48 protein-coding genes, 1 tRNA gene and 1 pseudogene (1 of these 50 running past the window's edge) are annotated in these 57,671 nt (G+C 69.3%); 19 read left to right on the top strand and 31 right to left on the bottom strand.

The genetic code is table 11. The features are described 5' to 3' along the window. Together A5691_RS08640 and A5691_RS08635 are read right to left on the bottom strand one after the other, a co-directional pair. The coding region annotated (locus A5691_RS08640; protein ID WP_068266527.1) for a non-ribosomal peptide synthetase crosses the window boundary (this coding region is incomplete at its 3' end): on the bottom strand, window positions 1–15,221 show 15,221 of its 21,033 nt. The annotated region extends 5,812 nt beyond the left edge of the window. Window positions 15,222–15,273: 52 nt separating this feature from the next. Further along, complete coding sequence (locus tag A5691_RS08635) at window positions 15,274–15,495, bottom strand: MbtH family protein (protein ID WP_068015078.1); 222 nt, start codon at window positions 15,493–15,495, stop codon at window positions 15,274–15,276. Window positions 15,496–16,161: 666 nt separating this feature from the next. Between A5691_RS08635 and A5691_RS08630 the strand changes: the two genes are divergently transcribed. The 8 genes from A5691_RS08630 to A5691_RS08595 all read left to right on the top strand — a co-directional run bounded on the left by A5691_RS08630 (window position 16,162) and on the right by A5691_RS08595 (window position 23,499). Continuing rightward, complete coding sequence (locus A5691_RS08630; RefSeq protein WP_068015075.1) at window positions 16,162–16,944, top strand: GAP family protein; 783 nt, start codon at window positions 16,162–16,164, stop codon at window positions 16,942–16,944. A gap of 95 nt (window positions 16,945–17,039) precedes the next feature. Then, on the top strand, window positions 17,040–18,563 hold the full coding sequence (locus tag A5691_RS08625; protein ID WP_068015072.1) for a CdaR family transcriptional regulator: 1,524 nt from the start codon (window positions 17,040–17,042) through the stop codon (window positions 18,561–18,563). Window positions 18,564–18,693: 130 nt separating this feature from the next. Continuing rightward, a complete protein-coding gene (locus A5691_RS08620) occupies window positions 18,694–19,290 on the top strand; it encodes a hypothetical protein (RefSeq protein WP_068266530.1) in 597 nt (198 codons plus the stop codon). A 271-nt stretch (window positions 19,291–19,561) separates the two neighbouring features. After that, a complete protein-coding gene (locus A5691_RS08615; RefSeq protein WP_067891696.1) occupies window positions 19,562–20,080 on the top strand; it encodes a GreA/GreB family elongation factor in 519 nt (172 codons plus the stop codon). A gap of 14 nt (window positions 20,081–20,094) precedes the next feature. Next, on the top strand, window positions 20,095–20,562 hold the full coding sequence (locus tag A5691_RS08610; protein WP_067891697.1) for a GreA/GreB family elongation factor: 468 nt from the start codon (window positions 20,095–20,097) through the stop codon (window positions 20,560–20,562). A gap of 188 nt (window positions 20,563–20,750) precedes the next feature. Next, entirely contained in the window at window positions 20,751–22,307 is a 1,557-nt protein-coding gene (locus A5691_RS08605) for a succinic semialdehyde dehydrogenase (RefSeq protein ID WP_067750417.1), read from the top strand. A gap of 97 nt (window positions 22,308–22,404) precedes the next feature. Further along, a complete protein-coding gene (locus A5691_RS08600; protein ID WP_067750416.1) occupies window positions 22,405–22,983 on the top strand; it encodes a cyclic nucleotide-binding domain-containing protein in 579 nt (192 codons plus the stop codon). A gap of 81 nt (window positions 22,984–23,064) precedes the next feature. After that, window positions 23,065–23,499 carry a DUF4383 domain-containing protein gene (locus A5691_RS08595; RefSeq protein WP_068015106.1) on the top strand — a complete coding sequence of 145 codons (435 nt, stop codon included), beginning with the start codon at window positions 23,065–23,067 and terminating at the stop codon, window positions 23,497–23,499. On the opposite strand, the gene A5691_RS08590 is transcribed toward A5691_RS08595, so the two are convergent. The 3 genes from A5691_RS08590 to A5691_RS08580 all read right to left on the bottom strand — a co-directional run bounded on the left by A5691_RS08590 (window position 23,496) and on the right by A5691_RS08580 (window position 25,593). Further along, on the bottom strand, window positions 23,496–24,332 hold the full coding sequence (locus A5691_RS08590) for an isocitrate lyase/phosphoenolpyruvate mutase family protein (RefSeq protein ID WP_067750430.1): 837 nt from the start codon (window positions 24,330–24,332) through the stop codon (window positions 23,496–23,498). The genes A5691_RS08595 and A5691_RS08590 overlap by 4 nt on opposite strands. A gap of 111 nt (window positions 24,333–24,443) precedes the next feature. Then, window positions 24,444–25,208, bottom strand: coding sequence for a cutinase family protein (locus A5691_RS08585; RefSeq protein ID WP_068015103.1), 765 nt, complete (start codon window positions 25,206–25,208; stop codon window positions 24,444–24,446). 76 nt (window positions 25,209–25,284) lie between these two features. Beyond that, a complete protein-coding gene (locus tag A5691_RS08580) occupies window positions 25,285–25,593 on the bottom strand; it encodes a hypothetical protein (RefSeq protein ID WP_231969347.1) in 309 nt (102 codons plus the stop codon). Window positions 25,594–25,738: 145 nt separating this feature from the next. Here A5691_RS08580 and A5691_RS28910 point away from each other — a divergent pair, with 145 nt between their 5' ends. From A5691_RS28910 to A5691_RS28305, 3 genes are all read left to right on the top strand, one after another. Further along, on the top strand, window positions 25,739–25,873 hold the full coding sequence (locus A5691_RS28910) for a hypothetical protein (RefSeq protein ID WP_255369262.1): 135 nt from the start codon (window positions 25,739–25,741) through the stop codon (window positions 25,871–25,873). A gap of 95 nt (window positions 25,874–25,968) precedes the next feature. Then, the gene (locus A5691_RS08575; RefSeq protein ID WP_067784235.1) at window positions 25,969–26,652 is read left to right on the top strand and encodes a DUF2510 domain-containing protein; all 684 of its coding nucleotides are present in this window, start codon (window positions 25,969–25,971) and stop codon (window positions 26,650–26,652) included. Window positions 26,653–26,678: 26 nt separating this feature from the next. Beyond that, window positions 26,679–26,837, top strand: a complete 159-nt coding sequence (locus A5691_RS28305) for a hypothetical protein (protein WP_197499177.1) — start codon at window positions 26,679–26,681, stop codon at window positions 26,835–26,837. Between the two features lie 15 nt (window positions 26,838–26,852). On the opposite strand, the pseudogene A5691_RS08570 reads toward A5691_RS28305, so the two are convergent. Continuing rightward, a pseudogene (locus tag A5691_RS08570) lies at window positions 26,853–27,755 on the bottom strand (alpha/beta fold hydrolase). 258 nt (window positions 27,756–28,013) lie between these two features. On the opposite strand from A5691_RS08570, the gene A5691_RS08565 reads away from it, so the two are divergent. Further along, window positions 28,014–28,436: a DUF4189 domain-containing protein gene (locus A5691_RS08565; RefSeq protein ID WP_067750401.1), complete on the top strand. Its 423-nt coding sequence runs from the start codon at window positions 28,014–28,016 to the stop codon at window positions 28,434–28,436. Window positions 28,437–28,445: 9 nt separating this feature from the next. Here A5691_RS08565 and A5691_RS08560 read toward each other — a convergent pair whose 3' ends face one another. Continuing rightward, window positions 28,446–28,643, bottom strand: coding sequence for a hypothetical protein (locus A5691_RS08560; protein ID WP_067750399.1), 198 nt, complete (start codon window positions 28,641–28,643; stop codon window positions 28,446–28,448). A gap of 601 nt (window positions 28,644–29,244) precedes the next feature. Between A5691_RS08560 and A5691_RS08555 the strand changes: the two genes are divergently transcribed. The 3 genes from A5691_RS08555 (at window position 29,245) to A5691_RS08545 (ending at window position 32,074) form a co-directional block, all read left to right on the top strand. After that, entirely contained in the window at window positions 29,245–30,498 is a 1,254-nt protein-coding gene (locus A5691_RS08555) for a cytochrome P450 (RefSeq protein WP_067750395.1), read from the top strand. Further along, window positions 30,491–31,165 (top strand): TetR/AcrR family transcriptional regulator, encoded by a 675-nt coding sequence (locus A5691_RS08550; protein ID WP_067750393.1) that lies wholly within the window; start codon window positions 30,491–30,493, stop codon window positions 31,163–31,165. Before A5691_RS08555 ends, A5691_RS08550 begins: the two co-directional genes overlap by 8 nt. Before the next feature lie 87 nt (window positions 31,166–31,252). Then, entirely contained in the window at window positions 31,253–32,074 is an 822-nt protein-coding gene (locus tag A5691_RS08545) for an SDR family oxidoreductase (protein ID WP_068015100.1), read from the top strand. 127 nt (window positions 32,075–32,201) lie between these two features. Here A5691_RS08545 and A5691_RS08540 read toward each other — a convergent pair. The 10 genes from A5691_RS08540 to A5691_RS08495 form a co-directional block, all read right to left on the bottom strand. Beyond that, a tRNA-Pro gene (locus A5691_RS08540) sits at window positions 32,202–32,275 on the bottom strand. A gap of 58 nt (window positions 32,276–32,333) precedes the next feature. Further along, complete coding sequence (locus tag A5691_RS08535; RefSeq protein WP_067750389.1) at window positions 32,334–33,077, bottom strand: IclR family transcriptional regulator; 744 nt, start codon at window positions 33,075–33,077, stop codon at window positions 32,334–32,336. Then, window positions 33,074–33,904 (bottom strand): cyclase family protein, encoded by an 831-nt coding sequence (locus tag A5691_RS08530; protein ID WP_067750428.1) that lies wholly within the window; start codon window positions 33,902–33,904, stop codon window positions 33,074–33,076. The genes A5691_RS08535 and A5691_RS08530 overlap by 4 nt, the downstream gene beginning before the upstream one ends. A gap of 11 nt (window positions 33,905–33,915) precedes the next feature. Further along, window positions 33,916–34,704, bottom strand: a complete 789-nt coding sequence (locus tag A5691_RS08525) for an SDR family NAD(P)-dependent oxidoreductase (RefSeq protein WP_067750387.1) — start codon at window positions 34,702–34,704, stop codon at window positions 33,916–33,918. A gap of 188 nt (window positions 34,705–34,892) precedes the next feature. Continuing rightward, window positions 34,893–36,293, bottom strand: coding sequence for a ribosome biogenesis GTPase Der (der, locus tag A5691_RS08520; RefSeq protein WP_067750385.1), 1,401 nt, complete (start codon window positions 36,291–36,293; stop codon window positions 34,893–34,895). Beyond that, a complete protein-coding gene (gene cmk, locus A5691_RS08515; protein WP_067784239.1) occupies window positions 36,290–36,976 on the bottom strand; it encodes a (d)CMP kinase in 687 nt (228 codons plus the stop codon). The genes der and cmk overlap by 4 nt, the downstream gene beginning before the upstream one ends. Then, window positions 36,973–37,716 carry a pseudouridine synthase gene (locus tag A5691_RS08510; protein WP_067750383.1) on the bottom strand — a complete coding sequence of 248 codons (744 nt, stop codon included), beginning with the start codon at window positions 37,714–37,716 and terminating at the stop codon, window positions 36,973–36,975. The genes cmk and A5691_RS08510 overlap by 4 nt, the downstream gene beginning before the upstream one ends. Continuing rightward, window positions 37,716–38,411 (bottom strand): SMC-Scp complex subunit ScpB, encoded by a 696-nt coding sequence (scpB, locus tag A5691_RS08505; RefSeq protein ID WP_067750381.1) that lies wholly within the window; start codon window positions 38,409–38,411, stop codon window positions 37,716–37,718. Before scpB ends, A5691_RS08510 begins: the two co-directional genes overlap by 1 nt. Further along, the gene (locus tag A5691_RS08500; protein ID WP_067750380.1) at window positions 38,411–39,226 is read right to left on the bottom strand and encodes a segregation/condensation protein A; all 816 of its coding nucleotides are present in this window, start codon (window positions 39,224–39,226) and stop codon (window positions 38,411–38,413) included. The genes scpB and A5691_RS08500 overlap by 1 nt, the downstream gene beginning before the upstream one ends. Then, window positions 39,223–40,086 (bottom strand): ParA family protein, encoded by an 864-nt coding sequence (locus A5691_RS08495; RefSeq protein ID WP_067281774.1) that lies wholly within the window; start codon window positions 40,084–40,086, stop codon window positions 39,223–39,225. The genes A5691_RS08500 and A5691_RS08495 overlap by 4 nt, the downstream gene beginning before the upstream one ends. A gap of 271 nt (window positions 40,087–40,357) precedes the next feature. Here A5691_RS08495 and A5691_RS08490 point away from each other — a divergent pair, with 271 nt between their 5' ends. Beyond that, on the top strand, window positions 40,358–41,110 hold the full coding sequence (locus A5691_RS08490; protein WP_067750378.1) for an O-methyltransferase: 753 nt from the start codon (window positions 40,358–40,360) through the stop codon (window positions 41,108–41,110). A gap of 74 nt (window positions 41,111–41,184) precedes the next feature. On the opposite strand, the gene xerD is transcribed toward A5691_RS08490, so the two are convergent. The 13 genes from xerD to tyrS form a co-directional block, all read right to left on the bottom strand. Next, window positions 41,185–42,126, bottom strand: a complete 942-nt coding sequence (gene xerD, locus A5691_RS08485; RefSeq protein ID WP_067750376.1) for a site-specific tyrosine recombinase XerD — start codon at window positions 42,124–42,126, stop codon at window positions 41,185–41,187. Beyond that, window positions 42,123–42,746, bottom strand: a complete 624-nt coding sequence (locus tag A5691_RS08480; RefSeq protein WP_068015097.1) for an NUDIX hydrolase — start codon at window positions 42,744–42,746, stop codon at window positions 42,123–42,125. Before A5691_RS08480 ends, xerD begins: the two co-directional genes overlap by 4 nt. Beyond that, complete coding sequence (locus tag A5691_RS08475) at window positions 42,739–44,493, bottom strand: CTP synthase (RefSeq protein WP_067750373.1); 1,755 nt, start codon at window positions 44,491–44,493, stop codon at window positions 42,739–42,741. The genes A5691_RS08480 and A5691_RS08475 overlap by 8 nt, the downstream gene beginning before the upstream one ends. Before the next feature lie 122 nt (window positions 44,494–44,615). After that, a complete protein-coding gene (locus A5691_RS08470; RefSeq protein WP_067784243.1) occupies window positions 44,616–45,560 on the bottom strand; it encodes a copper transporter in 945 nt (314 codons plus the stop codon). An 8-nt stretch (window positions 45,561–45,568) separates the two neighbouring features. Next, complete coding sequence (gene steA / locus A5691_RS08465; protein WP_067784245.1) at window positions 45,569–46,750, bottom strand: putative cytokinetic ring protein SteA; 1,182 nt, start codon at window positions 46,748–46,750, stop codon at window positions 45,569–45,571. A gap of 194 nt (window positions 46,751–46,944) precedes the next feature. After that, on the bottom strand, window positions 46,945–48,702 hold the full coding sequence (recN, locus tag A5691_RS08460; protein WP_068015094.1) for a DNA repair protein RecN: 1,758 nt from the start codon (window positions 48,700–48,702) through the stop codon (window positions 46,945–46,947). Continuing rightward, the gene (locus A5691_RS08455) at window positions 48,703–49,635 is read right to left on the bottom strand and encodes an NAD kinase (RefSeq protein WP_082950209.1); all 933 of its coding nucleotides are present in this window, start codon (window positions 49,633–49,635) and stop codon (window positions 48,703–48,705) included. Beyond that, window positions 49,632–50,435: a TlyA family RNA methyltransferase gene (locus A5691_RS08450; RefSeq protein ID WP_068266524.1), complete on the bottom strand. Its 804-nt coding sequence runs from the start codon at window positions 50,433–50,435 to the stop codon at window positions 49,632–49,634. The genes A5691_RS08455 and A5691_RS08450 overlap by 4 nt, the downstream gene beginning before the upstream one ends. Before the next feature lie 8 nt (window positions 50,436–50,443). Continuing rightward, window positions 50,444–50,629: a hypothetical protein gene (locus A5691_RS08445; RefSeq protein ID WP_067750365.1), complete on the bottom strand. Its 186-nt coding sequence runs from the start codon at window positions 50,627–50,629 to the stop codon at window positions 50,444–50,446. A gap of 23 nt (window positions 50,630–50,652) precedes the next feature. Continuing rightward, window positions 50,653–51,663, bottom strand: a complete 1,011-nt coding sequence (locus A5691_RS08440) for an HAD-IIA family hydrolase (protein WP_068015088.1) — start codon at window positions 51,661–51,663, stop codon at window positions 50,653–50,655. After that, entirely contained in the window at window positions 51,660–52,448 is a 789-nt protein-coding gene (locus A5691_RS08435; RefSeq protein WP_082950208.1) for a tetratricopeptide repeat protein, read from the bottom strand. The genes A5691_RS08440 and A5691_RS08435 overlap by 4 nt, the downstream gene beginning before the upstream one ends. A 28-nt stretch (window positions 52,449–52,476) precedes the next feature. After that, a complete protein-coding gene (locus tag A5691_RS08430) occupies window positions 52,477–52,842 on the bottom strand; it encodes a DUF732 domain-containing protein (protein ID WP_067750423.1) in 366 nt (121 codons plus the stop codon). Between the two features lie 85 nt (window positions 52,843–52,927). After that, entirely contained in the window at window positions 52,928–54,199 is a 1,272-nt protein-coding gene (gene tyrS, locus A5691_RS08425) for a tyrosine--tRNA ligase (protein ID WP_067750360.1), read from the bottom strand. Between the two features lie 127 nt (window positions 54,200–54,326). Between tyrS and A5691_RS08420 the strand changes: the two genes are divergently transcribed. Further along, entirely contained in the window at window positions 54,327–55,217 is an 891-nt protein-coding gene (locus A5691_RS08420; protein WP_067784253.1) for a bile acid:sodium symporter family protein, read from the top strand. Here A5691_RS08420 and A5691_RS08415 read toward each other — a convergent pair. Next, window positions 55,214–55,825 carry a DNA-3-methyladenine glycosylase gene (locus tag A5691_RS08415; protein ID WP_067784255.1) on the bottom strand — a complete coding sequence of 204 codons (612 nt, stop codon included), beginning with the start codon at window positions 55,823–55,825 and terminating at the stop codon, window positions 55,214–55,216. The two genes, A5691_RS08420 and A5691_RS08415, sit on opposite strands and share 4 nt — an antisense overlap. A 71-nt stretch (window positions 55,826–55,896) precedes the next feature. On the opposite strand from A5691_RS08415, the gene A5691_RS08410 reads away from it, so the two are divergent. Then, window positions 55,897–57,177, top strand: a complete 1,281-nt coding sequence (locus tag A5691_RS08410) for an ammonium transporter (RefSeq protein WP_067889175.1) — start codon at window positions 55,897–55,899, stop codon at window positions 57,175–57,177. A gap of 31 nt (window positions 57,178–57,208) precedes the next feature. Further along, the coding region (locus tag A5691_RS08405; protein WP_156675502.1) for an ATP-binding cassette domain-containing protein at window positions 57,209–57,671 on the top strand (463 nt) is incomplete at its 3' end.

The raw sequence follows: 57,671 nt of genomic DNA, 5'->3' as shown, positions 1-57,671 counted from the left end.
CCCAGCGCGTCCGCGTCGAGGCGACCACTGAGCCGCAGCGCCGCCGCCATGTTGTAAACCGGTGACGGGCCTTGCAATTGGTCGAGGAACCACAAGCGGTTCTGCGCGAATGACAGCGGGATGACCGCGGGCCGCTCGGCGGCCACCAAGGGCTCCAGGCCGTTCGTGCCCTCGTCGATCCGCAGCGCCAGCTGGGCCACCGTGGGCGCCTCGAACACCACGCGGACCGGGACACCGGCACCGAGGTTGCTGTTGATGGCGGCGACGAGACCCATCGCGGAGATGCTTTCGCCGCCGAGTTCGAAGAAGGAGTCGTCGATGCCGACGCGGTCGAGGCCCAGGACGTCGGCGAAGATGGTGGCGAGAATCTCTTCGGTCGGGTTCTGCGGGGCGCGGTAGTGGCCGGCGGTGTATTCGGGGGCCGGCAGCGCGCGGGTGTCCAGCTTGCCATTGGCGGTCAGCGGCAGGGCTTGCAGGCCCACGATCGCGGCGGGCACCATGAACGCCGGCAACCGCTCGGAAAGCCGCGCCCTCAGCTGAGCCGGGTCAGCCGCGCCCGTGATGTAACCGACCAGACGCTTGTCACCGGGGCGATCCTCACGCGCGATCACCACCGCCTGTCCCACCCCGTCCAAAGCGCTCAACGCGGCCTGGATCTCACCGAGCTCGATGCGATACCCGCGTATCTTGACCTGCTCATCGGCGCGACCGAAGTATTGCAGTTGCCCGTCGCGGTTCCAACGCACCAGATCGCCGGTGCGATACATCCGCGTTGCAATCCCGCCGAACGGGCAGGCGACAAATCTCGACGCCGTCAGCCCGGGCCGGCCGAGATATCCAGTGGCCAAACCGGATCCGGCCACATACAGCTCCCCGACCACGCCCTCGGGCACCGGGCGCAACGACCCGTCGAGCACGAACAGCGCCGCACCGGGCACCGGCGAGCCGATCGGAGGCACCCCTGACCCCGCGACGAGCGGGGTGCTGATCGCGACACACATCGTGGTCTCGGTCGGCCCATAGGCGTTGACCAGCACCCGCCCCGGCGCCCACCGGTCCACCACCTCGGGCGGGCAGGCCTCCCCGGCCATCACCACCGCCACGTCGTCCAAACCGGCCGGGTCCAGCATCGCCACCGCCGACGGCGTCTGGGTCAGAACACTGACGCCGTGGGCGCGCAGCACCGCATGGAAGTCCAGCGGTGAACCCGCCACGGATTCGGGCACCACAACCAGTCGCCCCCCGCGCAACAGCGGGGCGAAGATCTCCCACACCGACACGTCGAAGGCCAGCGAATGCGCATGCGACCACACCCCGGGCGCCGGCAACCCGCCATCCAGCGAGCCGATCAACTGCGTCACGTTACGATGCGTGACGCCAACACCTTTGGGCACACCCGTGGTACCCGAGGTGTAGATCACGTAGGCCAGCCCGTCGGCGTCCGGCTCCGCCAGGGCGGTGTCGGGCACGGTGTCGAGGCGCCGATCGTCGACGTCCACCACGGGCACTCCGCGGCCCTCGAATCGCGCCGCCAGATCGGCGGTGCTGACCGCGACCACGGGGGCGGCGTCGCCGAGCATGAACTCGATCCGGGTATCCGGGGAGGAAGGGTCGATCGGCAGGTAGGCCGCCCCGGTCTTGAGCACCGCGAGCATGGCCGCGATCGCCTCGGCCGACCGCGAAAACAGCAGTGCCACAATCCGTCCCGGGCCCGCGCCGTGGGCCACCAACTGGCGCGCCAGCCGGGTCGAAGCCTCATCCAGCTCGCGGTAGGTCACCGACAGGCCCGCACCCGACACCGCCACCGCCCCAGGCGCGCGGGCCACCTGCGCAGCGAACAACCCGGGCACCGACACCGACCCCGGCACCGGCCCACTCAAAGCCGCCCGATTGCCGAACGCGTCCAGCCGAGACCGCTCGGCCTCATCGAGCACATCCACCGACGACAACGCCCGGCCGGGGTCGGCGGTCATGGCCGAAAGGACGCGCCGCAGCCGCGCGATCAGCGTTTCGATGGTGTCGGCGTCGAAGACGTCGGTGCGGAATTCCACCCGGCCGCCGATGCCGGCGGCCTCCCCCGTCTCGCTGAAGCGTTCGGCGAGGGAGAACACCAAATCCATCCGGGCGGACTCGGTGTCGACCGGCACGGAGGTGACGTCGAGGTCGCCCAGCGCAAGACCGGCGGCCGGATCGTCGTGGCCGGCGAAGTTCTGCCAGGCCAACATGACCTGCACCAGCGGGTGGTGGGTCAGGCTGCGGGCCGGGTTGAGCCGCTCGACGAGCAACTCGAACGGCACGTCTTGATGCTCGAACGCCTCCAGGCTGCGCGCCTGGACGCGTGCCAGCAATTCGGCGAAAGTGGGGTCGCCGGCCAGGTCGACGCGCAGCACCAACGTGTTGACGAAGAAACCGACGAGCGCGTCCAGGGCGCGGTCGCGGCGCCCGGCGATCGGAAAGCCGATCGGAATGTCCGAGCCGGCACCGACTTTCGACAGCAGCACGGCCAGCGCGGCCTGCACCACCATGAACGTGGTCGCGTTGTGCTCGCGGGCCACCCGGCGAACCTGCTGCTGCAGCTCCGACGGCCAATCCACGACGACGCTGGCGCCGCGCTGGTCGGCGACGGGCGGGTAGGGCCGGTCGGTGGGCAGCTGCAACCGCTCGGGCATCCCGGCCAGCCCGTCCCGCCAGTAGGACAGCTGGGCCGCGATGGGGCTCCGGCTGTCGTCCAGTTCACCGAACTGGGCGCGCTGCCACAGCGTGTAGTCGACGTATTGCACCGGCAGGTCGGCCCAGCCGGGCGCCTCCCCCGCGCATCGGCCGGCGTACGCGACACTGAGGTCGGCGGCCAGCGGCGTGAGGGACAGGCCGTCCGCGGCGATGTGGTGCACGACGATCACCAGCAGGTGTTCCCGCTCGCCGAGGGCGAAAAGCTTTGCGCGCAGCGGGGTCTCGGTGGCCAGGTCGAAGGTGTGGCGTGTCGTCGCCGCGATGGCCTCGTCCACCTCGCCCGCCGGGGATCCGGTGGCATCGACGATTTCCCAGCCGAAGTCGGCCTCCTCGGCGGGTACCACCAGCTGCTGGGGCGTTCCGTGGCGGGCGGGGAACAGCGTGCGCAGGCTCTCGTGGCGGTTCACCACATCGTCCAGCGCCGCGCGCAGCGCGCCGGCGTCGAGGCGCCCGCGCAGCCGCAACGCGACCGCCATGTTGTAGATCGGCGATGGGCCCTGCAGCTGCTGGATGAACCACAACCGGCTCTGCGCGAACGACAACGGGATCACCGCCGGGCGGTCGCAGGCGACCAGCGGCTGCAGGCGTCCCGCGGTCTCGCCGATGCGGGGGGCCAGTTGCGCGACCGTCGGCGCCTCGAACACGGCACGCACCGGCAGCTCGGTCTCGAGTGAGCTGTTGATCGCCGCGATCAGGCGCATCGTGGACAGCGAATCACCGCCGAGATCGAAGAACGAGTCGTCGACCCCGACGCGTTCGACGCCGAGTACCTCGGCGTAGATGCCGGCCAGGATCTCCTCGACCGCCGTGCTCGGGGCGCGGTAGTTGCCGGCGTCCTGGTAGTCCGGGGCGGGCAGGGCGCGGGTGTCGAGCTTGCCGTTGACGGTCATGGGCAGCGCCGGGAGGACGACGACCGCGGCCGGGACCATGTAGGCGGGCAGCCGTTCGGCCAGCGCGGCGCGGGCGTTGCCCGCGTCTACCGTCCCGGTGACGTAACCCACCAGCCGTTTGTCGCCGCGGTCCTCACGGGGGACGACCACAGCCTGCTCGACACCGTCCAAAGCGCTCAGGGCGGACTGGATTTCGCCGAGTTCGATGCGATAGCCGCGGATCTTGACCTGTTCGTCGGCACGGCCGAGGTAGCGCAGTTGCCCGTCGGGCCCCCAGCACACCAGGTCGCCGGTGCGGTACATCCGGGTCCCCGGTGCGCCGAACGGGCAGGCCATGAAGCGCGACGCCGTCAACCCCGATCGGCGCCAATACCCGACACCGACCCCGTCGCCCGCCAGGTACAGCTCGCCGACCACCCCGGGCGGAACCGGTTGCAGCCATTCGTCCAGCACGAAGAATGCCGCCCTCGTCACCGGTGCGCCGATCGGCGGGAAACCAGATCCCGCCGCCAGCGGCGCGCTCTTGCAGGCCCACATCGTGGTTTCGGTTGGGCCGTAGACGTTGACCATCACCCGCCCGGGCGCCCAGCGATCCACCAGCTCGGGCGGGCAGGGCTCGGCCCCGATCACGAGCGCGGTCGCATCCAGCCCGTCGGTCGGCAACATCCCCACGGCCGAGGGGGTTTGGGTGAGCACGGTGACACCCTCGGCGACCAGGAGGGCGTGGAATTCCTGCGGTGAGCGGGCCACCGATTCGGGCACCACCACCAGCCGCCCGCCGTGCAGCAGCGCACCCCAGATCTCCCAGACCGAGAAGTCGAAGGCATAGGAGTGGAACTGGGTCCAGACCTGCCCCCGTGACATCTCGATGCCGATCCGCAGCGAGTCGAACAGCTGCGCGACGTTGTATTGGGTTACCGCAACACCTTTCGGGACACCGGTGGTCCCGGAGGTGTAAATGATGTGCGCGAGGTCGTCGGGCGCGGGCGCCGGTGGCGCCGTGCCGGGCTGGCTGTCCAGGGCGGGGTCGCCGACGTCGACGACCGCCAGGTCGAACCCGTGCAACCGCTCGGTCAGCGCCGCGGTGGTGACCACGGCGATCGGTGCGGCGTCGGTAAGCATGAACTCCATCCGGGCCGCCGGCAGCGCCGGGTCGATCGGCAGGTATGCCGCCCCGGATTTGAGCGCGGCCAGGATCGCCACGATGGCCTCGGCCGAGCGCGAAAAGAGCAGCGCCACACGCTCACCCGGGCCCGCCCCACACCCGATCAGCAGGTGCGCCAAGCGGTTGGCCGCCTCGTCGAGTTCCCGGTATGTCATGGACCGGCCGTCGCAGACCACGGCGACCGCGTCGGGCGTGCGCGCCGCCTGCGCGGCGAACAATTCCGGAACCGACACCGGCGTCGCCGGCTCGGTCAGCACTGCCCTGTTGCCCCACCTCTCCAGCCGGGCGTGCTCGCCCGGATCCAGCAGGTCTACCGACGACATCCGCAGCCCCGGGTCGGAGGTGACGGCCACCAGCAGGCGGTGCAGCCGCTCGATCAACGTCACGACGGTGTCGGCGTCGAAAACGTCGGTGCGGTATTCCGCCGTCACGCCGATGCCCGCGTGCTGGCCGGCCTCGGTCCAGCGGTCGGACAGCGAGAACGTCAAATCCATTCGCGCCGTGTGGGTTTCGACCGGCATCGGGGTGGCCCGGACATCGCCGAGGGCCAACGTGGCGGTGGGATTGCTGTCATAGCCGGGGAAGTTCTCCCAGCCCAACAACACCTGGATCAACGGATGATGGGCCAGGCTGCGGGTGGGATTGAGCCGATCCACCAGGAACTCGAACGGCACATCCTGGTGCTCGAACGCGGCGAGGCTACGCCGTCGCACCTGCGCCAGCAGCTCGGCGAAGGTGGGATCGCCGGCCAGGTCGACCCGCAGCACCAGTGTGTTGACGAAAAAACCCACCAGCTCGTCCAGCGCGGGATCGCGGCGCCCGGCGATCGGGAACCCCACCGCCACATCGTCGCTGGCGCTGATCTTCGACAGCAGCGCGGCGAAGGCGGCCTGAATCACCATGAAGCTGGTCGCGTTGTGCTCGCGCGCTACCCGACGGATCTGCTGCTGGACCTCCGTCGGCCAGTCCACCGCCAGCCGGGCCCCCCGGTGGTCGGCGACCGGCGGGTAGGGCCGATCGGTGGGCAGCTGCAAGCGCTCGGGCATCCCGGCCAGCGCGTCCTGCCAGAAGTCCAGCTGGGCGGCGATCCGGCTCTGGCTGTCGTCCAGGTCGCCGAATTGCGCGCGCTGCCAAAGCGTGTAGTCGACGTACTGCACCGACAGCGGCGCCCATTCCGGGGCCTGCCCGGCGCACCGCGCTGCGTACGCGACGCCCAGATCGCGGGCCATCGGGGCGATCGACCACCCATCGGCGGCGATGTGGTGCACCACGACCACCAGCACATGGTCGTCGTCGGCGGTGGTGAAAAGCTCCGCGTGTAACGGTATTTCGTTCGCCAGGTCGAACGCGTAGCCGGCGACGGCATCGGTGCCCTCGCGCAGCCGGCCTTCCGGCCAGCCCCGGGCGTCGACGACGTTCCACCCCAATCGGGCGCGTTCGGCGGGGAGCACCACCTGGTGGGGGGTGCCGTCGTGAACCGCGAACAGTGTCCGCAGGCTTTCGTGGCGGTCGACGACGTCGGCCAGCGCCGCGCCCAGCGCGTCCGCGTCGACGCGTCCGCGCAGCCGCAACGCGACCGCGACGTTGTAGATGGGCGAGGGTCCCTGGAACTGGTCGATGAACCACAACCGGCTCTGCGCGAACGACAGCGGGATGAGCTCGGGCCGCTCGCCGGCCACCAGCGGCTCCAGCCGGGCGGCCTCCCCGCCGGTGAGGCGGGCCAGCTCGGCGACGGTGGGCGCGTCGAACACGGCGCGCACCCCGAGGTCGGAATTCACGCTGGCGTTGACCGCGGCGATCAGGCGCATGGCCGACAGCGAGTCCCCGCCGAGGTCGAAGAACGAGTCGTCCACCCCGACCCGCTCCAGGCCCAGAACCTGGCCGAAGATGCCGACCAGGATCTCCTCGACCGCATTCGACGGGGCCCGATAACGATCGGCGTCCTGATAGTCGGGTGCGGGCAGCGCCTTGCGGTCGAGCTTGCCCGAGGAGGTCAGCGGGAATTCCTCGAGCGCCACGATGTGCGACGGCACCATGTAGTCGGGCAGCCACGCGCTGATCCGTTCGCGCACCGCGGCGATCTTGGTGTTGGCGTGCGGGTCGTTGGCGTAGCTGGTGCGTTGCCGGGCCCGGGCGGGCGGCAGGTAGACGTCGGTCAGCCGGACATCGGAGTCGGTGAAAACCGCACTGAGCGTGCCGGGTTGGGTGCCCCAGGTGACGGCGACGTGATATCCGGCGGACTCGCCGAGGCGATGCAATCGTTCCGCGACGGTGGCGCCGGTGATCGCGCCGGCTTGGGCCAACGCTTCGGGGATGGGCAGCCCCGCGGCGAGCGCGGATTCGATACGGACGTCGGCGATCACCCCCACGTGCGGGATGTCGGTGACGCGGACCTCGGCGGGCCGCTCCGACGTCAGCCTGTCGTGCAGCGCGTCCAGGCCCGCACATTGCGCCCACGCCCAGACGGGCGCGCCGGCCACCGAGCGAAGGGGTGCGGGAGCCTTGTGGATGGTGACGTCGTAGCGGTACCGGTTCAGTTCGTTGTCGGCCATGCCGCGCTTGACCCGGATGTCCAGCCCACCCGCGGATTCGTGACCGCCGACCCAGCTGGTGAAAAACTCGGGCGCCAAAAGCAATTCGGTCTCGCCGAGCATCGCGTGCCGGACGCGCTGGCGGATCTCGGCGGCGTCGCCGGCGCCGGCATCCGTACGGGCCAGCGCGATGCCGGTCTGGAATGCGCTCTGCAGGGCGTGGTTGCGGACGTCACCGATGAACACCGCCCCGCCCGGCGCGAGCAGTTCCATCGCGGCGTCGATGACGCCGGCCAAATATCCCGCGTTGGGGAAGTACTGGACGACGGAGTTGAGGATGACGGTGTCGAAAGAGCCCCGCGGCAGCCCGTCCGTGACGGCGGCCGGCTGGGTCAGCAGCTGAACCCGGTCGCGCCACGGGAGCTGCAATTGCTCCAACGAGCGGGCCAGGTTTTCGATCGCCGCGGCCGAAAAGTCCGTGGCGACATACTGATCGCACTGCGGGGCGATCTGCGACAGCAGCAATCCCGAGCCCGCGCCGATCTCGAGCACTCGCCGCGGTCGCAGCGCCATGATCCGTTCCACCGTGGCGGCACGCCACTCGACCATTTCCTCGAGCGGGATCGGGTCGCCGGTGTAGCTGCTGTTCCAGCCACGGAAATCCATGCCGAAGCCGGACTCGCCGTCGGCGCCGTACAGGTCGTCGTAAAGGTGCTGCCACTCTTGGACGTTCTCGGCGTCGTCGTCGGCCGTGGTGTTGTGGTCGAGGGTGACGTAGGCGACCAGCTGCGTGCCGGTGGCGCTGTCCTGCACGGTGACGGCGGCCTGGGTTACCTGTGGGCAGGCCAGCAGGGTGTTCTCGATTTCGCCCAGTTCGATGCGCTGCCCGCGCAGCTTGATCTGGGTGTCGGCGCGCCCCAGGTAGTCCAGGGTTCCCTCGGGCGTCCAGCGGGCCAGGTCGCCGGTGCGGTACATCCGTGACCCGGGCGCGCCAAAGGGATTGGCCACGAACCGTTCCGCGGTCAGCTCCACCCGACCCACGTAGCCGTGCGCCAGCGCGGGCCCGATCAGGTACAGCTCCCCCATCACCCCGACCGGCGCCGGGTTAAGCCAGGCGTCGAGCACCAGAGCGGACACGCCCGGAATCGGAGCGCCGATCCGGATCGGTCCGCCCGCCGACAGCGGCGCGCTGGAGGTCAGCCAGATCGTGCACTCGGTGGGGCCGTAGACGTTGAACATGCGCCGGCCGGGCGCCCACGCGGCCACCAGCTCCGGCGAAAAGGCCTCTCCACCGACCATCAGCGTGTCGAACCCGTCCAGCCGGGCCGGGTCCAGGGATGCCAGCACCGTAGGGGTCAGGAACGCCGCGCTGACCCGCTGGCTTTCCAGTAGGGCGGTGAGCGGCTCCCCGGCGTAGACCCCCGGCGGCGCCACCACCAGCGCCGCGCCCGACCCGGCGGCCATCACCATTTCGCCGACGGACGCGTCGAACGTCGGCGAGGCCACCATGAGCAGTCGCGTGTCCGGTTGCAGCCCATGCACATCGCGTTCCGCCGCAGCCCAACCCAACAGACCGGCGTGGCTGACCGCCACCCCCTTGGGCGTGCCGGTGGAACCCGACGTGAAGATCACGTACGCGGTGTTGGCCGCCGTCAGCGGCGCGAGCCGCTCGGTGTCGGCGATCGCTTCCGCGGAGTACCCCGACAACTCGTCGATCCGGACCACCGGGCGCGCGCCGGCACCGGCCACGTCGTCGGCGCCGCAGGCCAACACGCACACCGCCCCCGCGGCGTCCAGCACCGTGGCGACGCGCTCGACGGGATGGTCCAGATCCACCGGCGCATGCACGCCGCCGGCCTTGACCACGGCCCACCACGCGACCACCAACTCCAGACCGCGATCCATCGCCACGCCCACGGCGCGTTCCGGACCAACGCTAGTCTCAATCAGCTTGCGGGCCAACCGGTTTGACCACTCGTCGAGCTCGCCATAGGACAGCGTCCCGGCACCGTCGACCACCGCGGGCGCGTCCGGGTTGGCGGCCACCGCCCCCGCGAGCAGCTGTGGCGCCACACCGACCGGCGCGGCCACACCCGCGCCGGAGAACCGCGACAGCACCAGATCGCGCTCTGCGCGATCCAGCAGGTCGATAGACGACAGGCGCCGGGTCGGATCGGAGGTGATCGCTGCCAGCACCCGCCGGAACCGCTCGACGAGCGCCTCGATGCCCGCGGTGTCGAACACGTCCGCGTCGAACTCGACGTGCAGGCCGAGCTGGCGGCCCGGGAGGGCCTCCACCGTCAGCGGGTAGTGGTTGTACTCGCGGTTGGTGAACTCGGCGATGGCCAACCCGTCGGGGCCCAACTGCATGCCGTCGCCGATCGGGTAGTTCTCGTAGACGAAGAGGGTGTCGAACAGTTGCTCGTGGCCGGTGGCGCGGTGAATGTCGCTGAGCGCCAGGTGTTGATGCTCGAGCGTGTCGTTGTGGTCGTCCTGCAGCTGGCGCAGCAGGTCCGCGGTGGTGGTGGTCGCGGTGATGTTCGCCCGCACCGGCACCGTGTTGATCAGCAAGCCGACCATCGATTCCGCGCCGGCCACCTCGAGCTGGCCCACCCGGGATCGCGGGGTGCCGAAGACGACGTCGTGCCGACCCGTCAGCGAGGTCAGCAGCAGCGCATAGGCGCCCTGGAGCACGGTGCTGACCGTGGTGTGGCAGGCGCGGGCCAGTTCGGTGAGGGCGCGGGTGGTTTCCTCGGGCACGCGGAAGGATTGGGTGCCGCGCCGCCCTTGCCCCAACCGGTCCTTGGGGCCGACGAGCGTCGGCGTCTCGAAGTCGGCGAGCGTCTGAGCCCAGGCGTCGCGGGCGGCATCGAGGTTCCGATCGGCAAGCCAGGTGACGAAGCTGCGATAAGGCGCGGCCGCGGGCAGCCGCTCCCCGTAGTAGCTGGTGAAGATCTCGCGCAGCAGGATCGGCAGCGACCACCCGTCGAGCACGATGTGGTGGTTGGTCAGCACCAGCCGGTGCCGGTCTTCCCGGGTGCGGATCAACGCCACCCGGAACGGCGGCTGGTCGGCCAGGTCCCCGACGGCGGCGCGTTCGGCCGCGCATAGGCGCTCGATCTGCTCGTCGGTGTCGAGCTCGACAAATCGCCACGCCACAACGGGATTGGCCGGGATGATCTGCACCGGCTCGTCGAACCGTTCGTAAAACCGGGCGGCCAGATGCGGATGACGGTGGATCACGGTGCGCACCGCGTCGTGCAGGCGGTCGGGGTCGAGGGGGCCGGTGAGCGTGAAATCCAGCTGCACGGCGTACATGTCGTCATCGCCGTGGGCGGTGCTGGAGTGGAAGAGCAGGCCCTGCTGCAGTGGGGTCAGCGGCAAGACGTCGGCGAGGTCGTATCGCCGGCCGAGTTCGTCGATCTGCGATTGGCTCAGCCGGGTGGGCGCGATGTCCGATGGCGTCAGACCGCCGCCCCCGGCCCGCACGTGCGCGCAGATGCCGGACAAGGCTTCGAACCACAGCTGACTCAGCCGGCCGATCTGTCCTTCGGTGAGGGCCGACGTCGCCCACGTCCAATCGGCGTGCAACTGCGGGCCGCTGTCGGTGTCGATGGTGCCGGCGTTGAGTTCGACGGTGTGCGCCAACGGCATTGGGATCGCCGCGGCGACCGCCGTCAGGGACAGGCTCTCGGGGTGCAGCCGCCACAAGCCATCGGAGAGCTCGGTTCCGGCGACGAGGCGGCCGAGGTAGTTGAACCCGATCGTCGGGTCGGCGCCGCCCAGCTCGACGTCATCGTTGAGGTAGCGCAGCACGCCCCACGTCAGCGGGTGCGGCACAGCGCGGAGTTGTTCCTTGGCGTCTTTGATCACGCTTCCCAGCGCCGGGTCGCCGGCCCGCACCTGGGCCCAGGCCGGCCCGCCGACCGTCAGCGACACCGGGTATTTGGTGGTGAACCAGCCGATCGTGCGCGAGAGGTCCACGTGGGGCGCGACTTCCTCGTGGCGGCCGTGGCCCTCGACGTCGATGCCAACCGGCCCGCGGGCAGAAAGGTTGGGGCCCAGGAACTCCGCGCACGCCAACCCGAACGCGATCAACAGAATGTCTTGCACGCCGGTGTGGAATGCCGCCGGCGCCTCCCCGAGCAGCGTCCGGGTGTCCTCTACGTCCAGCGACGCCGACAGATGCCCGGCTGTGGCGTAGGTGTCCCCGGGCCGCACCGCCGGCAAGGCGGACGGTGTGGCCGCGATCCGCTTCCAGGCGCCCGCCTGGTCTACGACCTCCGGGCGGCGGGCGTGTTCGCGGAGCAGCGTTGCCCACCGCGCGTATGACGTCCCGCCCACCGGCAACGCGGCCGGCTGGCCGCCCCGCCCCTGGGCATAGGCGATGTTCAAGTCCTCCAACAGGATTCGCCACGACACCCCGTCGATGGCCAGGTGGTGAACGACCAACGCGAGCTGTCGCGTGGGGGCGGCCCACACCGCGCTGAGCATCGCCCCGGTGGCGGGGTTCAGCCTCGACCGCGTCTCCACCAAGGCCTCATCGGACAGCACGTCCACCGACCACAGGCACGCGGTCGCGTCGACGGCGCCCGCGTCGGGCACCCATAGGGACCACCCGTCGTCGCCGTCGCCCTCGACGCGTAGCCGCAGCATGGCGTGCCGGTCGAGGACGGCCTGCAGCCCTCCCGCGACGTCGGCTTCGGTCGCGCCGGCGGGCGCCTGGAGCACCATCGTCTGGTTGAACTCGGCGATCGGACCACCAATCTCGCGCAGCCACCGCATGATCGGGGTGGCCAGCACCGGTCCGAGGCCCTCGTCGGCCGCGGCGGTGTCGCCGTCGGCCACCCCGGCCACGGTCGCCAGGCGGGCGACGGTCTGCTCGACGAAGACGTCCCGCGGGCGGCACGTCAGGCCTGCGGCCCGCGCTCGCGAGACCACTTGCAGCGCCAGGATGCTGTCGCCCCCGAGTTCGAAGAAGGAGTCGTCGATGCCGACGCGGTCGAGGCCCAGGACGTCGGCGAAGACGGTGGCGAGAATCTCTTCGGTCGGGTTCTGCGGGGCGCGGTAGCGGTCGGCGCCGTATTCGGGGGCCGGCAGCGCGCGGATGTCCAGCTTGCCATTGGCGGTCAGCGGCAGGGCTTGCAGGCCCACGATCGCGGCGGGCACCATGAACGCCGGCAACCGCTCGGAAAGCTCTGCCCGCAGCCGCGCCGGGTCGGCCGCGCCCGTGATGTAACCGACCAGACGCTTGTCACCGGGGCGATCCTCACGCGCGATCACCACCGCCTGCCCCACCCCGTCCAACGCGCTCAACGCGGCCTGGATCTCACCCAACTCGATGCGATACCCGCGGACCTTGACCTGCTCATCGCCGCGACCCAGGTAGCGCAACTGCCCATCGCCACCCCAACACGCCAGATCCCCGGTCCGGTACATCCGCAGCCCCGGCGCCCCGAACGGACACGCCACAAACCGCGCACCGGTCAGCCCGGCCCGGCCGAGATATCCAGTGGCCAAACCGGATCCGGCCACATACAGCTCCCCGACCACGCCCTCGGGCACCGGGCGCAACCAGGCATCGAGCACGAACAGCGCCGCACCGGGCACCGGCGAGCCGATCGGCGCCACCCCAGACCCGGCCTGCAGGGGCGCGCTGATCGCCACACACATCGTGGTCTCGGTCGGCCCATAGGCGTTGACCAGCACCCGTCCCGACGCCCACCGATCGACCACCTCGGGCGGGCAAGCCTCCCCGGCCAACACCACCGCCACCCCGTCCAGGCCCGTGGGGTCGAGCATCGCCACCGCCGACGGTGTCTGGGTCAACACGCTCACGCCCTCGGCCACAAGGACGGCGTGCAAGTCTTCCGGCGCGCGCGCGGTGTCGTCGTCGACCACCACCACCCGGCCCCCGCGCAACAGCGGGGCGAAGATCTCCCACACCGACACGTCGAAGGCCAGCGAATGCGCATGCGACCACACCCCGGGCGCCGGCAACCCCGCATCCAGTGACCCGATCAGCGCCGTCACGTTATGATGCGAGACCCCAACACCTTTGGGCACACCCGTGGTACCCGAGGTGTAGATCAGATACGCCAATCCGTCGGCGTCGGGCTCGGGTAACGCCGCATCCGGGAGCTCGTCGAGGCGCGCATCATCGACATCGATGACCGCCACCCCATGCCCGGCCAGCCGCCCGGCCAGTTCCGCGGTGGTCAGGGCGGCGACCGGCTTGGCGTCGGCCAGCAGGAACCCGATCCGCGAATCCGGGGAGACCGGATCGATCGGCAGGTACGCCGCCCCGGTCTTCAGCACCGCCAACATCGCGGCGATCGCCTCGGCCGACCGCGAAAACAGCAGCGCCACAACCGAACCGGGACCCACACCCCGGTCAACCAGATACCGCGCCAACCGATTCGAGGCCGCATCCAACTCCCGGTACGACACCGAGACCCCACCACCGCAGACCGCCACCGCCCCCGGCCCGCGGGCGACCTGCGCGGCAAACAACCCGGGCACCGACACCGGACCCGGCACCGGCCCGCTCAAAACGGCCCGATTACCAGACACATCCAGCCGAGACCGCTCAGCCTCATCGAGAACATCCACCGTCGACAACGACCGTGCCGGATCGGCCGCCATCGCCACCAACAGCCGCTGCAACCGGCTCGCCAAGTCCGAGACGTCGAAGTTCGAGAAGGGCTGTCCGACACCCACCGTGCTCAGGAATTGCTGATCGCCGAACCCGAGGAAGAACAGCCCGAAGTGGCCCACCGGGCCAAAGGTCGTGTACGTCGCGGTCGCCGGCACACCGGCGAGGCTGAGGGTCATCCGGGCCGGGACGAAGTTCACGACCACCCGGTTGGATGCCTGCGGTGCGCCACGGAAGCCGCCGTCGCCACCGAGCATGTGCACCGGGAAACGCTGGTGCCGCAACGCCTCCCGCGACCGCGTATCGACCTGTTTGAGAAACTCGGCGGCGGTGAGGAGGGGCGACGCGTTCAAGACCAGCGGCACCACCCCGGCGAGCATGCCGGGGTGGGTCTTCGACTCCGGGTCCAGCCGGCGGCTGACCGGGAAGTCGAGCACCACTTCGTCGGAATTGTCGGCGCGGAACCCCCGCACCAGGAGTGCGCAGGCGGCGGTGAGGACCGACGACCGGCGGACACCCAGCGACTTGGACAGTTGTTTGATCGCGCCGAGCACCGACGAGTCCAACTGGACAGGCGGTGAGGGGGCGTATGGGTCCCGGTCGCCGGCGAACTGGGTCATTCGATAGTCCGGCTCGGCGCCCGTCGGCAGGTGCTCGTTCCAATAGGCCTCGTCGGCAAGGTAATCCGCGGATGCCGCGTATTCCGACTCGCCGCTGACGAGATCTTGCACCGAACCGAAGAAGGCCGGAGATACGGCCGTGCCGGAGGCGAGCGCGGAGTAGACGGCCGCGATGCGGCGGCCGATCAGCGCGATGCCCATTCCGTCGATCGCGATGTGATGACAGCAGGTGAACCAGTAGTACTCATCGGGTGCCGTCTGGAACAGGTAGAAGTTCATCATCGGACCGGTGAGCGGCATCGGCGTGCGCTGGATCGCCGACGCCCGCTCGCGGGCCTCGCCCTCGGGATCGGCGGACCCGCTCACGTCGTCGAAGACCAGATCGACGTCCGGGTCGTCGATCACCCGCTGAAAGACCTGCCCGTCCGCCTCGAAGAAGCGGGCCCTGAGGCTCTCGGCCTCGCCCACCACGTGGCGCATCGCCTGCTCCAGCAGACCGCGGTCGATCGTGCCCTCGATCCGGACGAGCACGCCGAGTTGCCACGCGACATCGAAGTGACCCGTTTGCTGAGCGAGCCAGATGTCCAGCTGCGCTCGCGTCAGCGGTAGTGCCCGGTCACTGCGTTCCACTAAGTCCCCCCAAAACCCTTCCCGACTCTTTCATACCTAGACGGTCTATACATCACAAACCGGGAGCGGACAGCCTCTCGCGCAGCGATTTAGGGCGCCTATCGGGCCAGTGTTGTTCGACGAAGTCGAGGCACGCCGCCCGTTCCGCTTCGCCGTAGGCCACGCTCCAGCCCGCGGGGACATCGGCGAAGGCCGGCCACAGGATGTGCTGGTCCTCATTATTGACTAGCACGAAAAATTTGCCCCCGCCGTCGTCGAAAGGATTGGGCTGCAATGGACAACCTCCTCGAACCGAGCTGAGACGTGCAGAAGCGTTGGACGCTGCATCGAAAACGATGCTGCGCTTCTGGATTGGCCGTTGGTTTCGACCAGTGTGGCGTCCTGCCCACCGGCGCCGTGCCAGCGCCTTCGGGCTTTGCGGATATCCCCGTCATGAGGAGACCGTCGTGGCTGCGTTTCGGGCCCCAGCCGGTTCCCCTGCCCGAGTCGCGATGCCGTCCGCAACACCAACGGTAGCCCACGAAACTGGATCGGTGGTTTCACGCGGAACGCCATTCGCGCACCAGCGAACCGTGAGCGTGCTGGCACCACGACTTGCAACGTCGTAATCCACGGCTCGCGCGGCACCCGCCGGTTTGGTCAAACCTGTGAATTTCCTATGCACGAACAGAATTCGCTGCCGCGGGTTGCGGCACGCGTGTCGCGGAAGCCGGCGACCAACCCGGTGTTGTGACAAACTTCACGGGTGCACGAGCGGGTGGTGTTCACAGCGGATTGGCCCGCCGTTCACGGATCGTCCCGCGCCTGGGCATCGCTTGAACGTGTTGCGCCACGCCGAAATTCGGTGGGCGAACCCACATCCTACGGATCGGCGCCGGGGCGGCACGATCCCTCGAGGTTCGGTGTTTAGGGTCGGTGGCCCGCGGGTAGAGATGCGCCAATGTGGGGGTCGGTGCTGGGGTTGGGAATTCTCGCGGCGCTCAATCCCGTGCGCCTCGGGCTGGCCCTCCTGATGATCTCCCGACCGCGGCCCGGGCCGAACCTGCTCGCCTACTGGGTGGGCGGCCTCACCGTGTGTGTGCCCGAGCTTCTCGCGCCCCTGATGCTGCTCAACTTCACCTCGGCGTTCGGCTCGTTCGGCCACGGCTCGACCACGAAGGCCACCAGTTCCACACTTCCGCACATCCAGATCGGCCTCGGCGTGCTCGGGCTGTCGATCGCGGCGGTGATGGCCGTGCGCTTTTCGACGGGCCGGCGAGCGGAGGCCGGCGTATCGAGCGACGCGACCCCGACGCCCGCGGGCGCGCCGATCGCGGTGCCGCGATTCCTGAGCCGCGCGGGGGACGTCCCCCCGGAGGAGGGTTCCGGACCGCGGCGTTTGCTCCACCGCGCCCACCTCGCCTGGGAGCAGGGGTCGCTGTGGATCGCGTGGGTGATCGGCCTGGCGTCGGTTCCGGTCGACGGGGTGCTGTTCATCCTGGCGATCATCGTCGCCTCGAGGGCCGCGGTCGCCACGCAGGTCAGCGCCTCGATCGCGTTCGTCGTGCTGATGTATTCCGTCGTCGAGGTGATCCTGGTGGGATACGTCGCCGCGCCGGCAAGGACCCAAGCCGCGCTGCGGCGGCTGCACGACTGGGTGCGCGCCTACCACCGGCAGATTCTCGTGACCGTCTTCACGGTGGTCGGCGTCTCGCAGCTGGCCCAGGGCATGCACATCCTTTGAGCTGTCGGGTGACAAACCCGGCAATCACATCCGGCCGGCGACCGCGGGAGGATACAAAGGCATCAGCGTCTCGATAATCGGCGTTGGGAGCCCTCGTGATCACTCTGGACCGCTTGGTGAATGTGCTGGGTGGTCATGGGGTCCGGCTGGGTTGGTCGTCGGTGCCTCGGTCGACCGAACTGCGCAGCGTGGTCATTCACGAGATGTCGGGCGGGCGGGCCGTCGTCGGTGACGTTCTGCTGGCCATCGGCGCCGAGTCTCTGAGCGAAGCCGTCGAGTGGGCGAACTCGGCGGGAGCGGTGGTGGTGTTGACGCGCGAGGGTGCGGAGCCGCTGACGGTCGGCGAGGACACCGGGGTCGGGGCGGTGCTGCTGGTCGAGGAGACGCTGCCGTGGAGCGAGCTGGCCGCGGTCATCTACGGGCTGGTGCTGGAGGGCCGCGAGACCGCGGCCGGCCGTGGTCCGACCGACCTCTTCGCGCTGGCCGACAGCCTGGCGGATGCGATCGGCAGCGCCGTCGTCATCCACGACGAGTTGCTGCGCGTGCTGGCGTATTCACGGCTGCAGCAGGACCCCGATCCGGCTCGGGTCGAGACGATTCTGAGCCGGCAGACGCCGGAGCGGCTGCGCGCGCTGTTCGAATCCCGGGGCGTGTTCGCGCACCTGGCGGCGGCCGAAGAGCCGCTCTTCGTCGAGGGCGATCCCGAATACGGTTTGACGGGCCGCATGGTGGTGGCGGTGCGCTCCGGGCGAGAGCTGATGGGGTCGGTCTGGGTGGCGTGTTCCGAGCCGCTGGACGAGCCGGCGCGCACGGCCTTGGCCGCGGGCGCGCACACCGTCGCCATGCACGTGCTGCGGTCACAGGCCAGCGCCGACCTCGAGCGTCAGGTCGAATCCGAGCTGGTGATCCGGCTGCTCGAGGGCAGCGCCGACGCCGCCACGGCGGCGAGCAGGCTCGGCCTGCCCCAGAGCGGCTTACGGGTGATCGCGCTGCAGGCGTCGGTGGGCGCCGAACGCGACGCGGCCCTGCTGCTGGCCTTCGAGCGCGCCACCACCGGCTTCGGTTGGTCACGACCGGGGCGCAGCGCCCTGGCGGGCAACACCGTCTACACCCTGCTTCCCGCGGACCAGGCCACGGCGGCCCGCGACTGGGTGACCGCCCTGACGGCGGCCCTGCCCGAACGGGTGACCGTGTTGGCCGGCATCAGCGGGCCGGCCGACGTCGCCGAGCTCGCCGCGGCCCGGCAGGAGGCCGACGAATGTCTGGCGCTGCACGAGGCGTCGCCCACCTGCGCGCCGCCCGCCTACGACGAATCGTGGGATGACATCCTGCTGCAGCGGTTGCGCACCGCGGCCCGCGCCGGCCGGGCCCCGACCCGTGGACCGGTGGCCGAGCTGCGCCGGCACGACCGCGCCAACGGAACCGACTACCTCGCCACGCTGCGGGCGTGGTTAGAGGCCCAGGGCGATCCGGTTGAAGCCGGTGAGCGTCTCGGTGTGCACGAGAACACCGTCCGTTACCGGCTCCGGAAGATGGCCGAAATCAGCAATCTTCCCTTGGACGACGCCAGGAAGCGGCTGGCCATGATGATCGAACTCGCGGCCACCGACATCGGTTGATCGAGCGCTGTCGGAATCCGACAACGCGCGCCGGCGCCCTTGTCGGATCGGCGCAAGCCGCGCGGTGCCCGGCCGCGCGAAGATCGGGGTGACCAACCACGGTCGCTACCCATTCGAACGAGGACATCCGATGACCACCCCCCGACACGATCACCCCGGGCTGGAGACGTTCACCGTTCCCCTGCCACGGGGTCTGCTCGCTCGGCTGTTTCGCCGCAACCCGCTGGTCCGGTCGACCGACCGGCTGGAGGCGCTGCTGTTGGTGTTGGCCATCGCGGTGTCGCTGGTCACCGTGCCGATCGCCGCCGCCGTGGGCACCGCGATCCATGAGGACCGTAGCCGCGTCTACGCCGAACAGGTGCAGACGCGGCGCCCGGCCACCGCGACGGTCGTCGGGGACAGCCATCCCCGCACCGATCTCGGAAAACCGACGGTCATGGCGCCCGCCCGATGGGATTTCGCCGGCTCCGAGCGCACCGGGGACATCGCCGCACCGCTCGCGGTGAAAGTCGGTGACCAGATAGACATTTGGGTCGACGACCGGGGCGCGCCGGTTACCCGGCCGAAAATGTCACCGGCCGACGAGGCGGTCGCGATCGCCGTGGCGATCTGGCTCGCCGTGACCCTGCCCGTCGCGGCCTCCTTCGCCGGCGCCCGCTATGCCCTCGACCGAATCCGTTACGCGAGATGGCAACACGACTTCGACCGGCTCGTCGGCCCGCAGTGAGCTGAGGGCGGCGATACGGCGAGCGTGTTGTCGGCCCTCGACAATGGCCCACACCGGCATTGTTCGATCCGGGCAAGCGCCCCGACCGCCACCCGGGTCACCATGGAGTTAAGAGTCGAGGCTCGAACACGGAGATTCGTTGACGCACAGCATATCTGGCGCAACACGGCCCGATCAAGACCTGCCCGGCACGGGCTTCGCGTCGTCAGGGACGGCTGCCACACGACGGCCCGCCCCTGACGACACCCCTACTCGAGGAAGGAAATAACAGATGACCAGTTTCACCCCGGCCTACATCACTTCGCGGCAGCGCCGCCGATTACAGGACGAACTCGCCGCGTTGCGCTCCCAGCGCAGCATCGAAGTCCCCGACGACGCCATGGATTACGGCGGTGACCGCGCGGCGCGCCCCGCGGCGCGGCGGGAACGCATCCGCGAGATCGAAGACCTGTTGGCCACCGCCGCCGTCCGTGACGACCCCGCGCGCGAAAGGATCGCGGGCCCGGGCATGGTGCTGACCATTCGCTACGACGCCAGCGGTGAAACGGAGACGCTGCTGCTCGGCCGCCGCGGCGCCGAGGACGCCGACATCAACGTGTATTCGATGGCGTCGCCGCTGGGCCGGTGCATCGCCGGCGCTCGCCCCGGCGAGCAACGCATCTACGCGATCCCCCACGAGACGGGCCGGCTCGTGACGTTACTCAAGGCGGCTCCCTACCCCGGCCCATCACGCAATGCCAAGGCGCGCAACGCGTCCCGTAGGGGACCATTGATCCTCGCTGACGCATGAGAAAGGAAACGAACATGACCAGCGTGCAACCCACTTGGCTTACGCCGCAGGCCTACGTGCGGCTTCGGCAAGAACTGGCCACCCTGCGCGAACTCTGCGACGGCGACGTGGTCGGCGATGACGCCGATGGGAACGCCGTCGCGGTGCGGCGCGCCTGGCGGCTGCGGATGCAACGGATTCAGGATCTGTTGGCCCACGCCGTAGTCGGCGAGGATCCCCCCGACGACGGAATCGCCGAACCCGGCATGGTTTTGACGGTGCGCTACGACGACACCGGCGACATCGAGACCTTCCTGCTGGGTGCCCGCGGCGCCGAGCACGGCGACGTGGAGGTCTACTCGACCAATTCCCCGCTCGGCTCCGCGATCGCGGGCGCACGTCCCGGTGAGCGGCGCGCCTACCTACTGCCCAGCGGCGTCGGGCTGACCGTCACGCTGCTGGACGCGGTGCCGTACGGGGCCTACCTCGCGAGCACCAACTAGTGCCCTGCATCGGGCGGTTGTGATCACATGCTGTTCGAGCTGATCGACCCGTTGGCAATGATGTTGCTTCTGTTCGCAGCGCTCTTCCTCGTCATGGCGCTCGCGTACGGGCGCATGTGACGGCCGCCGCGGCGTTCCAGACGGATAGGCTGGTGGCCTGGCCGCCGTGCTCATTGGGAGGTAACGACATGCCCGCACCGTCAGCCGAGGTGTTCGACCGCTTGCGTCAGCTGGCCGCGATCAAGGATCTCGCCGCGCGCCCGACGAAGACGATCGACGAGGTCTTCACCGGTAAACCCCTGACCACGATCCCGATCGGGACGGCCGACGACGTCGAGGCGGCGTTCGCCGAAGCGCGCGCGGCGCAGATCGAGTGGGCGGCGCGTCCCGTCGCCGAGCGCATCGACGTCATCAGCCGCTATCGCGACCTGGTGGTCGAGCACCGCGAGTTCCTGATGGACCTGCTGCAGGCCGAGGCCGGCAAGGCCCGCTGGGCGGCGCAGGAAGAAATCGTCGACCTGATGGCGAACGCGAACTACTACGTGCGGGTCTCCGCCGACCTGCTCAAGCCGCGCACGGTGCAGTCGCTGCTCCCGGGCGTCGGCAAGACCACGGTCTGTTACCAGCCCAAGGGCGTCGTCGGGGTCATTTCGCCGTGGAACTACCCGATGACGCTGACGGCGTCGGATTCGGTGCCCGCACTGCTGGCCGGCAACGCGGTGGTACTCAAGCCGGACAGCCAGACCCCGTATTGCGCGCTGGCCTGCGCCGAGCTGCTCTATCAGGCCGGCCTGCCGCGCGCGCTCTACGCGATCGTCCCCGGGCCGGGTTCGGTGGTCGGCACGGCGATCATCGACAACTGCGACTACTTGATGTTCACCGGCTCGACCGCCACCGGCAGGCAACTCGCCGAGCACGCGGGCCGCCGGCTGATCGGCTTCTCCGCCGAGCTCGGGGGCAAGAACGCGATGATCGTCACGCGGGGCGCCAACCTCGACAAGGCCGCCAAGGCGGCCACCCGGGCATGCTTTTCCAACGCGGGCCAGCTGTGCATCTCCATCGAACGGATCTATGTCGAGAAGGACATCGCCGACGAATTCGTAGGCAAGTTCGGCGCCGCGGTGCGGAGCATGAAGCTGGGGACCGCCTATGACTTCTCGGTGGACATGGGCAGCTTGATCTCCGGGGGGCAGCTGGACACCGTGACGGACCACGTGGACGACGCAAAGGCCAAGGGCGCCAAGGTGGTTGCTGGCGGCAAAGCCCGACCCGACATCGGGCCGCTGTTCTACGAGCCGACGGTGCTCACCGACGTAACGCCCGAGATGGAGTGCGCGGCCAACGAGACGTTCGGGCCGGTGGTGTCGATCTACCCGGTCGCCGACGTCGACGAGGCGGTCGAGAAGGCCAACGACACCGAGTACGGGCTCAACGCCAGCGTGTTCGCCGGCTCCTCCGCGGAGGGCCAGCAGATCGCCGCCCGGCTGCGCTCGGGGACCGTGAACGTCAACGAGGGTTACGCGTTCGCCTGGGGCAGCCTCAGCGCGCCGATGGGCGGGATGGGCCAGTCCGGGGTGGGCCGGCGGCACGGTCCCGAGGGACTGCTGAAGTACACCGAATCGCAGACGATCGCAACCGCCCGCGTGTTCAATCTCGATCCGCCCCTTGGCATTCCGAGCACGCTGTGGCAGAAGTCGCTGGTTCCTGTGGTGCGTGCGGTGATGAGGCTTCCCGGGCGGAACTGACTGCGACGTCTTCCGGCGGGGGCCGGATCTAGAGTTACGCCGCCCATCCGCGTTACGCTCCTCGATGTAGCGTCACATCGCACGTCAGGAGTTCGCTATGAAGGCCGACGAGAAGCAATATCTGGAAGACGCTCGTCGGCTACGCCAGTACGCCACCTTCGAGAAGTTCTCGGATGCCGAACTGCAGCGCCTCGCCCGGGTGGCTCACCGCACTTCGACGTCGGCCCCGTTGCCGCTGATTCACGAGCAGACGCCCTCGGACTCCTGCTACATCCTGCTCAGCGGAGAGGTGGGCGTCTACGCGGGCCGGGACCGCATCGCCGTGCTCGGGCCGGGTGAGGTGATCGGCGAATCGGCGCTGCACCGGGGCAAACTGCGTTCCGCGACCGTGACGACGATGGGGCCGGCGGAGGTCTTGCGCATCGAACGCGACGAACTCACCAAAGCGCTCGACGAGATACCCGCGCTTCGCGAAATCATCGACGCCTCCGTCGCGCGACATGTGCCCGTAGACCTGCCGCCGAAGCCGAAACCGCCGCGCACCAAGTTGGGCGCCTCAATCCACACCGAGCTGGTCGAGCGGTTCGAGCAGGCCGCCGACGCGGCCGGCGTGGAGGTCGCGACCGCGCTCGAAGACGCGATGACCCAATGGATCGAACGGAACAGCACTTCGTAGCGATCGCGCCCGCACCCGTTGTCACGGTCTACTACCGCGCGTAGTATTCGGGCTATCCCACCGTGCACAAGGAGGTGCAATGTGAGGTGGAGTTTCGCCCAGATCGGGCTGCTGATCATCTGCGCTTTCCATGTCGTCCAGGCGGTGGCCGGCCTCGTCATCAATCCCAGCTTCGCCACGGGGCCAACGGCGCCGACCGTTCAACTGCTCGGCATGGATTACAACGGCTGGCACGCCGTCGCCGGCCTCGCCCTGTTCGCCCCGGGTCTGGTGTTCGCGATGCGCAAGTCGTGGGCCGTGCTCTATCTGTTGATCGCCGCGATAGCCGGTGCGCTGCCGGGCATTTGGGCCTTCTTTTCGCACCAGGTCGCCTTCGTCTTCACCTTCCCCAACAACGTCATCGACGGCGTCGTGCACCTGGTGACCGCCGCGGTGATGGTCGCGGTGGCGGCGGTGCAGATCCGGCTGGACGGTGGGCTGAAGAATTCCCTCGCCGATCTCCGGAAGGTGTCCTAGCTCGACCGTTCCGTGAACAGCCCATTGAGCTCGTCGAAGCCGCTGGCTCCTGCCAGTCCCCCAAAGGACCCGTCCTCGATCAGCTTTCGCGCGGCGGCCAGGAACGCACCCCACGCGACCCGGCTGAAGGCCGAGCCCACGCTGATCCGTCGCACCCCTAGCTGCGCGAGATCGGTCACGGTCGACCCCGTGTCGGACGACACCAGAACGTTGACCGGATACGGCCGCACCGCGTCGACGAGGGCCGCGATGTCCTCTTTCTTACGAATGCCGGGTGCGAAGAGCACCTCGGCTCCCGCCTCGGCGTAGGCCTGCAGCCGCCTGATGGCCTCGGCGAGCGGATCGGGGTGGCCGTAGAGGAAGCACTCCGCGCGGCCGGCCAACATGACGTCGGCGCCCGAGTCGTCGATCGCCGAACGCGCGGCGCGAACGCGATCGGTGGCCTCGGCCAGTCCGAAGAGCGGCGCCCGGTCGCTGCCCGTGCCGTCCTCGATGGAGAGCCCGGCCACGCCGGTGGCCACGCAGCGCGCCACATTGTCGGCGAGCTCCCCGGCGTCGGTGGCGTAACCGGCCTGGAAGTCCGCGTTGACGGGAACGCTGACCGCGGCCACGATTTCGGCGATGTTGTCCAGTGCGTCGTCGACGGAGAGGGCGGTCACCGTGTCCGGCAGACCGCGCGCGAAGCACAGGCCGGCGCTCGTCGTGGCCAGCGCCGGGAAGCCGAGCCGGGCGAGCGCGATCGCGGAGCCGGCGTCCCACGGATTCGGGATGACGAAACACCCCTCTTGATGGAGCCGGCGAAATTGCGCTACGACGTCGCGGTGTGAGTCCACCACCCGATTATGCTCGCGCCGGTCCGAACCCACCGCCGCTCGATCCGACTTGGACGCGGAAGCGGTTGTGCGCCTTGATATTCGATTTGGCTCACGTGACCCGAGCCCGAGTCAACGGGCGGGGCCCGGGAACGCGACGGCGGTCGTCGGCGCGCCGGGACTTACACCCACCGGACCGCGGGGGCCTTCGCCAAGGCGACCGGCCGCAAACGCGGCACCCTGGTCAATCATCGCCGTGTTGGTCGAGTACGTGTCGTGCGCGGCGAAATTCATTCCCTCGGAGCAGATCGGGTCCCCCGGAGCGCATACCTGGATGGTCTTGGCCTGATAGAGCGGGCCGATGACGACCGGTGGCTCGCCGAAGAAGCTCATCGCCTTGTCGCTGGGCAATGCGAACAGCACGACCGAGGAGATGTGGTTGGCCACCTCGGGGTCCATCGGTTTGGGTACGCTCGCCGGATCGATCCCGGCCGGTACCGCGGCCGACGTCACGAAGCCCATCACGGCGGCCCCCTGGGAATAGCCGCTGAGCACCATCTTGGTGTTGGGGCAGTCGCGGGCCATCGAGACGACGTGGGCGCCCGCGTCCCTGACGCCCGCCTCCCCCGCGCTTGTCCAGTCATGGGTGGCGGGGTAGTCGACGGGATACACGTCGAGCGAATTGGCGCCGAGGCGCGGGCGCACGGAATCGACGAATGCCTGTCCGGTCGGCCCAAGACCCGGAGGGTCGTCGGTACCGCGGGCGAACACCACCTGGACGTCCGGACACGGCCCGGCGGAGGCGACCGGGATCCCGGAAGCAAGGACCGAAGCGCCAGCGCTTGACACCCCGACCACCGCACAACCGAGGAAGCGGGAAAAGCGACGCGCAATCATGGCGCTGTGTGCCCAACGCATGCCACTTCTAAACCATGAATTTTCGCCCGCTGGTCGCCTACTTGGCCGCTGCGGTCTAGCTGTCCGGCTGCCCGGCGTCAGCTATGGAACCCAGCCGCTCGCTCACCCGGGCCAGCGCCGCGTCGAAGATCTCCACCTTTTCGCCGCGCTTCTCGCTGGCCGGCTGGACCGCGCCGCGGGCGCCTTCGGCCTCCACCCGGGCCGCACCCTGCCGCCGCAACAAGCTGAAGTTCTTCTCCCGCGCTTGCCTGAGGCGGCTCTGCAAGTCCTTCAGCGACTGCTCGTCCATGCGCGTCAGGGCCTCGGGGTGACTCTCGCCGATCAAGGAACTTTCCTGCTGGGTCAGGTTCACGTGGCTGCTCACTCCTAGATTCATAGCCCGAACCGGGCACACCGACGCGTCGAACGTCGGACGTCACGCCGAACCGTCACGCCCGGGCCATCTCGGGTTCACGTCGCGTCGACGGTGCGCGGCGCGGGTAGTCCTTCGGTCGACGAAGGGAGTTGCGATGGGCAAGCATTCGAAGAAGGACGACGACGGGCCGAACGGTGACCCCCCGGGTCCGGCGGATCACGGCCGCGAGGGCGGGATGGCGACCCGTGAGAATGCGCCGGAACTCACCGAGCCCGACCGCGAGGACTGAAAGCGTGCGAGCATGACAGCTTAGGAAACGGACCCGTTTCCAAAGGTCAGGACTGCCGGTAGCCGAGATGCCCCCGTCACGACGAAAATGGATAGATGCCACCTGAACAGGCGCCGCCCCCGCCTAAGTCGGCGCCGGGCTGGTATCCCGATCCCGCGGGGGTGGGCCACGGGCTGCAACGGTATTTCGACGGCACCAACTGGACCACCGAGTGGGCGTTCTCCACCGAACCGCCGAAGAAGGACTCCCCCGGCGGGAAGGCGGCCCTGGCCCTGGCGGCGCTGGGCGCCCTGGTCCTCCTCGTCATCGTCGGCAAGAGCTGGGTTTTCGACCCGAAGAAGGACGGTCAATCGCCCCCTCCGAGCAGTTCGGCCGCGGCGGGACCGCCGGAATCGACCGCGGCCGCGCCGTCGACACCGGCCGGTCCCAAGAAGCCCGATGGCGTCACCTTCACCACCACCCCGGGCCCGGACGGCGACGTGGTCGACGCGCGATTTGCCATCCGCGACAACTACACCGAGCAGATGATCAAGGACGGCGCCCGGACGGACACTATCGACATCCTCAGATACGCCAGGGCGACCTATCCCGACGCGTCCGCGGTGAACGTGCAGGGCACCTTCCCGATGACCGACCCGTACGGCAACACCGCGACGCACGTCGCGATCGACCTCACGTATTCGCGGGCAACGCTGAACAAGATCAACTTCGACGGCATCACCAAAGCCAGCATCTGGGAGATTCGGGATTCGGGCACCATTCTCCCGGCTTTCCAGTAGTCGGCCGGGGCGCGGATAATCGCCTCGTGCCCACCGAACCCCCAACCCGGCCGCCGGCCTCGCCGAAGCCCCCGCGGGCGCGCGTCACGCCCGAGGATCTGGAGAGGTTCGGTGACGAGGAGCAGATGCGCGCGGCGTCGGACGAGGGCCGGCTCCGCGACGAGCGACCGCCGCATCACGGCTAGCCCACCGCTTCTGGCTCAGCCGGCGGCGACGCGGTCGACGTGGGCGAGGAAGTGCGTCACCACCGCGTCGGGCGCCTCGATCTGTGGCCAGTGCCCGATGTCGTCGGCGAGCATCACCACGTCGGGTTCGGGAATGACCTCGGCGTAGCGGCGCGCCATGTGGGCCCCGGAGTTGGGGTCGATCGGCCCGTCGATCAACCGCATCGGAACCGCGGTCTGCCGCATGGCGCGCACCCAGCGGTTGCGGTGGGTGTAGCGATCGTTGATGAACCGGCCGACCTTGTGCAGGACGCGGCGGCCGTCGTTGTAGTCCAGGATCTGGTTGAACACCTCCATCATGTGCCGGGTCGGCTTGGTGTTCGGACCGAACATCTCGCGCAGCGTCGGTTCCAGCAGCCGACGGGACACGGGACTGTTCTGGACGCGACTCAAGACGTCGCCCAACGGGGTGCCGGACATCAGCTTCTGCGCCGTCCTGGGCGTGTAGGCCTCGATGAACATTCCACCGTTGAGCCACGTGATCGAATCGATGCGCAGCGCGCCGTAGCTTTGCTGACCGAACTCGTGCCGAGCCAGCATCTCCTGGCCCACCGAATCGCCGATGTCATGGGCCAGGATGTGCGCGTTGCCGACGTTGAGGTGCGCCAGCAAAGCCTCATGCATGTCGGCATGGTCGGTCACCGCGTATTGGTAGGCCACCGGCTTCTCGGAAAACCCCATGCCGATCATGTCGGGCGCGATGACGGTGAACCGTTGCGTGAGTTTCGGCCAGATCTATGCCCAGTCAAAGGAATTGAACGGATACCCGTGGATCAGCAGCAGCGGGGGTCCGCTGCCCTCGACGCGGTAGAAGATGTTGAAGCCCAGGTAGTCGAAGTATTCGCCGGCGGCCAGCCAGCCTCCCAGTTCAGCGTCCATGACGTCATCATCCTTGGCGCCTAGGGCGTTCGCCCGACCTTCTCCGCATTTACGGCGTGGAATGTTGCCACAGCAAAGCATCAGCGGAACGGTCGCCTGCCGGCGCCGCCTCGCGCCTCAGCGGTCGCCGACCGGTCACTGTGAAGATTTGCTACGTCCGTGTCAAGGCCTTGTTAATGACGACGCACACCCGCCGTCGAACCCGCACCGTAGGAGTACGGCACGCCTTCTGCCGGAACACGATGTGAAAGGAAGCATGTGTTCAAGCCTCTTGTTCCCGCGGTGATCCTTGCTGTTTGTGCCGTCGGACTGGCCGCGCCGGCACAGGCCCAGGGCGGCTTCATCGTGATCGCGGGGTCGGACTCCACCCACGCCGTCGATGTCACCGTCGGCGGCAGTCACGCCAGCCTGGCTGACGTCGAGTCGTACGCGGTCAGCCATTGCGCCGAGAAGCACGGCGCAACCGATTGCCACGTTCTCGCCGAAGGCCGCGGCGGCTGTGTGGCCCTCTCCGACAACGGTCACGGCTTGGTCGGGGGCTGGGGTCCCACCCGCAATGCCGCCGGTGCCGCGGCGGCGGCCAAGGTGGCGTCGGGACAGCCGAACGTCGACGGCACCCGCTGCGTCGTCGACCCGGACCTGATCTCCACCGGGAGTTTCTCGTTCGTGGCCACGCAGTAGCCGCCTCATTTACCAGCCCCACTCGTCATCGTCGAGGACGTCCACGGTGACGGCATTGTCCGCGGGCCTCTTCGTCCCATAGAGGAACGTGAGCAGAGTCTGGTCATCGCCCAGCGGTTCGGTGGCGACGACGGTGGCGTGCCCGATCTTCATCCGGATCCGGTCGCCGGGCTTGAGTTCGTCGACGCGCTTAAGCGGCACGCTCACCCATCAACGCCGCGCACGGTTTTGTCCCCACAGTTGCCATCATCCACGCGGCAACCGAATTCGTCCGGCGAGGGTTGACGAAACGGAGTGGCTGACTCCTGATGTGTTGTCGGGCTGTCAGGATTTGAACCTGCGACCACCTGACCCCCAGACGTAACGGCAGTATCCGTAGGCGTCTGGGGGCGTATTACTTAAGCGTTGTGCCACAACGGATTAACGTTTCCAAGCACAGCTACGAACAAGCACGGAAATTCACGGTCAAATTACCGAATGGCGGTACGGGCACCTTGCACGCCGAGGTGCGTTCGCGACTCGCGTCGGACGACGCTCGACGTCGCCGCGACCGCTTTGAGACTGATGCGAAAGTGGGCGTCGGGCAGTCTGGCGCGAGACGGACCGCACCGAGGGTCTCGACGAACTACTGCCCTCGCAGCGACGCGGACGTCAGGCGACAATCCGTATGACCTCGCCGGGCAGCAGGGATGATGAGCTGCGAGGACACCATTGTGCGTTGACGAGCTCAGCGTCATGGTCATACACTTTAGGCGCAATTGTCCGCGCCTTGGCCCGTCGGGGCATCAATGGAATGTGAGATATCGCGATGAACGTAAGTAGCGCCGCTGCCAACGTCTTCGAAGCTGGCCTGCCCACGTTCAGCTACGACTTCACCGCCACTCCGCAGGACATCCTCGAAGACGTGCGAATTGCGCAATCGCGTGCGCCCATCGCCATTGGCCCGCTCGGTCCGGAAATACTGACTTACGATTTGGCAAGGGATATCCTGCGCGACAGCAAGTTTCGGTTGCCACCCGGACTCACACTGGCAGCGCAGGGCGTCACCTCAGGTCCGCTCTACGACAAGATGATGAGCAGCCTTCTCGGTCTCGACGGTCCGCCACATACTCGCTTACGCAAGCTGGTGTCCAGGGCGTTCACTCCCCGCTCGACCTCACGCCTTCAGGACACCATCCATGAGGTGGTGAACGAGCTGATCGATCAAGTGGTAGAGGCCGGTCGTTGCGACGTGGTGACCGACATCGCGCGGCCCTATCCCACCCCGATCATGTGTGCGCTGATCGGTGCGCCTCGGGAAGACTGGCATCTTTTCGCACAGTGGACCGACCAGATCTTCAAGGCTTTCAACTTTCAGCCCGACGTCACCTTCGATGAAGCCGCGATCATGCGGTCGTGGAGCGAACTGGACGCCTACGTGGATGACATGGTCGCCACACGCCGGAGGCATCTGACTGATGATCTGTTGTCTGAGCTCATACGCGCCGAAAGCGAGGGCGACAGGCTCAATCTGGATGAGCTGCGCATGCTGGTGGCTGGCTTCTTGATGGCGGGGACGGACACGACGCGAAACCAACTGGCCGCTTCGGTGCAGGTGCTGTGCGAGCATCCGGATCAATGGGCGAAGCTCGGTGAGCAACCAGAGCTTGCGATGCAGGCCGTTGAGGAGAGCATGCGGCACTCGCCCGCGGTCTGTATCGCAGTGCGAGCCGCCACCGAGGATGCCGAGTTCGGTGGTTACACGTTCCCGGCGGGCACCTTGGTCGTCGTAAACACCTTTGCCGCCAACCGTGATCCGGCGATTTATGAGAATGCGGATCGGTTCGACATCGCGCGTAAGGACCTGCCCGCGATTCTGACTTTCGGTGGTGGCGCGCACTACTGTCTGGGGGCGAACCTCGCACGCCGGGAATTGGCGGAAGCACTTATAGTCCTCACCCGACGTCTCACCGCACCCCATCGGACCGCTCCGGCGCCGTGGAAATCCCTGCTCGGTATGACCGGCCCCACGACACTTGAGATCGAGTTCGACAGCGAAATGCTTGTGGCAGCGGATGCGTAGTCGCGGCTGGGCGGGTGTCACACCCGCCTCGGACGAGGAGGCAATCGCCCGCATTCTGGATGCGGTAGACGAGGTGATCGCTGAACACGGATCGGCGATACGGCTTGCCGACGTCGCCCGAAGGCTCGGAGTCACTCGTCAGACGGTATACCGGTACTTTCCCAACGCCGACGCGCTGCTCATCGCCAGCGCGATGCGTGCGGTCAACGGTTTCATCGACCAAGTTGTAGACCACGTCAGCGGCCTCAACGACCCGGTCACTGCGATCGTCGAAATCATCTCGTTCGCAGTGGAGAACCTTACCGGCGATCCGCAGTTGGAGAAGCTACTTACCCGGCCACCCGGGGGCGAAGCTGCCACCTCGCTCACCTCCGATACAGCGATCATTTTCTGCTTGTCGGCCTTCCACCGCCTCGACGTCGATTGGCAGCTTCACGGTTTCGACGCCACCGCGCTCAATGAGCTTGCCGAAATGACCTTGCGCACAGTGCATTCGCTCCTGACCGATCCCGGAAAGCGGCAGCGCGACGGAAGCGCACTGCGCCGCTTTGTTGCGCGATGGCTCGGTCCAGCGATCCTCTATCCACGGATGACGTCCTTGCCGGTCCACGAACGGCACGCATCATCGGATGAGCACATCGACCCGGACAGGTGCGCTGAATCGTGAACTTCGGACGAGAGGCCGCCGACGGTGCCACTATCTGACCGACAGGCTGGCAATTACCCTGCAAGGGCGAGCGATCATCTTTCGCCAATGGCATCGACCGTGTCGGGCAAGGTTGCATTCGTTACCGGCGGGGCGTCCGGCATTGGCGCCGCGTTGGCGACCAACTTGGTCGATGGGGGCGCCGAGGTCTGGATCGCCGATCGTCAGATCGGCCCCGCGCAGGATCTGGCGCAACGCCTCAGCGGGGGTGGCACAAAGGCGCACGCGATTGAGCTGGATGTGCGCTGCTACCCATCGTTTGAGCGTGCCGTCGCCGAGGCGGTAGGGCAGTCCGGGCGGATCGACTACCTGTTTAACAACGCAGGCATTTTGGTTGACCGTGAGGTCGACTCGTACACGCTCGATGACTGGAACGACGTGTTCGATGTGAACCTGCGCGGCGTGGTGCACGGCATCCGGGCGGTCTATCCGATCATGATCGGGCAGCACTCCGGCCACATCGTGAACACAGCCTCGATCGCCGGTCTCGCCACCGGCGCAGTGCCGGCCAGCTACGCCGCCACCAAGCACGCCATTGTCGGGATCTCCAAGTCGTTGCGCATCGAGGCCGAGCGCCACGGCGTGCAGGTATCGGTGCTTTGTCCTGGCATGGTCTCGACTCCGATGGTGCTAACGGACAGACATCGGGGGATGGCACCGGGACCAATACAACGCTTTCTAGAAACTTCAAAACCCGAACGGTTCGCCGAGCGCGCCCTTCGTGCCGTGTTGCGGGGGGACGCGATCATTGTGTTGCCGACGTGGTGGAAGGCATTCTGGTACCTGGAGCGGTTCTCGCCCGCGTTGTCGATGCTCGTCGCAAAAGCCATGCTTAAGCAAAAACGCCGGATGCAGTCCACCGCCGCCTGATCTGCTGTCTCATGGCTAGGCACACCGGGTCTGAAACTCGCGTGGGCCGGTACGGTGGGTGATCTTGCCGCCGGGCATGCAGCCATACGTTTCTGCTAGCCACGCTTCGGGCAAAGTATTCCTGAAGTCGGGCTGACAGGATTTGAACCTGCGACCACTTGACCCCCAGTCAAGTGCGCTACCAAACTGCGCCACAGCCCGGAGCCGCCGGATCACCGGCAGCAGGTCGAAAGCCTACCGCAGCCGACCGGCCACCTTCCTAATCGACCTTCCCCAGCGCGGCGTCCACCCTCTCGACCCAGGCCAACAGGGCCGCGGCGAGCTCGGCTTCGCGGCCGTAGAAGCGCTGCGCCGGCACGGGCACACTGACCGCGACCGTGTCCGCCGTCGCGCCCTTGAGCAGCGCGCCCACCGCGCAGACGCCCTCGGTCTGCTCCTCGCGGTCGTACGCGACGCCCTCGGTCCGCACCCGCTCGAGCTCCTTGCGCAGCGCCGCGGGGCCGCTGATGGTGTTAGGGGTCAGCCGGGCCAGTCGGCTCGGCAGGTGCTCGGGCGGCAGGCCGGCCAGCATGGCCTTGCCGTTGGCGCAGCAGTGCAACGGAAACGACTCACCCACCGCGCTGATCGCCCGCAATCGGTGGGGCGAGACCACCTGGTCCACAAAGGTCGCGCGGTCCCCGTCGAGGATCGACAGGTCGACGGTCTCCCCAAGCTCGCGCGACAGCTCCTCCATGAACGGGTGTACGTCCATTACGACGCCCAGGCGCACGGTGCCGGCCATCCGCGCGATCTCCGGCCCCAGCCGATACCCGCCGCGGCCCCCGCGCGCGGCGACCAGGCCCTCGTCGTCGAGCGCGTTGAGGATCCGGCTGACCGTGGAACGCGCCATGCCCAGCCGGTCGCCGATCTCGGCCTGGCTGAGCCCACCCGGGTGCGCCTGCAGCAGCCGCAGCATCTCCGCCGCGCGGGCGATGACCTGAATCCCGGCCCCGTCGGAACTCACGCCGCCCGGCCCGTCTCGATGCGGTAGCTGCCGGTGGGGTCGACGATCGCCACCAGCCGCACGATGCAGCCGTCGCCGCCGACCCAGCGCCACGGGAACGCCGCGAAGGTGACGCGCTTGCCGGTGACCTGGTCCAGGTCGCCGCCGACGTTCTCGAAGCCGTAGATGCCCTTCGACAGGATCGCGCGGTGGCACGGCTCCCATTCCGGGAAGTCGTCGAGCACCCGGCGGCCGGTTTGCTCCTCGTATTCCCTTACCGCCCAGGGCAATAGCCCGCCGGTGTGTTCGGCGGGTCCGTGTGGCGCGATCGAGGTCGCCATCGGGTGGTCGAGCGCCTGGGTGTCGGTGCCGACGGCCTTGACGCCCTTGGCAGCGAACCACTCGCCGGCCTCCTTGTAGAAACCCGGGGAGTCGGCGTAGTACTCCGCGCTGTCGGCATACTTGTGATGCCAGCCGGTGTTGACGACGACGATGTCGCCGGGCCGGATTTCGGGCGTGGCTCTCTCCAGGTCGTCGGCGGTCACCACGCCCCACTTCTCCTTGGGAATCGACACCACGACCCCGGTGCCGAAGAAGGCGCTCAGCGGGATCTCGTGCAGGAAGGGCGTGCCCTCCACGACGTGCGCGGGCGCATCGATGTGGGTGCCGGAATGCATTACGGTGGTGATCTTTTGGGTCAGCACCCGGCTTTTGGCCATGTTGTGCAGACGATCGATCTTGACGTCCTCGAAGTACGGCCAGGCCGGCACGCCGTGACCCCACGGGTGGGACAGGTCGTAGAACTCCAGCTTCGATTCGGCCTCGCCGAGCGGCCACGTGATGCTCATGTCGGTTCCTTTCAGCACGCCGTGTATCCGCCGTCCAGGTACATCACCTGGCCGGTGTAGAAACTGGACGCGTCGCTCAGCAGATAGATCAGTGCCCCGACGAAGTCCTCCGGTTCGGCGAAGCGGCGCAACGGGATTCGCGCGAACATCGCCTCGCGGGTCGCGCGGCCCTTCTCGTCGTCGGCGTACATCCACTCCGTAAGCTCCGAGCGGAAAACCGTTGGGGCGAGCGCGTTCACCCGGATGCCGGCCGGACCCCACTCGGCGGCCAAACTCTTGGCCAGCAGGTCGGTGGCGCCCTTCGACGGGCAGTAGGCGCTGTAGCCCGCGGCGTGCCCCAGGGATCCGCGCACCGACGAAACGAGCACGACGCTGCCGCCGCTCCCCTGCTCGAGCAGGACCCGTCCGGCCGCCTGGCAGACCAGCCAGGCGCCCCGCGCGTTGGCGTCGATCACCTTGTCGAAGTCCTCGACCGCCATCTCGGTGATGGGGGCGACGTGGTTCATGCCCGAGGCGACGAGCACCCCGTCGAGGCGCCCGTGCCGGGCGACCGCCGCCTCCACCATGGCCCGGGCGTCGGCCGGGGTGTCGGGCCGGCGCGCGACCACCGCGGCGTCGTCGATGCCGAGTGCGTCGAGGCCCGCGGCGTTGCCACCGGCCAGCGTCAGCCGGGCGCCGGCTTCGGAGAGCGCCCGGGCCGCGACGCTGCCCAAAGCGCCGGTGGCGCCGGTGATCAAAAGCGACTTGTCCTCGACGCTGAAGCGCGCGGCGGTGGGCGCTTCCTGTGCGATGTTCACCATGCCTCCAATTCCCGCGATACGGGTTGAATCGCCCGTTAGACAAGAAACGTAGGCAGCATCCAGGGTCGAAGTCAACGGACTTCTCCTGTGATGTAGCTTTCAGATTCCGTATCGCGGGATTTTGCGCAGAGTGATATCGCGGGCGCTATCACTTTCGCGAATCGCCGATTGGCCCGGGAGAGACCCGCTCAGCGCCGCTTGGTCCCCCGCTTTTCGCGCACCCGCACGTTGATCCGGATGGGCGAGCCCTCGAACCCGAACGTCTCGCGCAGCCGCCGCTCCAGGAAGCGCCGGTACCCGGCCTCCAGGAAGCCGGTGGTGAACAGCACGAACGTCGGCGGGCGGGCGGTGGCCTGGGTGGCGAACAGGATGCGCGGCTGCTTGCCCCCGCGCACCGGCGGCGGCGTCGCCGCCACCACCTCCTTGAGCCACGAATTCAGCGGGCCCGTCGGGATGCGCATGTCCCACGAGGCCAACGCCGTCTCCATCGCGGGCACCAGCTTCTGCACCGCGCGGCCCGTCCGGGCCGAGATGTTGACCCGTTGCGCCCACCGCAGCTGCACCAGCTCGCGGTCGATCTCACGCTCCAATAGCTCGCGCCGGTCCTCGTCCACCAGGTCCCACTTGTTGAACGCCAGCACCAACGCACGGCCGGCCTCGATCACCATGGACAGCACCCGCTGGTCCTGTTCGGTCAGCGGCTCCGAGGCGTCGATCAGCACGACCACCACCTCGGCCGAGTCGATGGCCGAGTGGGTGCGCACCGAGGCGTAGAACTCGTGACCGCTGGCCTGGCCCACCTTGCGCCGCAGGCCCGCGGTGTCGACGAACCGCCATACCTTGCCGCCCAATTCGATCAGCGAGTCCACCGGGTCGACCGTGGTCCCCGCGACATCGTGCACCACCGACCGCTGATCGCCCGCCAGCTTGTTCAGCAGCGAGCTCTTGCCCACATTGGGCTTGCCGACCAGCGCCACCCGGCGCGGGCCGCCCGGCGCGGGCGCCGCCTCGGACACCTCCGGCAGTGCGGCCAGCACCTCGTCGAGCAGGTCGGCGACCCCGCGGCCGTGGATCGCGCTGATGGCGTGCGGCTCGCCGAGCCCCAGCGACCACAGCGCCGCCGCGTCCGCCTCACCCTTTTCGCTGTCAACCTTGTTGGCGGCCAAAAAGACTGGCTTGCCCGAGCGCAACAGGATCCGGGCGGCCGCCTCGTCGGCCGCCGTTGCGCCGACGGTCGCGTCGACCACCAGGATCACCGCGTCGGCGGTGCGCATCGCCACCGACGCCTGCTCGGCCACCAGCTGCTGCAGGCCCTTGGCATCGGGCTCCCAGCCGCCGGTGTCCTGCACGACGAACCGGCGGCCGGTCCACAGCGCGTCGTAGGACACCCGGTCGCGGGTCACGCCCGGGATGTCCTGCACCACCGCCTCGCGCCGGCCCAGGATCCGGTTCACCAGGGTCGACTTGCCGACGTTGGGCCGTCCGACCACCGCCACGACGGGGGCGGGGCCCGCCTCGGCCTGCTCCTCGAGCTCGGATTCGACCGACTCCCAATCGCTTTCGTCGGTCCAGGTGCCGTCCTGGGTCATCGGACCGCCCCGCTTCGCTGCTTGACCAGCTCCAGCAGGTGATCGATCACCTGCGCCTCGGTCATCTCGCTGGTGTCGACGACCACGGCATCCGGGGCGGCGCGCAGCGGCGACACCGCGCGGGTGGAATCCAGATGGTCGCGGCGGCGCACATCGGCGAGCACCGCGTCGTAGTCGTCGGCCAACCCGGCCGCGACGTTCTGGTCGTTGCGCCGCCGCGCGCGGGTTTCGGCCGACGCGGTCAGGAAGATCTTCACCGGCGCGTCGGGCAGGACGACGGTCCCGATGTCGCGGCCCTCGACCACGACGCAGCCGGGGCCGCCGGCCATTTCACGCTGCAACGCCACCAGCCGGGTCCGCACGGCGGGGACCGACGACACCGCCGACACCGCGCCGGTGACCCGGTCACCGCGGATCTCGGCCGAGACATCCTCTCCCCCAAGAAAAAACACATCACCATCGGGCTGGTAGTCCACCGACATCCGCACGGTTTCCGCGACCCGCGCCACCGCATCGGCGTCGGCGGGATCGATACCGGCACGCAGCACCGCGAGGGTCACCATCCGGTACATCCCGCCGGTGTCCAGGTAGCGGGCCCGCAACGCACGCGCCAATTGCTTTGACACCGAAGACTTTCCGGTTCCCGCGGGCCCGTCGATGGCCACCACCACATCTGAGCTCACAACCCGACCGCCTTGTACAGCTGGCCGATCTCGCCATGGCTCAAGGCCCGGATGCTGCCGGGGCGTTGCTTGCCCAACGACAACGGCCCGATGTCGGTGCGCACCAGCGCCTCCACCGGGAACCCGGCGGCGCCCAGCAGCCGGCGCACGATGCGGTTTCGGCCCTCGTGCAACACCACCCGCACCAGCGTCTTGCCCGGAATGGCGTCCATCACCGCGAAATCGTCGACGCGCGCGGGGCCGTCATCCAATTCGATTCCCGCCTTCAGTGTCTTGCCCACGCCGCGCGGCACCGTCCCGGTCACGGTCGCCAGGTACGTCTTGGGCACCTCGTGCGAGGGGTGCATCAACCGGTGCGCCAGCTCGCCGTCGTTCGTCAGCAGGATCAGCCCCTCGGTGTCGGCGTCCAGGCGGCCGACGTGGAAGAGGTTCTTGTTGCCGCGCACCCGGCGTTCCACCAGGTCGCCGATGCACGGGCGGCCGCGGTCGTCCGACATGGTGGAGTGCATGCCCCGCGGCTTGTTCAGCGCGAAATAGACCAGCGACTCGTCGAGGACCACCCTGGCGCCGTCGACCTTGATCACCGAGGCGTCCGGGTCCACCCGGGTGCCGAGTTCGGTCACCACCCGCCCATCGACCTCGACGCGGCCATCGATGATCATCTTCTCGGCGGCCCGCCGCGACGCAATTCCGGCCTGGGACAACACCTTCTGCAGGCGGATCCCTTCGGTCTCGACCATCAATCCTGGTCCACGTCGAACGTCAGCGCCTGGTCGGGCGCCTGACCGCCGGCGAGTTTGATGAAACGTGGCTCGCTGTCCAGGGATTCGCTCAGGTCCTCGATCGTGTCGACGTCCGGCAGCAGCGGAGCGATGTCGGGCAGGTCGGCGAGCGACGTCAGGCCCAACCGCTCCAGGAACAGGTCGGTGGTGGCGAACGTGACCGCGCCGGTGTCGTCGTCGACCCCGGCCTCGGTGATCAGGCCGCGCGCCAGCAGCGTGCGCATGACGGCGTCCACGTTGACGCCGCGGACCGCGCTGACCCGCGCGCGGGTCACCGGCTGGCGATAGGCCACCACGGCCAGGGTCTCCAGCGCGGCCCGGGTGAGCTTGGACCGCGCGCCGTCCAGCAGCAGCTTCTCCACGTACGGCGCGTACCGGGCGCGGGTGTACATCCGCCAGCCCTCGCTGTTCTGCCGCAGGTCGATGCCGCTGTCCCGTTCGGTGAGTTCCTCGGCCATCTGCTGCAGCCGGGCGGCGACCCGGTATACGGGTTGCTGCGTGGCCGCGCCGAGCGCCTCGGCGGTGACCGGGGTGTCGACCACCAGCAGCAGCGCCTCCAGCACGGAAGCGAGTTCCTCGGGCTCCATCGGCGCGGCTTCGGCGATGTCCGGGATACCGACGTCCAAGTCGACGTCGGGCTCAGATTCGCTCATCATTCGTCCCGCACTTCTACCAAGGCTTCGCTGGCCGGACGTTCCCCGGTCCATGAAATCTGGAGCACGCCCAGCGGCTCCGACTGGTCGAATGCTACCGCCCGGCTCCGATACAGCTCGAGCAGCGCCAGGAAGCGCCCGACGACCTCCATCGGCGCCTCGCAGTCGGCGACCAGCTCGGAGAACGTCGCCCATTGGCCGGTGCCGCGCGACTGCAGGAAAGCCAGCAGCTTCTTGGCCTGCTCGGGCACCGACACCGCCACCTCGTGCAGGTGCCCGATGGACACCGTCGGCACGGGGCGCGGGCTGAACGCGATCGCGGCGATCTGGGCGAAGCGTTCGGCGTCGACGCCCAGCATCACCTCGGGCAGCAGTTCGGTGAACCGGTCCTCCAGCGACACCGCGCGCGGGTAGCTGCGCAGCGCGGTGGCCTCCAGCTCGGCGAACATCTCGGCGACGTGCTTGAACGCGCGGTACTGCAGCAGCCGGGCGAACAGCAGGTCGCGCACCTCCAGCAGCGCCAGATCCTCCTGGTCGTCGACCTGCCCGGCCGGCAACAGCCGGGCGGCCTTGAGGTCGAGCAGGGTCGCGGCGACCACCAGGAACGCGGTGGTCTCCTCGAGGTCCAGCTGGGAGCCGATCTCACGGGTGTAGGCGATGAAGTCGTCGGTCACCTGGTGCAGCGCCACCTCGGTGACGTCGAGGCGGTGGGCGAAGATCAGCTGCAAGAGCAGATCGAACGGCCCCTCGAAATTGGTCAGGCGGACTTGAAAGCCGTTGTTGGGTGGCGCCTCACCGTTCGCGCTGGCCGTCACGCGCCGAATCGGTCGATGAACTCGCGGGCCAGGGCGCGGTAGGCGATGGCGCCCGTGGACCGCGGAGCCCAGGTGGTGATCGGCTCGCCGGCCACGCTGGTCTCCGGGAATCGGACCGTGCGGGTGATGACGGTGTCGAACACCAGGTCGCCGAAGCGCTCCACCACCCGCGCCATCACCTCGCGCGAGTTGACGGTGCGCGGGTCGTACCGGGTGAGCAGGATCCCGCTGATCTCCAGCTTCGGGTTGAGCCGGTCGCGCACCTTGTCGACGGTGTCGGTCAGCAGCGCCAGCCCGCGCAGCGAGAAGAACTCGCACTCGGTGGGAATCACGACGCCGTCCGCGCACGCCAGCCCGTTCACGGTGAGCAAGCCCAGCGACGGCTGGCAGTCGATCAGGACGTAGTCGTAGCGGTCCAGCACCGGGTGCAGCGCCCGCCCCAGGGTCTGCTCGCGGCCGACCTCGTTGACCAGCTGGATCTCGGCGGCCGACAGGTCGATGTTGCTGGGCACCAGGTCCATGTGCTTGACCCGGGTCTGCAGCAGCACGTCGTCGATCGACACCCGCGGCTCGACGAGCACGTTGTGAATCGTCTTCTCCAGCTCGTAGTGCGGGACGCCCAGGCCCGCGGACAGCGCTCCCTGCGGGTCCATGTCCACCAGCAGCACCCGCCGGCCGTATTCGGCGAGCGCGGCGCCCAGGTTGATCGTCGACGTGGTCTTCCCGACGCCGCCCTTCTGGTTGCACATCGCGACGACCTTCGCCGGGCCGTGCGAGGTGCGCGGCTGCGGTTCCGGGATCGCCCGCGGCGGCCGCCCGGTCAGACCGAGCTCGACGCCGCTGTCCGGCTGCTCAGTCATCATGGCGGGGGTGTTCGGGAGGTGAACATCGACCGAAAGTCTAACGGGTTCGCGCGCGGAAGCCGGGCGACCCGCAGGCAATTCAGCAGCCAATTTCGCCGGATTTGCGCAGGTAGCGGGCGTAACGGCGGTCATCTGCAACAGCAGTCACACCAGCATCACTGGAACGGGTCGAGCGGCGCCGGTGCGCGCCGAGATTGCCGTGGTGGTTGCGATTCCGGCGCCCCGACGACCTTGGTGGCAATCTCGCCGCCCGCACTACTGTGGCGGCATGGACCTCAAGCGACGGATTCCCCTGCTGCGATGGTCGGTCTGGCGGATGGCGACCGGGGCGCGCAACATCACCACGACGGGTCAGATCGGCGACGGCCGCGAGGCCGCGGCCGTGGACTACGTCCTGCGCAACGCCAGGGCCGGCGACATCGACGACGTGCTGGCCACCATCGACAAGTTCGCCTACGAGAAGTCGATGCTGATCAACGTCGGCGACGAAAAGGGGCAAATTCTCGACGCGGCCGTCCGCCGCTCCGACCCGGCGGTGGCGCTGGAGTTGGGCACCTACGTCGGATACGGCGCATTGCGCATCGCCAGGGCCGCCCCGAGCGCGCACGTGTACTCCGTCGAACTCGCCGAGGCCAACGCCGCCAACGCGCGGCGGATCTGGGCCCACGCCGGCGTCGCCGAGCGGGTGACGTGCGTCGTGGGCACCATCGGCGACGGCGGGCGCACCCTGGACGCGCTGGCCGACGAGCACGGCTTCGCGCCCGGCGGCCTCGACTTCACGTTCCTGGACCACGACAAGGACGCCTATCTCGACGACCTGCGCAGCATCATGGCCCGCGGTTGGCTGCGCCCGGGCGCGATCGTGGTCGCCGACAACGTCCGGGTGCCGGGCGCGCCGAAGTATCGCGAGTACATGCGCCAGCAGCAGGGCAAGCAGTGGAACACCGTCGAGCACAAGGCGCACCTGGAATACCAGTCGCTGGTCTCCGATCTGGTGCTGGAATCCGAGTACCTGGGCTGAATTCTCCCGCCGAGCAGACGCAAAATCGCCCATTCCGGGTCGAAAGCACGCGATTTTGTGTCTGCTCGCGCCAACTACTGCGCGCGCGGGTGGGCGCCCGCCCACACCTCGCGCAGCGCGTGCACGGTGACCATCGTGTAGATCTGCGTCGTCGTCACCGAGGCGTGCCCCAGCAACTCCTGCACCACGCGCACGTCGGCGCCGCCCTCGAGCAGGTGGGTCGCGAACGAATGCCGCAGCATGTGCGGTGAGACGCCGGACGTGATGCCGGCGCGTTCGGCGGCGTCCTGCAGCACCTGCCACGCGCTTTGCCGCGACAGTCGCCCGCCGCGCACGTTGAGAAAGATGGCCGGTGTCCCGCGGCCGCGGCGGGCCAGGTCGGGGCGCCCGCGCACCAGATAGGCATCGAGGGCCTGCACGGCGGGGCGCCCGATCGGCACCAGCCGCTGCTTGCCGCCCTTGCCGCGCAGCAACACCGACCGGGCCTTGGTGTCGACGTCGTCGACGTCGAGGCCGACGGCCTCGGAGATCCGCGCCCCGGTGGAGTACAGGAGTTCCAGCAGCGCCCGGTTGCGCAGCGTGAGCGGCCCGTCGGACGCGCCGTCGCCGCCCGCGCCCTCCAGCAGCGCCAGCACCTGGTCGATGGTCAGGCTCTTGGGGAGCCGCCGGCCCGGGGTCGGCGGGCGGACCGCGCGCGCCACGTCGAGTTCAGCGAGCCCCTCGGCGGCGGCGAACCGGTGCAGGCCGCGCACTGCGATCAGGGCCCGCGCCGCCGACACCGCGGACAGCGCCGCCGTCCCCGAGTCGGGATCGCCGCGCCGCAGCGCCACCAGGAACTCGCTCACGTCATCCTCGCCCACCTTGGCCAGGTCGTGGATTCCCCGGTCCGACAGGTGCTTCGTGTAGCGGCGCAGGTCCCGCCGATAGGAACTGAGCGTGTTCGCGGCGACGCCCCGCTCGATCGTGAGGTGGTCGAGGTAGCCCTGCAGCTGGGTGTCCAGGGCCGCCGTCGTCATCGCGCGGCCTTTCGCGCGGCGAACGCCGTCGGCTTGTCGGGCCAGGGGCTGTCCGCGGGGCGGGTCGGCATGAGTCGGGTAGTGACGACCTGGGCAGCCAGAATGCCCGCCACCGCAATGGCGTTGACGATCTCGCCGCGAAGCACCATCTCGGTGGCCTCCTCGAGCGGATACCAGCGCATCGTCATGTCGGCTTCCTCGTGATGCGCCTGCGGGCGCTCCACCTCGGTCAGGCCGGTGGCCAGGTACACCCGCACCGATTCGTCGCTGAATCCGGGAGTGGAATCGAGGTCGACGAGCACCCGCCAGTCGTCGGCCTTCAATCCCGCTTCCTCTTGCAGCTCCCGGGCCGCCGTCCGCTGCGGCGGCTCCCCCGCCACGTCGAGCAGCCCGGCCGGAAGCTCCCACAACCGGCGGCCGAACGCGTGGCGGTATTGGTAGACCATTGCGATCTCGTTGTCGGAGTTCAGCGCAACGACGGCAACCGCCCCGTAGTGTTCGACGACTTCACGAACGGCGGTGGTGCCGCCCGGCATTCGCACCTCGTCGCTGCGCAACGCGAAAATCTTTCCCGTGTACAGCGTTTCGGATGACGCCGTCTCGAATTCGTGCTCAGCCACGGGTGGCGGGCTCAGGTAGCGACTGGCCGACGCTGTCCCGCTGCTGCTGGTTGCCGTTGGAGGCGTGCTCGGGGATCTCCACCGGCAGCAGCTCGCCCGACTGGTAGTCCAGGGCCGCCCCGACGAACGCGACGAACAACGGATGCGGGCGGGTGGGCCGGCTCTTGAGTTCGGGGTGAGCCTGGGTCCCGACGACGAACGGGTGCACCTCGGGCGGGTATTCGACGAATTCCACCAGATGCCCGTCGGGCGAGGTCCCGGAGAACCGCAGGCCGCTCTCGGCGATCTTGTCCCGGTAGGCGTTGTTGACCTCATAGCGGTGCCGGTGCCGCTCGGAGACCTGCGTCGTCCCGTACGCCTGGGCCACGATCGAATCCGGCTGCAGCACCGCGGGATACGCGCCCAGGCGCATGGTGCCGCCCAGATCGGCCTGGCCCGCCACCGCGTCGACCTGGTCGGCCATCGTGGAGATGACGGGATCCGGTGTGGCGGGGTCGAATTCGGCCGAATTGGCCCCGTCCAGCCCCGCCGAGCGCGCCGCCTCGATCACGATGCACTGCAGCCCCAGGCACAGGCCCAGGACCGGCAGCCCGCGCGACCGGGCGTACCGGATGGCGCCGATCTTGCCCTCGATCCCGCGGATGCCGAAGCCGCCCGGGATCAGGATGCCGTGCACGTCACCCAGCGCCGCCGCCGCGCCCGCCGCGGTCTCGCACCCGTCGGAGGCCACCCATTGCATCTCCACCTTGGCGTGGTGCTTGAAGCCGCCGGCGCGCAGCGCCTCGGTGACCGACAGGTAGGCGTCTGAGAGCTCAACGTACTTGCCCACCAACGCGATTCGCACGGTCTCGTGCGGCTCGTGCACCCGGCGCAGCAGGTCGTCCCACTCGGTCCAGTCGACGTCGCGGAACGGCAGGTTGAGCCGGCGCACCACGTACGCGTCGAGCTCCTCGCGGTGCAGTCGCTTCGGGATGTCATAGATCGACGGCGCGTCGGGCGTGGAGATGACGCCGTCGATGTCGACGTCACACATCAACGCGATCTTGTTCTTCAGCGCTTCGGGGACGTCGCGGTCGCAGCGCAGAATCAGCGCGTCCGGGGTGATACCGATGCTGCGCAGCGCCGCCACCGAGTGCTGGGTGGGCTTGGTCTTGAGCTCGCCCGAGGGCGCCAGGTAGGGCACCAGCGACACGTGCAGGAAGAAGACGTTCTCCCGGCCCAGGTCGTGACGTACCTGGCGCGCCGCCTCCAGGAACGGCTGCGACTCGATATCGCCCACGGTGCCGCCGATTTCGGTGATGACCACGTCGGGGCGGTTGCCCTCGGCGTCGGGCTGTGCCATCGCCAGGATCCGGCTCTTGATCTCGTCGGTGATGTGCGGGATCACCTGCACGGTGTCGCCCAGGTATTCGCCGCGCCGTTCCTTGGCGATGACGGTCGAATACACTTGTCCCGTCGTGACATTCGCCGATCCGGACAGGTCGCGATCCAGGAACCGCTCGTAGTGGCCGACATCGAGATCGGTTTCGGCGCCGTCCTCGGTGACGAACACCTCGCCGTGCTGGAACGGGTTCATCGTGCCCGGATCGACGTTGAGGTATGGGTCGAGCTTTTGCATCGTCACGTACAACCCGCGGGCCGTCAGTAACTGACCGAGGCTGCTGGCGGTGAGACCCTTACCCAACGAGGACGCCACGCCCCCGCTGACGAAGAGGTGCTTGGTTGCGGATTGCGGGTGCTTTCGCACAGGCGACCTCCGTGAAGACGGGCAGGGCGTCGAATTTTGCTAGCGAATAACTAGTTGGGCCTGCCGACCCACGGAAACCCACCCTAACATCCACGACCGACGTGTCGCGGCGAACACGCCCGCTACTGGGGCACCGTGATCGACGTGGCGCCGTGACCGGTGCCGTACTGGCCCGGGTGCCCGCCGTTGATCAGGTCGTGCAGGCCCAGCACGGCGGTGATCCGGCCGGGCGCGGTGTCGACGTCGTCGACGGTGCTGACCGCGGAATTCATCGGAGCGTCGGCGCGCGTCACGGCGACGGCGGCCCCGCCGGTCGCCGAGCCGTCCCGGCCGGCCAGCAGGGTGCCCGAGCCGTGCGGCGCCATCGCGGCGGCGAACCGGGCGACGCTGACGCCCCGGTTGCCGGCGTCCTGGGGCAGCGAGCCGCCGGTGACGATCAGCGCGGCGTTCGCCGCGCCCAGGTGGTCGCTGGGCTGATAGGTGATGAATCCCGTTTCCCGCAACGCCGCCAGCACGGTGTCGCGCTGCGGTTCGTCGACGGGCGGGACCGCCGGATTGGTGTTGATCAGCAGCGCGATACCCATCAGGTCGCCGGCCTGCGAGCCCTGGTCGACGAGCTTGGTGCTCAACTGCTGACCGGCGGGCAGAACCGACGAGTTCACCACGGTCTGCAGCTTCTCCGCCGAATTGGCCTCGACGAACTCGCTTGTCAACGACACGGTTCCGGTCACCGCGCCGCCGGCCTGGCCGATGATCTTCGAGACCGAGGCGACGTCGTCGTCGTTGGCGTCCGGGGTGCGGAACACCACGACCGACTTGCCGGCGAGCGCGTCGTGCACCATCCGGCCGCCCAGCTGGGTGTCGAAATTGTTTGCCGCGCTGAGCTTTTCGTTCAGCACGTTCTTCTGGTCGTTGAGCCCGTTGATCTGGGTGTGCAGATCCCGCTTCTCGTCACGCAGGCTGGACAGCAGGGTGTCGGACAGGAAGCCGGAGCCGAGCACGACTCCCACGGCCAGGGCCAGGAAGACGGCAGCCAGCGATAACGCGTGTTGGCGGAGCGAGATCATTTCCGGCCCTAGCTCACCAGGTGGGCAACCCAGAGGGAGAAGTGGTTCCAGTAGTCGGTGACCCAGTGCACCACCACGCCGTCGGTACGCGACACCCACAGGGCGACGATGACGGCGATCAGCATCGTCAGCGCCAGCAGCGCGATGGCGCCCGCCGAGATGTGATTGCGGTACAGGGTTGCCACGGCCTTGGCGTCCACCACCTTCTCCCCCACCCGAAGCCGGGTCAGGAAGGTCGAGGGGTTGCTGTGCGCGCGGGTCCGGTCGAAGAAGGTCTCGATGTTGGCGGTGTGGCCGGCGGTCACCAGCAGCGCGGCCCCGTGGTGATCGGCCAGCAGCAGGGCCAGGTCGATCGCCGAACCCGCGGCCGGGAACGTCATCGCCCCGACGCCGAGGTCCTGGATGCGCTCCAGGCCGGGCGCGTGGCCGTCGGCGTCGGCGGGCAGCACCACCTGCGCGCCGCACTTGAGGGCGTCGGCACTGATCTGGTCGGGGTCGCCGACGATCACCTGCGGCCGATACCCGGCCTTGCGCAACACATCCGCGCCGCTGCCCACACCGAAGAGCACCGGCTGGTACTCCTTGATGAACGGCTTGAGGGACTTCAGGTCCTCCTCGGCGCTGGGTTCGTCGGCGACGATCACCACGTGCCGCCGGCGCAGGTCGACGTCGATGTCGGGGATCCCGATGCCGTCGATGAGCAGGGGGCTCTCGCTCTTGATGAACTCGATCGTGTTGCCTGCGAACGCCTCCAGATGCGCGGACAGCCCGCTCTTGGCCTCCCGCATCAGGTCGGCGATGTCGTGGTCGGTGCGCTCGGTGCCGCGGACCAGCCGCCGGTCGCCCGAGTACACCCCGCCCTCGTGCAGACGGATCTTGGCGCCGTCCTTGACCTTCTTGAAGATGTCGGGTCCGGTCTCGTCGATCAGGGTGACCCCGTTGTTGACCAGCACCTCCGGCCCCATGTTCGGGTAGCGGCCGGACACCGAGGGCGAGGCGTTGACGACCGCGGCGATATCGGCCTCCACCAAGGCGTCCGCCGTGATGCGGTCCAGATCCAGGACGTCGAGCACCACGATGTCGCCGGGGCACACCCTGCGCAGCAATCGGTCGATGTTCCGGTCCACCCGGGCGGTGCCGACGAGGCCGGGTCGGGCGGTGTTACGGGTAAGCAGGCCTGACATCTTCATGGGGGCGATTCTGTCGGTGATGCATGGAGGAGGCGTGGAGGCGCGCCGTAACATCAGCCCCAGAAGTTGACTAGAGTCCCATTAGTCACAAGCCGCTAACGGGTTGATCGCGCGAGGGTGCACAGTTGCACGGCTTCAGCGGCGTGTCGCTGTGCAAACACGACGCTCGCGCCGGCGGAGAAGGCTCCTGGGCGTTAAATCTCGTCCTTCTGAGCCGCGTCGAGCAGTTCGCGGGCGTGCGCCCGGCCGCTGTCGGACTCGCCCAGCCCGGCCAGCATCCGCGCCAGTTCGGCGACCCGCTCGTCGCCGGTGACCCGCCGCACCACGCTGGTCCCCTTGGGCCCGGCGCTATGCACCACCAGATGCACGTCGGCGTACGCCGCGACCTGAGGCAGGTGCGTGACCACGATGACCTGGTGGGTGCGGGCCAGCCGCGCCAGGCGCCGCCCGATCTGCACCGCGGCCCGGCCGCCGACGCCGGCGTCGACCTCGTCGAACACCATGGTGGTGCCCGCGGCCGAGGCGGCCAGCACCACCTCCAGCGCCAGCATCACCCGGGACAGCTCGCCGCCGGAGGCGCTCTTGGCCAGGGGAAGCTGATCCATCCCGCGGTGCGCGGCGAAACCGAACTCGACCTGATCGACGCCGTCGGCGCCCGCGCGGGCCAGTTCGCCCGACGGGAGCGCGAGCGCGGCGGGGTCGTCCTTGTCGGCGGCGACGTCGTTGCTCACGTCGATGCCGAACTGGGCGTCGGCCATCGCCAGCCCGGACAGCTCGGCGGTGACCTCCTTGGCGAGCCGCTTGGCGGCCTTGCGCCGGATGCCGCTGAGATCGATTGCGGCTTCGGCCAATTCGCGTGCCAGCTCGTCGACCCGGGTCGCGAGAGCCTGCAGGCCCTCCTCGGAGACGTCGAGCTGGGCCAGGCGTTCCCGCGACTCCCGGGCCCACCGCAACACGCCGTCGACGTCCGCGGCATACTTGCGGGTCAGCGTGCGCAGCTCGGCCTGCCGGGCCAGCTTGGCTTCCAGCGCGCTGGCGTCGACCGGCAGCTCGTCCAGGTAGGCGCTCAGTTCGCCGGCCGCGTCGGCGACGACGGTGAGCGCCTCGCCGACCTGCCCGGCCAGCGAGCGCAGCTTCGCGTCGTCGCTCGACTCGAGGGCGGCCCGGGCGCGCCCCAGGCAGTCCGCGGCGCTGTGCCCGTCGGCGCCGGCGTCGTCGGCCGCGCCGCTCAGTGCCGCGTGCGCGGTGACCGCGGCCTCGCGCAGGGTGTCCAGCTCGGAGAGCCGGACGATGTCGGCGACCAGGGCGTCGTCCTCGCCCGGTTGCGGGTCGACGGTGTCAATCTCGTTGAGCGCGAATGTCAGCCGGTCGGATTCCAGCGCCAGCTCGCGCATGCGGTTGCGGCGGTCGATGAGGTCGTGCCGCGCGGTGAGCCAGGCGTCGCGCAGTTTGCGGTAGCGCTCGAGCGCGGGGGCCGCCTTGGCGAAGCGGTCCAGCGCGCCGCGTTGCTCCTCGGGCCGCATCAGCCGCAGCTGGTCGTTCTGCCCGTGCAGCGTGAGCAGCTCCGCGGTGAAGTCGCCCAGCGACTTGGCGGGCACGCTGCGACCGCCGAGGTACGCCCGCGACGGCCCGTCGCGGCTGACCGAGCGCAGCGCGATCACGCTGCCGTCCTCGTCGCGTTCGGCGCCCGAGGCGTCCAGCATCCCGTCCAGCAGGGCGATCGCGGCGTCCTCGAGATCGGTTGTGGTGAAACGGCCTTCGACGACCGCACGGTCAGCGCCGGACCGGACGCGGGTGGCGTCGGCGCGGGCGCCGCCGAGCAGGTGCAGCCCGGTCACCACCATCGTCTTGCCGGTGCCGGTTTCGCCGGTCAGTACGGTCAGGCCGCGGTCGAACTCCCCGACCGCTGCGCTGATGGCGCCCAGCGACTCGATCCGGATTTCGGTCAGCATCTACTTCCCACGCCACCCGGTGACCGGCAACCGGAATTTGCGCACCAACCGGTCGGTGAACGGCGCGCTGTCCAGGCGCGCCCATTTCACCGGTGTGTCGCAACGCCTTACCTCGATCCGGCTACCGGCCGGGATCAGCATCTCGCGGCGGCCGTCGCAGAACACCAGCGCGTCGTGACCGTCCGCCTCGATCTCGATGGCGATGGTGGCGTCGGGGCTGGTGACCATCGGCCGGCCGAACAGCGCGTGAGCGTTGTTGGGCACCACCAGGATTGCCTCGAGGTCCGGCCACAACACCGGGCCGCCCGCGGAGAACGCATAGGCGGTGGACCCGGTGGGCGTCGACACCAGCACCCCGTCGCACCCGAACGCCGAGACCGGCCGCCCGTCGATCTCGACGACCACGCCCAGCACGCCCAGCCGCGGGCCCTTTTCCAGGCTGACCTCGTTGAGCGCCCAGCCGTGCGCGATCTCGCGCCCGCCCGTGCGCACCAGCACGTCCAGGGTCAGGCGGTCCTCGACCCGGTAGTCCTTGGCGACCACGTGGTCCAGCACCCGGTCGATGGCCTCCGCCTCGGCCTCGGCCAGGAAGCCGATCCGACCCAGGTTGACGCCCAGGACCGGGATCCCGGCGTTGCGGGCCAGTTCGGCCGCACGCAGGAACGTGCCGTCCCCGCCGAGCACCAGCACCAGCTCGCACCCGTCGGCCGCCTGCGGATCCGCGTCCACCACCTCGATCTCGACGCCCATCGCCCGGATGTCGTCGGGGGCCACATGCAGCGAGCCGCGGTCGACCGCCTCGGCGGACAACACGCGAAGCCCGATGTCGTTGGCGCCCAACACCTTCTGCACGCGGGCCGCCGTCTCGGTGGCTTCCTCGCGGCCGGTGTGCACCACCATCAGCACGGTGCGCTGCTCGGTCCCCGACGTCACTGCGGACCCTCGTCTACCGCGCGGCGCACCGCCGCCACCAACTCGTCATCCGCCAATCCCGGCTGCCCGCGAAGCAAGAGGAAATATTCGACATTGCCCGACGGGCCGGGCAGGGGGCTGGCGGTGACGCCGGCGGCATGCCAGCCCAGCTCGCCGGCGCGGCGCGCCACGGCCAGCACGGCATCGGCGCGCAGGCCGGGGTCGTGCACCACCCCGCCGGCGCCGACCTGGCCCCGGCCCACCTCAAACTGCGGCTTCACCATGGGAACGATATCCGCAGTGGGCGAAGCACATCCAGCCAGCGCGGGCAACACGGTGGCCAGCGAAATGAACGACAGGTCGGCCACGATCAGGTCGACGGGTCCCCCGATCGCCTCGAGCGTCAGGTCGCGGGCGTTGGTCCGCTCGACGACGACGACCCGCGGGTCGCTGCGCAGCGACCACGCCAGCTGGCCGTAGCCGACATCGACGGCGACGACCTCCGCGGCCCCGCGGTCCAGCAGGACCTCGGTGAACCCGCCGGTGGACGCGCCGGCGTCCAGGCAGCGTCGGCCCGCCACCGGAATCCCGAAGGTGTCCAGGGCGCCGATCAGTTTGTGCGCGCCGCGCGACACCCAGCCCCGTTCCCCGTCGTCGGCGACGGTCAGGGCCGCGGTGACCGCGACGGCGGTGCCCGGCTTGCGCGCCGGCAGCCCGTCGATGCTGACCCGGCCGGCGCCGATCAACTCCGCGGCCTGTTGACGCGATCGCGCGAGGCCGCGCCGGACCAGCTCGGCGTCGACGCGGGCGCGGCGAGACATGCGCGCACTCAGCCCTTCTCCGCCGACTCCAGCGCGGCCATCAGCACGTCGTGCGCCTCGGAGAGGCGGCGGGCGATGTCTTCGAGCTCCGTCAGCGACGGCTCGTTGTCGGGATCGTCCGGCGCCCCGGGCTCGGGCAGCCTGGCCAGCAGGGCGTCGATTTCGGCGCGGATTTCTTCAGGATCGATAGTCATTGCGCTCTTACGCTAGTCACCCGTCAGTCGCCGCGCACCAACGACCAGCGCCGCAACGCGGCGCGGGCGTTGTCATCGGCGGCCCGGATATCCACCGGGCGCCCGTCCGGCCGCGCATCCCATACCGCGCTGGCGACCGCCCGCACGATCGAGAGCCCGTCGCCGTCGTCGGGCCGGGCGCCGCTGACGGTCACCGCGTCCTCGTCGACGTCGACGCGCCAGCCCGGCTGCGGGCCGACCGCGAGTTGCTCGCCGTCGGAGTGCAGCGCGCGCAGGTCGTGGCCGATGTAGGTCGGCCGGCGCGCCGGTTCGGCGTACACCGCGTCCCGCGCCGAGCTGACGCCGGTGAGCACCATCAGGCTGGGCAGCTCGGCCGCGTTGGCGCCCTCGATGTCGGTGTCCAGCCGGTCGCCCACCACCAGGGGCGCGCGGAACTCGCCGCGGGCCGCCGCGTCGGTCAGCAGCCCGGGCGCCGGCTTGCCCGCGACCTGCGGCTCGGCGCCGGTGGCCGCCCGCAACGCGGCGACGAAGGAGCCGTTCCCGGGCAGCAGGCCCCGCTCGGTGGGCAGGGTCGGATCGATGTTGGCCGCCACCCACAGGGCCCCGGACCGGATGGCCAGCGCGGCCTCGGCGAGGTCCGGCCAGCCGATGGTCATCGAGAGGCCCTGGACGACGGCGACCGGGCCGTCGTCATAGCGCCGCACCGGGCGCAGGCCGACGGCGGCCACCTCGTCGGCCAGCGCGTCCGTGCCCACGATCAGCACCGGCGACCCCGCCGGCAACCGGTCGGCCAGCAGGCGGGCTGCGCTCTGGGCGCTGGTGGCGACGTCGTCGGCGGTGGCGGTGAAGCCGAGCTCGGTCAGGTGCGCCGCCACCTCGGCGGCGCTGCGCGAGGCGTTGTTGGTGACGAAGAAGGCGCGGCTTTGCACCTCGGCCAGCGCCTCGACCGCACCCTCGGTGGGCCGCCGGCCGCGAAACAGGGTTCCGTCCAGGTCGAGCAGCAGGCAATCATATTGGCGCGCAACGCTTGTCATCCGGAGCCCAGCTCGCTGACCCGGTCTTCGGCATCGGTGGCGCCGTCGACGTCGGCGGCGGCCGAGCGCAAAAACCATTGCAGCGCTTCGTCATTGCGGCCCAGCGCAAGCAGCGTGTCGGCGTAGGCGTAGAACAGCCGCGCTGCCGTCGAGCCCTGGCGGCCGGGGTCCAGCTGCGGCGTCGACAACACGGTCAGCGCCTGCTCGAGCTGCCCGAGGTCCGCGCGGGCGCCGGCGGCGACGATGCGCAGCTCGTCGGCGTCGTCCCCCGCGAGCTGGGCCGCCTCGGGCCCGCGCGCGAGTTCGATCGCCCGCTCCGGACGGCCAAGCCCGCGTTCGCAATCCGCGATCAGCGCGAGCAGGTTGGACTTGCTGCCCATCCTGCGGGCGGCGCGCAATTCGGCCAGCGCCTGCGCCCAGTCGCCGCAGTGGTAGGCGGCGATACCGACCGCCTCGCGAATCGCGGCGATCCGGCTGGACCGGGCCCGCGCCGCGCGGGCGTGGCTCAGCGCGGCCTCGGGGTCCTCGTCGAGCAGCTCGCCGGCGGCGACGAGGTGGCGCGCCACCGCGTCCGCCGTGGCGCGGTCCAGTGTGCTGAGCTCGCCGCGGATCTCGGGCGCCAGCTGCCGGGCTTCGACGCCCGGGGGTATCGGCGGTCCGGCGTCCGGCGTGCGGTGGCCGTCGGGCTGCTGCGGCTGGGCCGGTCGCGCCCGGCCGGGCCCCGACCAGGCGCCGGATGCGCGCGGGCGCCGTTCACCCCGCTGCCGCTGCCTGTCGTCGACCACGCAGCCGAGGATACGGGGGCGCCGCCGGCTAGTACGCCATGAGCCGGTTCTGCAGCAGCGGCGCGATCACGGCCGGGCAGTAGTTTGCGACGGCGACGATGGTGAACAGGCCGGCCGACTCGTAGCCCAGGCCGCTGCGCTTGGACATCTCGGCGGCCACCGAGTCGAAGGACTGGCCCGGCATGACCAGCATCGGGCACACCGACTCGCCCAGCGCCAGGGCGCTGGCCGGGTGGGGATAGGTGATCCCGGCGTTGGACAGCGCCATCAGGAAGGCGTTTCCCCGCATGTCGGCGCGCACGGGCGCGGCCAGCGGGGCGGCCAGGCCCGCAACGCAGGCGCCCACTCCCACGAGACGCAGCAGGGCCCACTCCACACGCCTGAGGGATGTCATCGTGACCACCCTGGCCAATGTGGGTCACAGCCGCAACACGGTGCGGTAAAGATTTGGCCATCCGGGCGTTTTGCGGGTGCGTCCCTCAGACCTTTTCGATCCCCGCGACGGTGCGCTTGCCGCGGCGCAGCACCAGCCACCGGCCGTGCAGGAAGTCCGACGGCTGCGGCGACCAGTCCTCGCTGTCGATGCGCGCATTGTTGACCGACACCCCGCCCTCGCCGATCGTGCGGCGCGCGGCCTTGCGGCTCTCGGACAGACCGCTGGCCACCAGCAGATCGACGATCCCGTCCGGGCCGCCGGGCTTGAGCTCGGCGACCGAGGCCTCGCGCAGCGCCGCCGCCAGCGTCGCCTCGTCCAGCCGGTCCAGCTCGCCCTGCCCGAACAGCGCCCGGCTGGCGTGCTCGACCGCCTCGGTAGCCGCCTCCCCGTGCACCAGCGCGGTCAGTTCCCGGGCCAGCCGGCGCTGCGCGGCCCGCTGTTGCGGGCGCTCTCGGGTGGCCTCTTCCAGTTCGGCCAGCTCGTCGGCCGACAGGAAGGTGAACCACCGCAGGTACCGGATCACGTCGGCGTCGGCAGTGTTGAAGAAGTACTGGTACCAGGCGTACGGCGTGGTCATCGCGGGGTCGAGCCACAGGCTGCCGCCGCCGGTCGACTTGCCGAACTTGGTGCCGTCGGCCGCGGTCACCAGCGGGACGGTGAGCGCGTGCACCGTCGCGCCCAGCTTCTGGCGGACCAACCGGACCCCGGCGATGATGTTGCCCCACTGGTCGGAGCCGCCGATCTGCAGCGTGCAGCCGTACCGGCGGTGCAATTCGACGTAGTCGTTGGCCTGCAGGAGCATGTAGCTGAACTCGGTGTAGGAGATGCCCTCGCCCTCCAGCCGCCGCCGGACGGTGTCGCGATCCAGCATGACGTTGACCGAGAAGTGCTTGCCGAGGTCGCGCAGGAACTCGATGGCCGACAACGGGGCGGTCCAGTCCAGGTTGTCGACGACGACCGCGCCCGTCGGCGACTCGTCGAAATCGACGAAGCGCTCCAGCTGCCCGCGGATGCGCTCGGTCCATTCGGCGACGGTGTCCGCCTCGTTGAGGGTGCGCTCCCCGACGTCGCGCGGGTCACCGATCATGCCGGTGGCCCCGCCGGCGAGCACGATCGGACGGTGGCCGGCGCGCTGAAAACGCCGCAACGCCAGCAGCGGCACCAGGTGGCCCGCGTGCAGGCTGGCGGCCGTGGGGTCGAAGCCGGCGTACACCGTCATCGGCCCACGCTGCGCCTCGGCGGCCAGCGCGTCGAGGTCGGTGGACTGCGCGATCAGCCCGCGCCAGCCCAGCTCGTCAAGGATCCCGGAAGACATCGCCAGCGACTTTAGTCGCTCCCGCGGCCACGATTCGCCCTTGCGCCGCCCGATAAGGCAAGCTCATGCGCGGCGCAGCGTCGCGCCGTCGCCTTCGGCGGTAAGTGCACCGACAACGCGGAGCGTTATGGACAACCGATACTGGCCGTTGGTCGTCGTGGTCGTGATGCTCGCCCTCGGGCTGACGCTCACGATCGACGATTTCAAGCGGGCCGCCACGCTGCGGAGGCCTTTGGTGGTTGCGCTGATCTGTCAGTCGCTGCTGCTCCCGGCCCTGTGCCTGGTCATCGCCGAGGCCTTCCATCTCGAAGCCCACCTGGCGGTCGGGCTCATGCTGATGGCCGCCACCCCCGGCGGGACGATGTCCAGCATCCTCAGCCACCTGTTCAACGGCGACCTGGCGCTCAACCTGACGCTGACCGCAATCAATGCCGTGCTGTCGATCGTCGCGTTGCCCGCGATCCTGGCGGTGTCGATGACCTGGTTTCTCGGCGGGGGTCGGTTTCTGCCGCTTCAGCTGGACAAGTTCTTCACGGTCTTCGGCCTGGTGCTCGTCCCCATCGCGATCGGCGTCGCATTTAGGCACCGCTTCCCCGAGCTGGCGCGGCGCCTGCAGAAACCGGTCCGAATACTGGCCATCGCGCTGTTGATCGTCGCGGTCCTGGGTGCCATCGCCGGAGGGCGAAAGACGCTGTGGCACAACATCGGGGTGCTCACGGCAGCCGTCGTGACGTTCTGCGCGGTCAGCCTGACGGTCGGCTACCTGGCGCCGCGCCTGATGCGGCTGGCTCCGCGGCAGGCCGTGGCGGTCAGCCTGGAGGTCGGCATGCACAACGCCGTCGTGGCGATGGGCGTCGCGCTGAGCCCCCAGCTGCTGAACAGCGCCGAGATGGCCACGCCCGCCGCGCTGTACAGCGCCGTGGCGCCCCTGCTGGCCGTGACGTTCATCGTGCTCGCGCGCCGCGTGGACCCCGCCTTCCGGGCGGCGGCGCGCCCGGACGAGCCGGCGCGCGCCTAGTCGCTGGTGCCCGGGGCGGGCGCCCGCGGGCTGCGCCGGTAGGCCGAGACCTCGGGCCGGCCCGCGAGCCACAACCGCCAGGGCCGGTCGGCGGCCTGGCTGACCCCGACGCGGGGGCCGGACGCGGCGGTGAGCGGCTCGTTGAGTTCCAGCGTTATCGGGCTGGCGGGATCGAAGAGGTCGATCCCGTTGTCGTCTATGGTGATTCCCAGCGCCGAACACAGGTTGCCCGGTCCCCGGGCGAGGGCGGCCCCGCGGACCAGCTCGCCGCGCCGGGCGCGCGCGACGTCGGTGCCGTCCTCGAGCGCGGCCGCCCGCAGCAAGACGGCCGCGGCGGTGCCGTCCGGTCCGCACGAGACGTTGGCGCAGACGTGGATCCCGTGGCTGCGGTAGGTGTACAGCCGTCCGGGAGGCCCGAACATCACCGCGTTGCGCCCGCTGATGCCGCGGTACGAGTGGGCCGCGGCGTCCGGCCACGGGCCGTCCGGGACGCCACCATAAGCCTCGACTTCGACGACGACGGCCCTGACGTCCCGGCCGGTCAGCGTGGCGCCGAGGAGCCGATGGGCGGCCGCGACGGGGTCGACTAACAGCTGGCTTGCGGCCACCCACCGAACCTACCGGCGGCGCTGCCGTGGCAATATCCCGGTGTCTTGGGACCAGTGAAGGAGCGCACGTCATGCATCCGATCGACCCCGCCGCCACCGCGTGGCTGCTGGCCAGCACGGCACTCGTCCTGCTGATGACCCCCGGCCTGGCGATCTTCTACGGCGGGATGGTCCGCACCACCGGCGTGCTCAACATGATCATGATGAGCTTCATCTCCATCCCGCTGGTCACGGTGGCGTGGCTGCTGGTCGGCTACACCATCGCGTTCTCCGAGGACGGCGCGAGCGGGTTCCTGGGCAACCTCCGCCACCTCGGGATGCTCGGGATCACCCCGGAGACCGCCCACGGGACGGTTCCCGAGCTGCTCTTCGCCACCTTCGAGGTGACGTTCGCGATCATCACGGCCGCACTGGTCAGCGGCGCGATCGCCGACCGCGCGAAGTTCGCGGCCTGGATGGTGTTCGTCCCGGTCTGGACGGTCGTCGTGTATTCGGTTGTGGCGCACTGGGTGTGGGGGCCAGGCGGTTGGCTGGCCAAACTGGGTGTGCTCGACTACGCGGGCGGCCTCGTCGTCGAGATCGTGTCCGGTTCCTCCGCGCTGGCGCTGGCGCTGGCGCTCGGCCCCCGCATCGGCTTCAAAAAGGACGCCATGCGGCCGCACAACCTGCCGCTCGTGCTGCTCGGGGTCGGCCTGCTGTGGTTCGGCTGGTTCGGGTTCAACGCCGGTTCCGCCCTGGCCGTCAACGGGACCGCCGCGGCCATCTTCCTCAACACGCTCGTCGCCGGGTGCCTCGGCATGCTCGGCTGGCTGTCGGTCGAGCAGATCCGCGACGGCAGGCCGACGACGTTCGGCGCGGCGTCCGGTGTGGTGGCCGGGCTGGTCGCCATCACGCCGTCCTGCGGCACCGTCAACACGCTGGGCGCGGCGGTCGTCGGGCTTGCGGCCGGGGTCGTGTGCTCGTTCGCTGTGAGCGCGAAATTCCGCTTCAACTATGACGATTCGCTGGACGTGGTCGGTGTGCACTTCGTCGGCGGCGTCGTCGGGGTGTCGTTGATCGGGTTGCTCGCCACGGCGGTCATGACGGCGGGCCCGCGGGGGCTGTTCTACGGGGGCGGCCTTACCCAGTTGGGCAGGCAACTGCTCGCGATCGTCGTGGTGGCGCTGTACGCGTTCACGGTGTCGTTCGTGATCGCGAAGGTCATCGACCGGGTGATGGGTTTCCGGCTCAGCCCGGAAGACGAGACCACCGGCGTCGACCTCACGCAGCACGCCGAGACCGCCTACGCCGAGGGCGTGCACGGGCACCTGCCGCTGCGCCGCCCCGGATTGGACGAGCGCCCCAACCCTTGACAACTCCTCGCCGGAGGACGATATTCATCACATGATGACTTCATCCCGTGATGAATTAATCACGACTCCGGCCGTCCGCATCGAACACCTGCGGGTGGTCCGCGGGAAACGCCCCGCCCTGCACGACTTCTCGGTGCAGATCGGGCGGGGCAGCATCACGGGCCTGCTCGGCCCGTCCGGCTGCGGCAAGACCACCCTGATGCGCTGCATCGTGGGCACTCAGATCGTGACCTTGGGGACCGTCGAGGTGCTCGGCCACCCGGCCGGGTCGGCGCCGCTGCACCGCCGGGTCGGCTACCTCCCCCAGGACCCGACGATCTACAACGACCTGCGGATCGTCGACAACGTCCGTTACTTCGCCGCGCTGTACGGTTTCGAGCACCAGGCCGCCGACGACGCGATCGAACGGGTCGGGCTGGCAGACCAGCGCGCAGGCCAGCGACACCCGGGTGCGCTGGCCGCCGGAAAGGTTGCCGCAGAACGCGGTTCGGTGG

This window comes from Mycobacterium sp. E183 (assembly GCF_001667735.1).
GTDB lineage: Bacteria > Actinomycetota > Actinomycetes > Mycobacteriales > Mycobacteriaceae > Mycobacterium.
Note: the sequence above shows the minus strand (reverse complement) of the source record. Positions and strands in the feature narration are given on the sequence as shown.

Bases quoted from the DNA above. Each gene is read 5' to 3' on its own strand.
- A5691_RS08440 (WP_068015088.1), bottom strand. From the start codon at position 51,663: ATGACAAGCGTTGCGCGCCAATATGATTGCCTGCTGCTCGACCTGGAC.
- A5691_RS08600 (WP_067750416.1), top strand. From the start codon at position 22,405: ATGAAGGCCGACGAGAAGCAATATCTGGAAGACGCTCGTCGGCTACGC.
- A5691_RS08430 (WP_067750423.1), bottom strand. From the start codon at position 52,842: ATGACATCCCTCAGGCGTGTGGAGTGGGCCCTGCTGCGTCTCGTGGGA.
- A5691_RS28910 (WP_255369262.1), top strand. From the start codon at position 25,739: ATGGGCAAGCATTCGAAGAAGGACGACGACGGGCCGAACGGTGACCCC.
- A5691_RS08555 (WP_067750395.1), top strand. From the start codon at position 29,245: ATGAACGTAAGTAGCGCCGCTGCCAACGTCTTCGAAGCTGGCCTGCCC.
- A5691_RS08585 (WP_068015103.1), bottom strand. From the start codon at position 25,208: ATGATTGCGCGTCGCTTTTCCCGCTTCCTCGGTTGTGCGGTGGTCGGG.
- A5691_RS08445 (WP_067750365.1), bottom strand. From the start codon at position 50,629: ATGACTATCGATCCTGAAGAAATCCGCGCCGAAATCGACGCCCTGCTG.
- steA (WP_067784245.1), bottom strand. From the start codon at position 46,750: ATGAAGATGTCAGGCCTGCTTACCCGTAACACCGCCCGACCCGGCCTC.
- A5691_RS08545 (WP_068015100.1), top strand. From the start codon at position 31,253: ATGGCATCGACCGTGTCGGGCAAGGTTGCATTCGTTACCGGCGGGGCG.
- A5691_RS08610 (WP_067891697.1), top strand. From the start codon at position 20,095: ATGACCAGCGTGCAACCCACTTGGCTTACGCCGCAGGCCTACGTGCGG.
- A5691_RS08450 (WP_068266524.1), bottom strand. From the start codon at position 50,435: ATGTCTCGCCGCGCCCGCGTCGACGCCGAGCTGGTCCGGCGCGGCCTC.
- A5691_RS08575 (WP_067784235.1), top strand. From the start codon at position 25,969: ATGCCACCTGAACAGGCGCCGCCCCCGCCTAAGTCGGCGCCGGGCTGG.
- A5691_RS08630 (WP_068015075.1), top strand. From the start codon at position 16,162: ATGTGGGGGTCGGTGCTGGGGTTGGGAATTCTCGCGGCGCTCAATCCC.
- A5691_RS08490 (WP_067750378.1), top strand. From the start codon at position 40,358: ATGGACCTCAAGCGACGGATTCCCCTGCTGCGATGGTCGGTCTGGCGG.
- A5691_RS08550 (WP_067750393.1), top strand. From the start codon at position 30,491: ATGCGTAGTCGCGGCTGGGCGGGTGTCACACCCGCCTCGGACGAGGAG.
- scpB (WP_067750381.1), bottom strand. From the start codon at position 38,411: ATGAGCGAATCTGAGCCCGACGTCGACTTGGACGTCGGTATCCCGGAC.
- A5691_RS08525 (WP_067750387.1), bottom strand. From the start codon at position 34,704: ATGGTGAACATCGCACAGGAAGCGCCCACCGCCGCGCGCTTCAGCGTC.
- A5691_RS08620 (WP_068266530.1), top strand. From the start codon at position 18,694: ATGACCACCCCCCGACACGATCACCCCGGGCTGGAGACGTTCACCGTT.
- A5691_RS08495 (WP_067281774.1), bottom strand. From the start codon at position 40,086: ATGACTGAGCAGCCGGACAGCGGCGTCGAGCTCGGTCTGACCGGGCGG.
- A5691_RS08410 (WP_067889175.1), top strand. From the start codon at position 55,897: ATGCATCCGATCGACCCCGCCGCCACCGCGTGGCTGCTGGCCAGCACG.
- der (WP_067750385.1), bottom strand. From the start codon at position 36,293: ATGACCCAGGACGGCACCTGGACCGACGAAAGCGATTGGGAGTCGGTC.
- recN (WP_068015094.1), bottom strand. From the start codon at position 48,702: ATGCTGACCGAAATCCGGATCGAGTCGCTGGGCGCCATCAGCGCAGCG.
- A5691_RS08530 (WP_067750428.1), bottom strand. From the start codon at position 33,904: ATGAGCATCACGTGGCCGCTCGGCGAGGCCGAATCGAAGCTGGAGTTC.
- tyrS (WP_067750360.1), bottom strand. From the start codon at position 54,199: ATGTCTTCCGGGATCCTTGACGAGCTGGGCTGGCGCGGGCTGATCGCG.
- A5691_RS08470 (WP_067784243.1), bottom strand. From the start codon at position 45,560: ATGATCTCGCTCCGCCAACACGCGTTATCGCTGGCTGCCGTCTTCCTG.
- A5691_RS08510 (WP_067750383.1), bottom strand. From the start codon at position 37,716: ATGGTCGAGACCGAAGGGATCCGCCTGCAGAAGGTGTTGTCCCAGGCC.
- A5691_RS08615 (WP_067891696.1), top strand. From the start codon at position 19,562: ATGACCAGTTTCACCCCGGCCTACATCACTTCGCGGCAGCGCCGCCGA.
- A5691_RS08420 (WP_067784253.1), top strand. From the start codon at position 54,327: ATGGACAACCGATACTGGCCGTTGGTCGTCGTGGTCGTGATGCTCGCC.
- A5691_RS08605 (WP_067750417.1), top strand. From the start codon at position 20,751: ATGCCCGCACCGTCAGCCGAGGTGTTCGACCGCTTGCGTCAGCTGGCC.
- xerD (WP_067750376.1), bottom strand. From the start codon at position 42,126: ATGACGACGGCGGCCCTGGACACCCAGCTGCAGGGCTACCTCGACCAC.